General features: G+C 31.1%; 62 protein-coding genes and 1 pseudogene (1 of these 63 only partly in view). 8 read left to right on the forward strand and 55 right to left on the reverse strand.

Annotation, left to right across the window (positions count from 1 at the left end):
- The 14 genes from NNH57_RS17525 to NNH57_RS26565 all read right to left on the reverse strand — a co-directional run.
- On the reverse strand, window positions 1–475 hold the 5' portion of the coding sequence (locus tag NNH57_RS17525) for a helix-turn-helix domain-containing protein (RefSeq protein ID WP_108808191.1). The gene continues 344 nt to the left of window position 1, outside the view; 475 of the gene's 819 nt are visible here — the first part of the coding sequence; it begins with the start codon at window positions 473–475; the stop codon falls past the left edge of the window.
- A 184-nt stretch (window positions 476–659) separates the two neighbouring features.
- The gene (locus NNH57_RS17530) at window positions 660–1,016 is read right to left on the reverse strand and encodes a SnoaL-like domain-containing protein (protein WP_074405824.1); all 357 of its coding nucleotides are present in this window, start codon (window positions 1,014–1,016) and stop codon (window positions 660–662) included.
- Between the two features lie 3 nt (window positions 1,017–1,019).
- On the reverse strand, window positions 1,020–1,895 hold the full coding sequence (locus NNH57_RS17535; RefSeq protein ID WP_108808239.1) for a sterol desaturase family protein: 876 nt from the start codon (window positions 1,893–1,895) through the stop codon (window positions 1,020–1,022).
- Window positions 1,892–2,071 carry a hypothetical protein gene (locus NNH57_RS17540; RefSeq protein ID WP_074405822.1) on the reverse strand — a complete coding sequence of 60 codons (180 nt, stop codon included), beginning with the start codon at window positions 2,069–2,071 and terminating at the stop codon, window positions 1,892–1,894. Before NNH57_RS17540 ends, NNH57_RS17535 begins: the two co-directional genes overlap by 4 nt.
- A gap of 68 nt (window positions 2,072–2,139) precedes the next feature.
- The gene (locus NNH57_RS17545) at window positions 2,140–3,009 is read right to left on the reverse strand and encodes an AraC family transcriptional regulator (RefSeq protein WP_108808190.1); all 870 of its coding nucleotides are present in this window, start codon (window positions 3,007–3,009) and stop codon (window positions 2,140–2,142) included.
- 50 nt (window positions 3,010–3,059) lie between these two features.
- Window positions 3,060–6,215 (reverse strand): S41 family peptidase, encoded by a 3,156-nt coding sequence (locus tag NNH57_RS17550; RefSeq protein ID WP_108808189.1) that lies wholly within the window; start codon window positions 6,213–6,215, stop codon window positions 3,060–3,062.
- 116 nt (window positions 6,216–6,331) lie between these two features.
- The gene (locus tag NNH57_RS17555) at window positions 6,332–7,192 is read right to left on the reverse strand and encodes an alpha/beta hydrolase (RefSeq protein WP_108808188.1); all 861 of its coding nucleotides are present in this window, start codon (window positions 7,190–7,192) and stop codon (window positions 6,332–6,334) included.
- 39 nt (window positions 7,193–7,231) lie between these two features.
- Entirely contained in the window at window positions 7,232–7,882 is a 651-nt protein-coding gene (locus NNH57_RS17560) for a hypothetical protein (RefSeq protein ID WP_074405818.1), read from the reverse strand.
- A gap of 196 nt (window positions 7,883–8,078) precedes the next feature.
- The gene (locus NNH57_RS17565; protein WP_074405817.1) at window positions 8,079–8,432 is read right to left on the reverse strand and encodes a hypothetical protein; all 354 of its coding nucleotides are present in this window, start codon (window positions 8,430–8,432) and stop codon (window positions 8,079–8,081) included.
- Window positions 8,433–8,444: 12 nt separating this feature from the next.
- The gene (locus NNH57_RS17570) at window positions 8,445–8,954 is read right to left on the reverse strand and encodes a hypothetical protein (protein ID WP_108808187.1); all 510 of its coding nucleotides are present in this window, start codon (window positions 8,952–8,954) and stop codon (window positions 8,445–8,447) included.
- Between the two features lie 83 nt (window positions 8,955–9,037).
- Window positions 9,038–9,823 carry a hypothetical protein gene (locus NNH57_RS17575; RefSeq protein WP_132065896.1) on the reverse strand — a complete coding sequence of 262 codons (786 nt, stop codon included), beginning with the start codon at window positions 9,821–9,823 and terminating at the stop codon, window positions 9,038–9,040.
- Between the two features lie 180 nt (window positions 9,824–10,003).
- Window positions 10,004–10,600, reverse strand: a complete 597-nt coding sequence (locus NNH57_RS17580) for a hypothetical protein (protein WP_074405814.1) — start codon at window positions 10,598–10,600, stop codon at window positions 10,004–10,006.
- A 169-nt stretch (window positions 10,601–10,769) separates the two neighbouring features.
- Window positions 10,770–11,489: a DUF2071 domain-containing protein gene (locus NNH57_RS17585; RefSeq protein WP_074405813.1), complete on the reverse strand. Its 720-nt coding sequence runs from the start codon at window positions 11,487–11,489 to the stop codon at window positions 10,770–10,772.
- 68 nt (window positions 11,490–11,557) lie between these two features.
- Window positions 11,558–12,361 (reverse strand): CPBP family intramembrane glutamic endopeptidase, encoded by an 804-nt coding sequence (locus NNH57_RS26565; RefSeq protein WP_108808185.1) that lies wholly within the window; start codon window positions 12,359–12,361, stop codon window positions 11,558–11,560.
- A 388-nt stretch (window positions 12,362–12,749) separates the two neighbouring features.
- Here NNH57_RS26565 and NNH57_RS17590 point away from each other — a divergent pair, with 388 nt between their 5' ends.
- Window positions 12,750–13,793 (forward strand): serine hydrolase domain-containing protein, encoded by a 1,044-nt coding sequence (locus tag NNH57_RS17590; RefSeq protein WP_074405812.1) that lies wholly within the window; start codon window positions 12,750–12,752, stop codon window positions 13,791–13,793.
- A gap of 372 nt (window positions 13,794–14,165) precedes the next feature.
- Here NNH57_RS17590 and NNH57_RS17595 read toward each other — a convergent pair whose 3' ends face one another.
- The 6 genes from NNH57_RS17595 to NNH57_RS17620 form a co-directional block, all read right to left on the reverse strand.
- Entirely contained in the window at window positions 14,166–14,819 is a 654-nt protein-coding gene (locus tag NNH57_RS17595; RefSeq protein ID WP_108808184.1) for a hypothetical protein, read from the reverse strand.
- An 82-nt stretch (window positions 14,820–14,901) separates the two neighbouring features.
- Window positions 14,902–15,507: a histidine phosphatase family protein gene (locus NNH57_RS17600; protein WP_074405810.1), complete on the reverse strand. Its 606-nt coding sequence runs from the start codon at window positions 15,505–15,507 to the stop codon at window positions 14,902–14,904.
- A gap of 328 nt (window positions 15,508–15,835) precedes the next feature.
- A complete protein-coding gene (locus tag NNH57_RS17605; protein WP_159099248.1) occupies window positions 15,836–16,498 on the reverse strand; it encodes a pentapeptide repeat-containing protein in 663 nt (220 codons plus the stop codon).
- A 340-nt stretch (window positions 16,499–16,838) separates the two neighbouring features.
- Window positions 16,839–17,546: a DUF4386 domain-containing protein gene (locus NNH57_RS17610; protein WP_108808183.1), complete on the reverse strand. Its 708-nt coding sequence runs from the start codon at window positions 17,544–17,546 to the stop codon at window positions 16,839–16,841.
- Between the two features lie 7 nt (window positions 17,547–17,553).
- The gene (locus NNH57_RS17615; protein ID WP_074405807.1) at window positions 17,554–17,769 is read right to left on the reverse strand and encodes a helix-turn-helix transcriptional regulator; all 216 of its coding nucleotides are present in this window, start codon (window positions 17,767–17,769) and stop codon (window positions 17,554–17,556) included.
- A 1-nt stretch (window position 17,770) separates the two neighbouring features.
- Window positions 17,771–18,217 carry a hypothetical protein gene (locus tag NNH57_RS17620; RefSeq protein WP_074405806.1) on the reverse strand — a complete coding sequence of 149 codons (447 nt, stop codon included), beginning with the start codon at window positions 18,215–18,217 and terminating at the stop codon, window positions 17,771–17,773.
- Between the two features lie 321 nt (window positions 18,218–18,538).
- Between NNH57_RS17620 and NNH57_RS17625 the strand changes: the two genes are divergently transcribed.
- Complete coding sequence (locus NNH57_RS17625; RefSeq protein WP_132065898.1) at window positions 18,539–19,207, forward strand: hypothetical protein; 669 nt, start codon at window positions 18,539–18,541, stop codon at window positions 19,205–19,207.
- Window positions 19,208–19,712: 505 nt separating this feature from the next.
- On the opposite strand, the gene NNH57_RS17630 is transcribed toward NNH57_RS17625, so the two are convergent.
- The 5 genes and pseudogenes from NNH57_RS17630 to NNH57_RS17650 form a co-directional block, all read right to left on the reverse strand.
- Window positions 19,713–20,507: a hypothetical protein gene (locus NNH57_RS17630; protein WP_108808180.1), complete on the reverse strand. Its 795-nt coding sequence runs from the start codon at window positions 20,505–20,507 to the stop codon at window positions 19,713–19,715.
- 108 nt (window positions 20,508–20,615) lie between these two features.
- Complete coding sequence (locus tag NNH57_RS17635; RefSeq protein ID WP_108808179.1) at window positions 20,616–21,191, reverse strand: DUF2971 domain-containing protein; 576 nt, start codon at window positions 21,189–21,191, stop codon at window positions 20,616–20,618.
- Window positions 21,188–21,685 carry a hypothetical protein gene (locus NNH57_RS17640; RefSeq protein WP_108808178.1) on the reverse strand — a complete coding sequence of 166 codons (498 nt, stop codon included), beginning with the start codon at window positions 21,683–21,685 and terminating at the stop codon, window positions 21,188–21,190. The genes NNH57_RS17635 and NNH57_RS17640 overlap by 4 nt, the downstream gene beginning before the upstream one ends.
- 42 nt (window positions 21,686–21,727) lie before the next feature.
- Window positions 21,728–24,476: pseudogene (locus NNH57_RS17645) on the reverse strand (TrlF family AAA-like ATPase).
- A gap of 95 nt (window positions 24,477–24,571) precedes the next feature.
- On the reverse strand, window positions 24,572–26,068 hold the full coding sequence (locus NNH57_RS17650) for a P-loop ATPase, Sll1717 family (protein WP_108808176.1): 1,497 nt from the start codon (window positions 26,066–26,068) through the stop codon (window positions 24,572–24,574).
- 615 nt (window positions 26,069–26,683) lie between these two features.
- Here NNH57_RS17650 and NNH57_RS17655 point away from each other — a divergent pair.
- Window positions 26,684–27,025 carry a hypothetical protein gene (locus tag NNH57_RS17655; RefSeq protein ID WP_108808175.1) on the forward strand — a complete coding sequence of 114 codons (342 nt, stop codon included), beginning with the start codon at window positions 26,684–26,686 and terminating at the stop codon, window positions 27,023–27,025.
- Window positions 27,026–27,151: 126 nt separating this feature from the next.
- Here the strand turns inward: NNH57_RS17655 and NNH57_RS17660 are convergent, their stop codons facing one another.
- From NNH57_RS17660 to NNH57_RS17720, 13 genes are all read right to left on the reverse strand, one after another.
- Window positions 27,152–28,105 (reverse strand): hypothetical protein, encoded by a 954-nt coding sequence (locus NNH57_RS17660; protein ID WP_132065900.1) that lies wholly within the window; start codon window positions 28,103–28,105, stop codon window positions 27,152–27,154.
- Window positions 28,106–28,199: 94 nt separating this feature from the next.
- Window positions 28,200–28,679 (reverse strand): hypothetical protein, encoded by a 480-nt coding sequence (locus NNH57_RS17665; protein WP_108808173.1) that lies wholly within the window; start codon window positions 28,677–28,679, stop codon window positions 28,200–28,202.
- Between the two features lie 30 nt (window positions 28,680–28,709).
- Window positions 28,710–29,417, reverse strand: a complete 708-nt coding sequence (locus NNH57_RS17670; protein ID WP_108808172.1) for a suppressor of fused domain protein — start codon at window positions 29,415–29,417, stop codon at window positions 28,710–28,712.
- A 182-nt stretch (window positions 29,418–29,599) separates the two neighbouring features.
- A complete protein-coding gene (locus NNH57_RS17675) occupies window positions 29,600–30,136 on the reverse strand; it encodes a DUF2199 domain-containing protein (protein WP_108808171.1) in 537 nt (178 codons plus the stop codon).
- A 10-nt stretch (window positions 30,137–30,146) separates the two neighbouring features.
- Window positions 30,147–30,440 (reverse strand): hypothetical protein, encoded by a 294-nt coding sequence (locus tag NNH57_RS17680; protein ID WP_108808170.1) that lies wholly within the window; start codon window positions 30,438–30,440, stop codon window positions 30,147–30,149.
- Between the two features lie 235 nt (window positions 30,441–30,675).
- Window positions 30,676–31,482: a class I SAM-dependent methyltransferase gene (locus NNH57_RS17685; protein WP_108808169.1), complete on the reverse strand. Its 807-nt coding sequence runs from the start codon at window positions 31,480–31,482 to the stop codon at window positions 30,676–30,678.
- Between the two features lie 117 nt (window positions 31,483–31,599).
- On the reverse strand, window positions 31,600–32,286 hold the full coding sequence (locus tag NNH57_RS17690) for a hypothetical protein (RefSeq protein ID WP_074405796.1): 687 nt from the start codon (window positions 32,284–32,286) through the stop codon (window positions 31,600–31,602).
- A gap of 81 nt (window positions 32,287–32,367) precedes the next feature.
- The gene (locus tag NNH57_RS17695; RefSeq protein WP_074405795.1) at window positions 32,368–33,099 is read right to left on the reverse strand and encodes a hypothetical protein; all 732 of its coding nucleotides are present in this window, start codon (window positions 33,097–33,099) and stop codon (window positions 32,368–32,370) included.
- A 76-nt stretch (window positions 33,100–33,175) separates the two neighbouring features.
- The gene (locus NNH57_RS17700) at window positions 33,176–33,634 is read right to left on the reverse strand and encodes a hypothetical protein (protein ID WP_074405794.1); all 459 of its coding nucleotides are present in this window, start codon (window positions 33,632–33,634) and stop codon (window positions 33,176–33,178) included.
- Between the two features lie 139 nt (window positions 33,635–33,773).
- Entirely contained in the window at window positions 33,774–34,826 is a 1,053-nt protein-coding gene (locus tag NNH57_RS17705; RefSeq protein ID WP_108808168.1) for an alpha/beta fold hydrolase, read from the reverse strand.
- Between the two features lie 262 nt (window positions 34,827–35,088).
- Window positions 35,089–35,580 carry a hypothetical protein gene (locus NNH57_RS17710; RefSeq protein WP_074405792.1) on the reverse strand — a complete coding sequence of 164 codons (492 nt, stop codon included), beginning with the start codon at window positions 35,578–35,580 and terminating at the stop codon, window positions 35,089–35,091.
- A 201-nt stretch (window positions 35,581–35,781) separates the two neighbouring features.
- Window positions 35,782–36,297: a GNAT family N-acetyltransferase gene (locus tag NNH57_RS17715; protein ID WP_074405791.1), complete on the reverse strand. Its 516-nt coding sequence runs from the start codon at window positions 36,295–36,297 to the stop codon at window positions 35,782–35,784.
- Entirely contained in the window at window positions 36,290–36,526 is a 237-nt protein-coding gene (locus tag NNH57_RS17720; protein WP_074405790.1) for a hypothetical protein, read from the reverse strand. The genes NNH57_RS17715 and NNH57_RS17720 overlap by 8 nt, the downstream gene beginning before the upstream one ends.
- Before the next feature lie 166 nt (window positions 36,527–36,692).
- On the opposite strand from NNH57_RS17720, the gene NNH57_RS17725 reads away from it, so the two are divergent.
- Together NNH57_RS17725 and NNH57_RS17730 are read left to right on the forward strand one after the other, a co-directional pair.
- Complete coding sequence (locus NNH57_RS17725; RefSeq protein ID WP_074405789.1) at window positions 36,693–37,103, forward strand: Lrp/AsnC family transcriptional regulator; 411 nt, start codon at window positions 36,693–36,695, stop codon at window positions 37,101–37,103.
- A 409-nt stretch (window positions 37,104–37,512) separates the two neighbouring features.
- A complete protein-coding gene (locus NNH57_RS17730; protein WP_132065902.1) occupies window positions 37,513–38,127 on the forward strand; it encodes a hypothetical protein in 615 nt (204 codons plus the stop codon).
- A 281-nt stretch (window positions 38,128–38,408) separates the two neighbouring features.
- Here the strand turns inward: NNH57_RS17730 and NNH57_RS17735 are convergent, their stop codons facing one another.
- The 16 genes from NNH57_RS17735 to NNH57_RS17810 all read right to left on the reverse strand — a co-directional run bounded on the left by NNH57_RS17735 (window position 38,409) and on the right by NNH57_RS17810 (window position 52,858).
- Entirely contained in the window at window positions 38,409–39,227 is an 819-nt protein-coding gene (locus NNH57_RS17735; protein WP_108808167.1) for a CPBP family intramembrane glutamic endopeptidase, read from the reverse strand.
- A gap of 52 nt (window positions 39,228–39,279) precedes the next feature.
- Entirely contained in the window at window positions 39,280–39,660 is a 381-nt protein-coding gene (locus NNH57_RS17740) for a hypothetical protein (RefSeq protein WP_234423382.1), read from the reverse strand.
- A gap of 440 nt (window positions 39,661–40,100) precedes the next feature.
- Window positions 40,101–41,300 carry a dioxygenase family protein gene (locus NNH57_RS17745; RefSeq protein ID WP_108808166.1) on the reverse strand — a complete coding sequence of 400 codons (1,200 nt, stop codon included), beginning with the start codon at window positions 41,298–41,300 and terminating at the stop codon, window positions 40,101–40,103.
- A 97-nt stretch (window positions 41,301–41,397) separates the two neighbouring features.
- The gene (locus tag NNH57_RS17750; protein ID WP_132065904.1) at window positions 41,398–42,219 is read right to left on the reverse strand and encodes a LytR/AlgR family response regulator transcription factor; all 822 of its coding nucleotides are present in this window, start codon (window positions 42,217–42,219) and stop codon (window positions 41,398–41,400) included.
- A gap of 137 nt (window positions 42,220–42,356) precedes the next feature.
- Complete coding sequence (locus NNH57_RS17755) at window positions 42,357–42,965, reverse strand: hypothetical protein (protein ID WP_074405784.1); 609 nt, start codon at window positions 42,963–42,965, stop codon at window positions 42,357–42,359.
- A complete protein-coding gene (locus NNH57_RS17760) occupies window positions 42,962–43,300 on the reverse strand; it encodes a PadR family transcriptional regulator (protein ID WP_074405783.1) in 339 nt (112 codons plus the stop codon). Before NNH57_RS17760 ends, NNH57_RS17755 begins: the two co-directional genes overlap by 4 nt.
- A 387-nt stretch (window positions 43,301–43,687) precedes the next feature.
- The gene (locus NNH57_RS17765) at window positions 43,688–45,232 is read right to left on the reverse strand and encodes a ComEC/Rec2 family competence protein (protein WP_108808164.1); all 1,545 of its coding nucleotides are present in this window, start codon (window positions 45,230–45,232) and stop codon (window positions 43,688–43,690) included.
- Between the two features lie 254 nt (window positions 45,233–45,486).
- Window positions 45,487–46,041 (reverse strand): TolB family protein, encoded by a 555-nt coding sequence (locus NNH57_RS17770; RefSeq protein WP_108808163.1) that lies wholly within the window; start codon window positions 46,039–46,041, stop codon window positions 45,487–45,489.
- Between the two features lie 438 nt (window positions 46,042–46,479).
- The gene (locus NNH57_RS17775; protein WP_074405782.1) at window positions 46,480–47,418 is read right to left on the reverse strand and encodes a hypothetical protein; all 939 of its coding nucleotides are present in this window, start codon (window positions 47,416–47,418) and stop codon (window positions 46,480–46,482) included.
- Between the two features lie 127 nt (window positions 47,419–47,545).
- Window positions 47,546–48,028 (reverse strand): hypothetical protein, encoded by a 483-nt coding sequence (locus NNH57_RS17780; RefSeq protein WP_074405781.1) that lies wholly within the window; start codon window positions 48,026–48,028, stop codon window positions 47,546–47,548.
- A gap of 365 nt (window positions 48,029–48,393) precedes the next feature.
- The gene (locus NNH57_RS17785) at window positions 48,394–48,774 is read right to left on the reverse strand and encodes a hypothetical protein (protein WP_132065906.1); all 381 of its coding nucleotides are present in this window, start codon (window positions 48,772–48,774) and stop codon (window positions 48,394–48,396) included.
- Window positions 48,775–48,984: 210 nt separating this feature from the next.
- Window positions 48,985–49,512: a hypothetical protein gene (locus tag NNH57_RS17790; RefSeq protein WP_074405779.1), complete on the reverse strand. Its 528-nt coding sequence runs from the start codon at window positions 49,510–49,512 to the stop codon at window positions 48,985–48,987.
- A 437-nt stretch (window positions 49,513–49,949) separates the two neighbouring features.
- On the reverse strand, window positions 49,950–50,711 hold the full coding sequence (locus NNH57_RS17795) for a DUF4272 domain-containing protein (RefSeq protein WP_074405778.1): 762 nt from the start codon (window positions 50,709–50,711) through the stop codon (window positions 49,950–49,952).
- A 101-nt stretch (window positions 50,712–50,812) separates the two neighbouring features.
- Window positions 50,813–51,430 carry a hypothetical protein gene (locus tag NNH57_RS17800; RefSeq protein ID WP_175392654.1) on the reverse strand — a complete coding sequence of 206 codons (618 nt, stop codon included), beginning with the start codon at window positions 51,428–51,430 and terminating at the stop codon, window positions 50,813–50,815.
- A 276-nt stretch (window positions 51,431–51,706) separates the two neighbouring features.
- Window positions 51,707–52,600 carry a hypothetical protein gene (locus NNH57_RS17805; RefSeq protein ID WP_082994714.1) on the reverse strand — a complete coding sequence of 298 codons (894 nt, stop codon included), beginning with the start codon at window positions 52,598–52,600 and terminating at the stop codon, window positions 51,707–51,709.
- 33 nt (window positions 52,601–52,633) lie between these two features.
- Entirely contained in the window at window positions 52,634–52,858 is a 225-nt protein-coding gene (locus tag NNH57_RS17810; RefSeq protein WP_074405775.1) for a helix-turn-helix domain-containing protein, read from the reverse strand.
- A 134-nt stretch (window positions 52,859–52,992) separates the two neighbouring features.
- Here NNH57_RS17810 and NNH57_RS17815 point away from each other — a divergent pair, with 134 nt between their 5' ends.
- From NNH57_RS17815 to NNH57_RS17825, 3 genes are all read left to right on the forward strand, one after another.
- Window positions 52,993–53,202, forward strand: a complete 210-nt coding sequence (locus NNH57_RS17815) for a hypothetical protein (protein ID WP_132065910.1) — start codon at window positions 52,993–52,995, stop codon at window positions 53,200–53,202.
- A gap of 81 nt (window positions 53,203–53,283) precedes the next feature.
- Window positions 53,284–53,589, forward strand: a complete 306-nt coding sequence (locus tag NNH57_RS17820; protein ID WP_074405773.1) for a helix-turn-helix domain-containing protein — start codon at window positions 53,284–53,286, stop codon at window positions 53,587–53,589.
- A 480-nt stretch (window positions 53,590–54,069) separates the two neighbouring features.
- On the forward strand, window positions 54,070–54,411 hold the full coding sequence (locus tag NNH57_RS17825; RefSeq protein WP_132065912.1) for a hypothetical protein: 342 nt from the start codon (window positions 54,070–54,072) through the stop codon (window positions 54,409–54,411).
- Window positions 54,412–54,490: 79 nt separating this feature from the next.
- On the opposite strand, the gene NNH57_RS17830 is transcribed toward NNH57_RS17825, so the two are convergent.
- Window positions 54,491–57,376 (reverse strand): T9SS type A sorting domain-containing protein, encoded by a 2,886-nt coding sequence (locus NNH57_RS17830; RefSeq protein WP_108808162.1) that lies wholly within the window; start codon window positions 57,374–57,376, stop codon window positions 54,491–54,493.
- Window positions 57,377–57,671 lie beyond the last annotated feature (295 nt).

Genomic DNA, 57,671 nt, shown 5'->3' on the forward strand with positions numbered 1-57,671 from the left:
TCTCAATAAATTCCAGAAATAGCATTTCTATAGAATCATAGGATTGTAAATCGTTAATTTCTGCTTCATTCATTAACTTTATAAAAGTAAAATGAGAATCATAACTTTTTTTCAAAGCTAGTTCAATTTCTGCTTCTGTATAGTTGTATTTCGTTAAAAAAGAAGTGTCTATTTCTAGGCTTATATGCTTCGATGGGAAATTGTGATAGACATTTTTGTGTAATTCATGAGCATGATAATAATTTATACATCTCGCAGTCCTTTCAGTTTTTTTTCCTTTTCTATATTCGGTATTATGACCATAAAGTACAAAACTGATTAATGGTTTTTCATGAGAGTGCCAAATACCAGTTTCAATAGGGTTTTTATAATTTGTTACACCTATCAAAAAGTCGTTAAAATCATAAATGTTGTATTTGGGAGCCAGATAACACCCTCTTTTTAAATTGATACTGGTATGATTTAACTTTTGCATGCTCTATTTGTAACTTTTTTAAATACTATAAAAGAATAGCATTTGTATAAAAATACAGATGTTTAGCATATACATAACAAGTATTAATCAATTTCCTTGATATATTTCAATATAAACACTTAAAACTATTGAAAAGAGAGATCAAATAGACTAGTGACATGCCTATGAATGCTTAAAAATTCTTCTACTTATAAAAGAATTGCTCTTTTACGATTTTTCTGTCACTTACTTCATAGACAATGATTTCGTCGATTACTATATTATCATTATTTACCATGATTACATCTGTGATCATTCGTATACTAAAATGATCTTTACTCACTAATGGATCCGAAACCTCAAAATGATTCCATTTTTTTATATACAAAAGAAAACGCTTTTCTTTTTGAATCATAGCTTCTAAACCTACTACTGATTTTTCCTTAAACTTATCAGGTTCTTGATTGATTGCATCTGTAGCAAATAACTGTTGCTGAGCTTCCAAAAATTTTTTCTGCCGCAGTAGTTCTACTAGTTTGTTAGCTATTGTTATAGTCGTCATGTATTATTTTTTATGGTTTTTAAAATAAGAAGGACGCCAGATAAGACTACCAAAGATGATCTTAAATCGATCACTCCAGGTTCTGCATTGCTTTACATCTCTCCATATATTTTTGTATTCGATAAAATTGATAGTGATAGGATTATTAGAGTTTATATTTTTGGTTAATCCATAGATCACTTTTTCTTCTTCTCTCTGAAAAGTGCCAAATAATTTATCCCATAGTATAAGGACTCCACCATAATTTTTGTCGAGATATTTTTGATTAGAACCATGATGTACTCTATGCACAGATGGGGTATTAAATAGTTCATCCAGCCAACCCAGTTTGATAATTCTTTCGGTATGTATCCATGTTTGATATTGTGCAACAAAAATTAGTGAAACTATAGCTTGAAAAGGATTAAAACCAATTAATATCATTGGGATAAGAAAAATCCACTCGATAGCACTTTCTACAATGCTTAATCGCATAGATACTGTTAGATTATAATCTTCAGAAGAATGATGTACACTATGGTTGGCCCATAAAATACGATGTTCGTGTTCTATCCTGTGCATCCAATAATATGTAAAATCAGCGGCCAGGAGGCTTAACACCCAGGTCCAGCCATTCATAGGAATCTCAAATGGCGAAAGATGATAAAAGGGGAGGAGGCAAATGATCCCGATAGAACCAAAGGCTGTTTTTTCTAATAATTGTCCGAGAAAAAATATGATGATGTTAGCTCCAGTATCTTTCCATCTTCGTTCTTTGCTGGTGAAAAAATCTAAGCAAATTTCAAAAAAGATAAGTGTAAAATTGATGATAAAGAAATACGCTACGTAGTCTAGTATTTCTGAGGTCTGGAAAAGTAAAGTAATTTCTTCTATATTCATTTTTGCTGTTGGTTTTCTGGTAAGAAGTATAAAAACCAAAGAAACCATAATAGGTTTGTCACCCCCCAAATAGAACCATGACCATGGTAATAATTGATCACATCTGAGAAGGTGTAGAAACCAATACATCCTAAAACTCCTAAGTACCAGTATTTTTGAAACGTAAAGTTCTTCATGCTTTTTACTTATAAAGCAAAAATAACAGCAATGTTAAGGAGCTTGTTTGTTAATTATGGACAATATGTTACTTGATAGGAATGTAAATCTCAGTAAGTAGTTCGTCTTGGGGAGTATCTGCTTCATCATTAAGAAAAAACTCTAGGGTAGGTTTATCTACTAATTCTAATTGTATGTCTGTCATCCAATGCGAATAAATATAGTCATAGGTCACTATAGAGTGTTCATAACTGCCTTTATGAAGAAATTTAGCATATTTTTGAGGTGTTATTGTTTTGGTTCTAAATAACCCTTCTACTTCAAATTTTAATGGGGATTCTATAATAATACCTGCATTATATCTGCAATATACACTATCAGTAATATCATTGTCATCTAATATCTCTGCCATACATATGGTATCATTATCAAATACATTATTTTTTGATGCATATGCTATGAGTTGTTTCCAGATTTCTTTAATACTATCAATATCATCAAATGTACCTTGATAGGTTATGTATAGAAAATCGAAACTGGGCAATTCTTCAATTTCAAAAGTAATAGGGGATTGTTGACTTACTTTTTGTGGCTCTATTGTTTTTTGAAATAACTGACGTTTAAGCTCCTGGGTTTCTCTAAATTGAGAGGGAGAACAGTTAAATTGATTTTTAAATGCTTTACTAAAAGCTGCGATATCACTATATCCAAGAAAAAAAGCGATATCAGAAATAGTCGTGTCAGAATATTTAATGTATTGTGCTGCTTTTTCTAGTTTAATTCTTTTAATGTACTTTCCGATGGTTTCATGGTGTAGTGCAAGAAATATTCGATTAATGTTTCGATAGGAGTAATACGATACCTCTTCTATATCGTTGATAGTGATATCTTCTTTAAATTTCTTATCCAAAAAATCTAACAAAGACTTGTATCTTTCTAGTTGTGTAGGATTACTCATATACAAACATATACATACCTTAACAATGCGATGTTGTTAATTTTGGACAATTATTTAGCTCCTAACTGCTTCATTATTTCTGATACTGCTTTATCTAATTGTGGTTGATTGTTTTCTAAACGATTTTTAAATGTTTCTTTAACATAAATATCTGGCGCAACTCCTGTTTTTTCTAAATTTTTACCATCTAGTGTATAACATCCCCAGGAAGGTAAACGATAGGAGGAACCATCTACCAGACCTTTGCTAGAGGTAAAAATAATCCATCGATAGGTTTCTGTTCCTATAACTTTACCCAGGCCAAGTTCTTTAAAACCAGCAGAGGTCATCTCTGCATCACTTAAGGTTTGCTCATTTATCAGAATTATAATTGGTTTTGCAGCTGGCGCAAAATTGGGTTGTGAGGTAAGTTTACCATCCCTGTATTTCCATTTTAGATAAGGCCTTTGGGATAAGAACTGTAATACCTCGTCGTGTACATTTCCTCCTGTATTATTTCGTAAATCAAGGATTAGGGCATCTCTTTTATACCCTTCAGAAACCATTTCCCTTTTAAAGTTATTGAGTTGCCCACGCACCATATTCTTCATATGAACATAGGCAATTTTTTTATTGCTTTTTTGATCGATATAAGACTGGTTACTATCGACCCATTCATCATATCTTAAGTTTCTTAAACTTCTTGATGAGATTGGGTGTAGATTTACCGTTATCTTTTGCGAATTACGTTCTAGTGTTAATTGTATTTCTTTATCCAGTGATGGTTGCATAAAATATAGTTCTCTATTGTTTTTTGAATCAATTTTTTGATTATTTACAGCAATTAATCGATCACCAGGGAGTATATTTTTGTTAGCTACATCTGCAGGGCTGTCGGTGATAATTCTTTCTACTTGATACGGGTCATTTTTAGAGAAAACAATCCCTGTTGCCAGTGTCTTAGTACCATAAAATTGCTTTTCTTCTTTACCGGTAGACCGAAACCCAAAGTGAGATGTATTTAGCTCACCCAACATATCATTAAATAATAGTCTTAGATGAGAACGATTATTAATATAGGGTAAATAAGCCGCATATTGATCTCTAAGTTTTTTCCAATCTTCTCCATGAAAATCACCATCATAAAAATTTTCTCCAAAACCAGCCCAGGCTTCCTGGAACATCTGTTGAAACTCATCAGACAATGCTTTTCTGAATTTAAAATCAATTTTGATTTCTTCAGTGGTATTGCTTTCAATATCCAGAGTATGAATATTTCCTTCTAGCAATACATAATAACTATCTTTTGCTGATGCTATTTGATACCCAAAAACTTTGGCATCCCCGACTTTCTCTGTTTTGTTTTTCTCAAACGGTTTAATCGTGGTTTTCCATAGTTTAGCATCTCCTTCATCATGATTAGAGATATAAAACACATAGGTAGTTTCTTTTTTATCAAAAACATGGACCCCGCCTTGATACCCAAAAGCAGGACTAATGCGTTCTATACGCTCCATCAATCCTTTTGGGTTAATATTGATCTTTATTGTTTCAGTTTTATCTTTTTTATCGGCATCTTTCTTTTCATCCTTGTCCTCGTCATCTTCTTTTTCTTCTACAAATAATTCTTCAAACTTCTTGGAGGTATAAGGAGCTTCATACTTATCTAATGCCATTTGATAAATACCCGCTTCATCTAGCCCATAGGGATAACTAGGCTGTGTAAGGTTAGAACTAAAGTAAATGTATTTACCATCGGAAGACCAGAAAGGACTACTTTCATTTACCCCGGTTTGGGTAAGATTGATTGTTTTTTTTGTAGGGATATGATAGGTAAAAATATCTTGTTCAAAATTGCGTATCGCATTATAAACGAGATACTGACCATTTGGAGAAAATCGGGGCTGTGGTGGATATAGTGCCCAGAATTCATCTTTTACAACAGTAGTACTTTTTAGGTTTTCGAGATTAAGAAGGCGCAATTCATCTCTACCGCTTATATAGGCTGCTTGTGTGCGTTTTGGGTCTATTTCTATATTTACATTACTTCGGGAGTCCGAAGTGATTTGTTTTTCTTTGCCTTTTCCTTCGGCAGAAATAGTAAACAGATTAAGATACCCATCTACAGTCTGGTTGTATAATAAGGTGCGATTATCCTTAAGCCATTTTACCTCGACTACCCGTTCTGCTGGATTGACCCGTATTTGCTGAATAAATTTACCTTTTGGGTCAGAAACAAATAGCGCACCGCGAGAAACGAAGGCCATCTTTTTATTATCGGGAGAAATATCAAAATTGGTAATGTTTCCCTTAGTCTTAAAATCCTGGGTTTTATCTAATGTGTTATTAAGATAGATCTTAATCGGTACTTTTTTTGTGGTATTCGTAGCTACATCATACAGGTATATTTGATAATCCTTACCAAAAACCACGTGATTTCCATTAGCGCTTACTTGTGGTCTAGCGATAGAGGTGTCAAATTTGGTAAGGGCTGTTTTTTTACCATTTTTAAAGGTGTACAGATTATATTCTCCGTTAGCTTGATCAGAAACAAAATAGAGGTTCCCATTTTTATCTATTGTTGCCCAAAAGTCTTTTCCTTTATATGAGGTATGTTCTTTATATTCTTTGGTTTGGGGATTATAAGACTTTATATTGGGATTATAATCTCCTTTATATCGTTTTCTATGCGTAAAATTTTTGCTTTCCCAGCTTTCGTTAAAGAAAATTTCTCCTGTGGTAGGATGGGGTACTATATTATGAACGGTATTAAAATAATGATCAAATAAACGTCTTGGAGTCCCACCCGAAACCGCTACCTCATATCCACTAAAACGATTTTCTCTGGATGAGGTAAAATATATACTTTTTGAATCCCATGACCAGCTATCTACATCATCTGCTGCATCATGAAAAGTAAGTTGACGAATTTCTCCTCCTTTCATAGGCATGATATACACATCCCTATTACCATATTGAGTAGCACTAAAAGCTACCCATTTCCCATCGGGGGAAATAGTTGGTAATGTCTCTTCACCTTGCATTCCTGTGAGTCGGGATGCTTCACCGCCGCCAGAGGAGACTTTCCATAAATCCCCATCATAACTAAATATAATAGTTTGCCCATCTGGGGTTAAGGTAGGGTCGATTGTAAAATATGCTTCTTGTGCCTGAGCCCCAATACTAAATACAAAACAAAGAATTGAAGTGAAGAGTGATTTGAACATGTTGATGTTTTTGATTGAAGCAGGAAAGATACTAAACTTGAGTAATACAAAATTTAGAAGAAAAAGTTAAAAAATTGTTACTTCCTAATATTTAGAGCAATTGTTTATACGCTGTGTTAGGCGCAGTCTTTATTTTTATCAATATGCTTTGTGATAACTTTTTCAAGTTCCTGATAGTCTGTTTGTATTAACCAATGACCTGAATCTAATTCTATAAATTCGTAATCATTTTTCATGTATTGATGGCTTTCACTAACAGAATAAGAACCTATCGCAATATCTTTATTTCCCCATATAAATAAAGTTGGAACATTTATGTCACCAAGTATTTGATTTTTATCAGCGCTCTTTAATAGTTTATAATTACTACGGTAATAGTTTATTGATGCAGTTAATTGTTTTGGGTTTCTGAAAACTTTCAAATAATCATTAACTTGATCCGGTTCACAATTCTTCCATAATCTTTTTAATATTTTAAAATTGTTTTTTTTTAATCGTAATTCTGGAAGATAAGGCAATTGAAAGTTCTTTACATATTGACTCATTTTTCTTTGTTCACTATTAACGATCATTGCTTTTCCAAAAGCTTGTGGATGTGGAACAGAGATTCCGGTCCAACTTAAAATTCTGTCTTGATTATCATGAACTAACTTCCAGCCAATAAGTGCCCCCCAGTCATGACCAATAAGGTGAAATTTTGGCTTATTTAGATGTTTAGAAATGTCTAAAATATCCTTGGATAATTTATCCAAACTATAATGTTTTTTCCCTTTGGGACATGCTTCTTTACTATACCCTCTTAAATTGGGAGCAACACAATAAAAACCATTTTTCGAAAAACTAGACATTAATTTTTTCCACATAAAAGAAGTTTCGGGCCAACCATGTAAAAAAATTACTAATTCATTTTCTTTATTACCATTTATTCGACAATCGAATATTAAATTATCAATCCTTATTTTAATAGTTTCTTGCATTGTTCAGAATTGTGTCTAACGTTTAATATATGTATAGAGTTATTTTTTTCGCATTTTTTTGATTAACAATATAGCTCCAAAGATTAAAAAACCATAAATACATATCTTGCCTAAGATATAACCTGTTTTGAACCATTGAGAATTACCTCTCATTTGACGTGGTCCATTAGCGTAGTTAATTTTTAGAGAATTTAGATATTCATTTTTCTTTTTTTTATTAAAATTAGTTCCGTTAATATATGTTGCAACATAAAAGAACTCTTCTAAAATTAATGTATTTGTTTCAGCATTTTGGATTCCAGTTTCGGAATCGTTATAACTAACCTTATATCCAATGAAGTCATCAATTTTAAATTCAGTTGAATCCTTTAAGTGAAATCCAGCTTTTTCCATTCTTTTGATTTGCCCACGAGTAATAGCTTTATAAGATTCTTTTAAACTTTTCTTATCAGAAGGTAAATTATTTAATTCACTTTGTTTTGAATCTATTTTCATTCTTTGAATTAAATATGCTTCGGTTTCATTTTCGGAATGAAAATTTAAAATATATAATCCTTGAGCAATTGTGTCAAGTTTAGAAACATTTCCAGGGATATTGATAGAGATGTATTCATCAACTTTTGTTTGCCCATAAGTTGAAAATGTAAAAAGTAAAACAACACTTAGTAATGCTAATCTAGGCGTTTTCATAAGTTGATTTAATTGTAGACAACGTTATAAGTATGTGTCATAGCAGGGCAAAATGTTACTTAACCTTGGACACATCTGCGCAGATTTTATACTTTTTTAGCTATAAAATCACTGCGCCATCATAAATATATAAGAACCTTTCGATTAATCACAATCTAAGCCATGATCACATATATAGTGTTGTGCGTTCGTTTTTTTAAGAATCACTTTTAGTAATTACTAGTGGATATTTTATTTTAAGAATTTCTTCCACTTTTGGGGCGATTTCATCTACATCAGGATTATATTTATTCCAAAAAGTGTTTAAGTCTTGTTTTTCAAACCTGTCAATTCCGATAGCTATTTTTTCGCTTTGTATAGATTTGTTAATAATCTCTCTATTTGGAAGAGTAATCATTAATTTGACTTTAGCATATATAATTCCTTCTTTAGAATCTAGTTTAATTTTGTCATTTGTCTGTATTTCTCCAGATTTTACATACCCGTGAAATACTGTACAGGTATTCCAAATAAAAAATCCTTCATCAGTAATAAATTCAAATTTATTCATATGATATTTCGTTTAGATACTTTCAAATTCGCTTTTGAATTCATCTTTTAATATTCCACTTACATGATGTTTTAATCCAAAAAACCTTTTAAATTGATGGATAATCGTTTCTATTGAATTATACCATGGTTTATATAATTCTTTCCCTCTTAAGTTTATTGGGTAGCCAAAAACAATTTTATCTTGTTCCCATATTTGCTCTATACCAAATTCTACTTTTAGTTTTTCCATAAATGAATCAAATCTTTGCATTTCTTCTGAATCATATGTCATATTAAAGTAAATGGGAGATTTGTTTTTTAGAAAGAATATAATAAATAAAGAATCATCATCTCCTCTCATAATATTCGCAAAGGCTACTCCAATTATATCATCATATTTTAATATCCAATTATAATTTATTTGGTGCCTTTTGGTTTTAATAAATTTTATTTGAGTATTATCTATGTAAAAACCTACATCGTATTTATTAATGTATTCTTCTTTTTCTAGTTTTAGTTTTTCAAATAAGTTTTCACTCATTTTATATCTTTCTTCTATGACGCACAACGTCTCTTGTATGGTGTGTTTGCTCCCCGAAGGGAGCAAATGAACTATACAAATTGTTACCCAACGTTTTTTAATATTTGTTCAATCCGTTTAATATCTTCGATACTAACTAATTTTAATGTTTTTATAAAAAGATTATCATCATTAATTTCAATTTCTAAACCTTTTTGATTCTCAAAATTTTCTAGAAGTTTATTAATTCGTATTACATCATAACTATTTTTGAAAGTAAATGATTCGTAATCTTTTAATTTTAAATCATCATCATTTCTGAATTTGTCAAATATTTTCTCAACAGAAGATTTTTCTCTTAAATAATAGTGCCCATTTATATTCTCAATTTTTTTCCAGATCATTAAATGCGATTCCTTATAATCTTCTTGATAATAAGTCATTCCGTGAAGTTCGGGTGCAGGTAGAATTAAAACTCCATTTTCAAAAGAGAATGGATTTGAGTATGACCAAGCATCGTAATTATTTAAAGTTTTTGTACTGTCAAAAATGTTAAATTGTTCATCTGTTAGTTCAGTTCTTTTATAATCTTTATTTTCTCTTAAATAATTTAGGGCAATCTCGGCTTGCTTTTCATCTTCAGTAAGTAGTTTTTCCAAATCGGATTCAGGTACTGTTCTGAATTCATTATCGTGAGAAACCCAATGTCCAGATTCCGCCTCTTCCAAAGTTATTTTCATTCCAGTTTCAGGGTCAATAATATGTTCATCTTCCAAACTCTTTTTTAACTTTCTTTCGTATTCCTTTTCTTCCGCAGTTTTTGGTTTGAACATCACATAAAGACAAAAAAGGATTCCAATTCCTACGATAATAAAAATAAATGTTATCAATTCTTGAATGTTTTTTAATGTTGGGTAACAACAAAATAAAGAATATATATCCTTTATTTCCTATGTATAGTTATTTTTTAATATGCTGTTGTATAATCATACTATTTAAAAATAGATAGTTAAGAGTATCTATTTGGATTATCCAAAACACCGCTAGCGGGAGTTGTGTTATCACTTTTTTTATTTTTCAATTATTACACCTTCTAATTTAGAGTTTAAAAAAGATTTTAATTTTTCAATAGTATTAGAATTCAAGTCCAAATGATTAATTGAGTATTTTTTCTCGTCTAAGTCCTTAACAATTATTGATCCGTCTATTATCTTAATAGAGTTTAGCCTATTCAAAACTATGTATTGGTATTTGTTATTATTCCCAAAACTTAATTCTTCACTGTCTACTTTGATAACTCCGCTTGGGTTATTTTGAATTCCACTTATGATCAATGATATCCCAATTATTAATAAAGAAAGTAATGTTAATATGGTCCACTCAAAATAGAAATACCAAATAACAATACTTATAAGAATTCCAAAACCCCAGAAATAATTTAAAAACGTATAGTAATGGTCATTTTTTGTTTTAAATGGTATTGAGTTAGAGCCCCTCTTTTTTTTGTTATTAAACTTTTTAAGATTCGAATAAACAGAGGCTAATGCAATTAAAGGGAGAAAGTACTCAAAATTAATTTTTAATCCTTCCCAAATTTCGAATGCCACTATATATGTCATTACAATTATTGCTATAAGCGATGAACTAAAAGAATAACGTTTTTTCATTTTTTCAATATTGGAGATGACGTTTAATATATGTGTCGTAGTAGGGTAAAACGTTACCTTGTTTTTCGATTTTTGTGTGCATTGGTTGTTAGCAGTAAGTATTGCGCCATTCCAAAAATAAGAAGATCATCCGTTTAACGATCTAGTAGCTATGATATCATGTATGTTGTTAGGTGCAGTTTTTTATTTTTTTCAACCCAATCCATTCATGTTCAATATCTTTCATCAATAAAGCATTATCAAACTTTACAGATCCTTTCGGAAAAATACTTTCATTTTCAAAAAAACTTGATTTTACATTTTCAACTTCCAAAAGAGATACTTTCCAGTTATAAGCTTTCAACTCAAGTCCGTCGAAATCATTTTTGTCTGGAGAATATCCCACAGAGCCTTCTTCAAAGAAATCCGAGACGCATTCGAGATTTTCGAATACACTTTCTTTATTCCAAGTATTAGTTTCTCGGGCCTTAATAGATAAGGATGTGTTGTCATCGCTTATGAAACTGACTTCATAATTTCCTTCTTTTTCATTTATTTTGAAATCTGCTAAATGATGAATTCCCGGAAATATAGTTCCTCCTGCTAAAGATTTTAATTTAGAAGAAGTGTCTCTTCTTGGAATATAAACTCCCTCTTTATGTTTTCCATTTTCAGTCCATTCAACAGCAATTCTATGTGCTCCGTTTTCCGAAGATATTCCGATTTGTTTAGGTAAACCTTTTGGTCTGATTTCTCTTAGTCTAATTAAGCAAATTCCAGCAATTCCTTTTCCGTTTACCAATTTAGGCTTAAAAGGTTTTGGTAAATAATCATCCAAGACTTCTTTGTCAATTTGATAATTGATTAAAATGCGCCTGTCAATTATTCCTTTTATTTTTGGGATTTTCATTTATATGTTCTAATTGCACCTAACGTTGCGTATAACAAGCGTGGCTTCCCGAAGGGAGCTATGATTTGTTATACCTTGTTAGCTACTGTTATTTTTTTAATTCCAATATACGATAATCCTATTCCAAAAATAAATAATAACCAATAGACAAAATTGTAATTCAGTCCGTAGCTCCATTCGTAATAAGATTTTCCATAAGACACTAATAGTAACCAACTTAAATTGGTCAGAAAGTGTAAGATTATCGTATAGAATATGTTATTAGTTTTATTATATATTAAGCAAGCTATAATTCCAAAAATAAATGTGGGTAGTAAGTTTCTATAACTTGGTAAATGAATTAAAGAGAAACAAATACTCGAAACAAGTATTGATAGCGTTAATGAGTGCTTTTTTAGTACCTCTCTGAACAAAAACTTACGGAAGAAAAATTCCTCAAATATTGGTGCAATTATCAAAACTGATATTCCACGGTAGAGAACTGATAAGTTCGAGCTTTCGGAAAATTCAAATGGTTTTAATTCCGTACCACTGAAATAGTCATAAATTTTATTAAAGTCAAATAATGGTCGGTCAAAGAATTCAAGTCCAATGGCTATTAAAATCAAATAGAGAAGGAATTCCGGTTTTATACCTTTCATCTTTTCAATTCCTTTATTAAAGTTGAAGACAGTTTTATATGACAAGTAAAAAACTATAAAGTAAGCAATTATAGTAGGTATTCGACTTGTTATTCCGAAATAATGAATCAGACTGTTGTCACTTAAAGAATCAGTTACTTTTGGTTCTATGAATTCATAAACTCCCAAAGAAATTAGAACTTCTAATCCCATTAATAAGGCTGTAAGTAAAATTGCTTTGAGGATGTTCATTTATAATTGTAGCTAACGGTTTTATGTATGATTTCGTTGTGTGTTTCAGCAACTAATTTAGCAAATACAAACCGAATAGAAAATGCAGGAGGATTTTCGTAAGTAGGCTAGAACTAGCAATTAATTATACATGGTGTTGTAGCACATTTTTTATGCTACACTCTTGGTTAGAAAATCTAAATTTTCTTTCACAAACAGGTTTAATTCTAAATTTACCTTTTTTACAACGTTTAGAAGTATAACAATTACTAAATCCGGTAAATAAAAAAAATATTAGTATGGCAATATTATAAATAAGTAGTTCGGTTTTATAATTAAAAACCTTAACTAATAAGAATTATTACATATTGGGCATATTAAAACTTAATATTACAAATTACTAAATTTTATGAAACGTATTTTTTCTACTTTATTATTATTGTTTATTTCAATAATTCTTATAAACTGTAAAAGTCACACTTCAATAGATTCTTATATAAAAGAGTTAGCGGCAGAAGGTAATTTTAACGGAAATGTTTTAGTTGTTAAAAATGGAGGAACACTTTACGAAAATTCTTTTGGTTTTTCAGATCCATCTAAGAAAGTGCCTCTTACAAAAGATTTTCGTTTTGGTATAGGATCGGTTTACAAAGAGTTTCCCGCAGTGTCAATTATGCAACTTCAAGAAAAAGGATTGCTAAATGTCGAAGATAAAATTGATAAATATTTAAAAGATCTTCCAAGTTGGGCATCAAAAATTTCAATTAAAAACTTATTACAGTACACAAGTGGACTTCCAAAAGTTGAATGGGAAAAGTATTTAGGCAAAAATGAAAAAATAACTGAGGAGAAAATTAAAAAAGATTTACAAAGTATTGAAGAATTAAATTTCGAGCCAGGTGAAGATTATTTATATACCAATCATAGCCCACAGTTATTATCTAAAATTGTTGAAAAAATTACCAAACAAACATTTACAGATTATGTAACCGAGAATCTGTTTATTCCTTTTTCTTTAAACACAGCCGTGATTCCTCCAGGATTTCCATTTGTAGATAAAAATTTAATGGCTATTCCTTTTAATGAAGCTAATGAAGAAGATTCCTGGAATGTTGCGCTCCCGGGAGTTATGTTTACGTTTACTACAAATGATTTATACCAGTGGATAGATAACCTTCATGCTTATAAAATTATAAATCAAAAATCGATAAAATTTTTATCTAAAGAAGCTGATTTTCTTGGAAATATTCAGGCTCCATTAGGCTTTGTAGAATGGAAAAATAATAAAATTGATGAACATTCTCATCATGGTGAATCTGGAAATTATGAGTGTATGGTAATAAGATTTAATAATGATAAAGATGTGCTAACTATAATAGTTCAAGCAAATCAGAAACATGGAAACGTGATTGATATTTCAGATGACATTAAAAGTATTTTAAAATATAATTAAATATTAAAAACTATAGATTTTCTCCATTTGACATTTAAGTATTGGTGTTTCTTTTGCTTGCAGCTAACAATGATATAAAGGATATATGTCCTTTATATCCCATGTATGGTTATGTTTACTTGATAAATGTAATTATTAGTATTGAGTATAAAAAACCCGATCGATTTGCATGGTAAAATTAATCACCACTATTTTTCCCAGTTCCGAAAAATGAAACTGGCGTGCTGTATCATTGTGTATCAATTATTTATTAACTACGATCTATTGTAATTTTTGTAAAACAAGCAATAGATTTTAAAACATGTTATACAATGTCTAAAGAAAATTATGACACCAGTTGCTTTGATTTTACATATAATGTTTGCTATTTTTTTATTCAGGAATGGACTTTGAGTCTCCGCAAAGTTTCCACCATTCATCAAATTGGCCCAAGTTAGTTAAGGGTTCTTTAGATTCTTTGAATTCAATCATATCAATAATCATAGTGTAATCTTTCATTACGATTTCTGTTCTAATAGAAACTCTACCATTAGTAGCCTTCATTTTAGAGACAAAATCAAATGCTTGATGATTTAAATATAGTTTAGGGTCTATAAAGAATCCGTCAGTAACATATTCATGATAGGTAATGTTTGGATATTCTAGTACAATCAGTTCACATTCTACTCCATTTATATTGAAAGAACCCTTCTTTTTGTATGATTTGATTAAAGTGTCCCCAGTGTTAATAGAATAGTCCTGGCAAGAAATATTACTTTGTTTAAGATTATAACCTAAACAACTATTCCTTTCACTATCATAAGTATATATTAGTTTATTTTCTTCGGTGAAGGTTATTCCTTGATACATGTTATCATGAAAATAATAAACATCTCCTTTTGATTTGTTTTTGGCTATTGAATCAGCTTTGTATTTATCACTCTTATATGAATGCTTATGTTTTATCATTCCATTAAAATATTTGGAAGGTTGTCCAAACCCTAAAAAAGAAATCAAAAGAATAAAGAGTAAAGGTGTTCTTTTCATATTTTGTAATTATGGTTAACGATTAGTATATGAAGTGTAACAATAGAATGGGAGCTTTGATCTCATATATTGTTATGTGTATTTATCCATTTAAAAGCTTGATAATTCTACTTCTAAATATATTATCTTCTTCGAGTATTGAAATACTACCAGGATTAAGTCTGTAATTTATATAGCCCATCGATGAAATCTCAATTTTTTGAAAAGCTGCGATAAAAAAAGTCGCTGCAAATCCATGTGTTACAACTATTATATCTTTTTCTAATTTCATTACCTCATCAACAAATTGACATATTCGTTCTGCTACATTTCTTCTGGTTTCTGCTCCTTTACATATCCTATGGTCTAATCTGTTTCCATTGGGGCTTATAGGTATCATAATTTTATTATGTTCACTTTGTATCATTCCTCCATGGGTTCCAAAAGACATTTCTCTAAGTCTTTGATCGAGAATTAGTGATTTATTTGCCTCGTTTGCCAAAATCTGAGCCGTTTGGGCAGCTCTTTTTAGATCAGAACTGTAAATAGTTGAATTTTGAATATCAAAACCCAACTCTCTAATCTTACTTGACAACTGAGATGCTTGCTGTTTTCCTTTTACTGTTAGATCTGAGTCGAACCATCCGCCAACTCTTCCGTCTACAGAATGTGTGGCTTCACAGTGAGTAATCAGGCAAATTCGCTTCATTTTTGATTTATTTACAATTACACATAACGGTTTGTGTATAAAAAGTAGTAGGTTTTAAGTACTAATTTTTTATATAATAATTGATCTTAAAATTAATTGTACTTGTTCAAAGAATTTATTTTTATCATCATACGTTATAATAAATCAATAAAAATATAGCAAAATCAACTAAAAAATGTGTAAATATTACTAGACCAATTGATTTATTTACGCATTTTTATTTCTTATTCAATTTATAAAAATTTAGCGTCACCGTAAAAAGGAAATGACCTTTCGATCTAGCACTAAACTTTGTTCTGGTTTTATATATGATGTCACCCAGCGTTTTTTATTCAAAATATGTTCTATTATAAACTCTAGTACTTTCCTGTTTTGGTAAATTAGAGTTTTGAATTATTGCTCCGTCCATAATTTCAACTCCATTGAAGTTTGAGTTTGTCAGGTCACAGTTCTTGAATGTTGCAGGAAACTCTTTTTTTCCACTAAGCGTCGCTTCTTTTCTTCCGGAAAATCTAACATTAGTGAATTTACTTTCGAAAATACTGTTGTCGAACAAAGCTGATAAAATCCAAGCTGATCTGATGTCACATTTTAAAAATTTGCAGTTGATAAACTTTGAATGGCTTCCAAAACCAAAATACTTCCCTTTCAGTTTACAGGACTCAAAATTACAATCTTGATATAAGCAATCAACTCCCATAGTAGCATTTTGAAAATCAGCTTTGAAAAATGTACAATTAATAAATTGGCAATTCCAAAGCCTAATTTCTTTAAAGTTAGTACTGCTAAAATTGCATTCAGTAAATTTTACTTTGGTAAAGTTGCAATTTTCGAAGTTCGAATATTTGAAATCGGCATTTTTTATTTGAATTCGTTCGATATTTTTTCTGGAAGAGATATTACCGATAGGTAACCCTCTGAAATCCCAATCAGTATCATTATTAAATCCTTTTGATTTTTTTAATACACTAATTAGGTTCTCGTATTCCATCCATCTGTTTATTAAGTCTTTTTTGGAGGTCATTTACAAAATGTTGTACAACAATAGAATAAAAGGATATATGTCCTTTATATTCTATGTATAGTTATGTTTACTTGATAAATGTAATTATTAGTATTGAGTATAAAAAACCACCCTCGATTTCCTTGGTAAAATTAATCACTACTATTTTTTCGAGTTAAAAAAAATGAAACTGGCGTGCTGTATCATTGTGTATCAATTATTTATTAACTAATATCTATAGTGCATGATAAAGTAAAAAAACGCTTAAGGTGTTACTGATTTTTTACTATGCTATTGTATAATAATACTATTTTAAATAGTTTATACGCTATACTTTTTTGATTTGTTTTTCAGCTAATCCTTCGATTGTTTTATTTTTCACTAATAGCCATATCATCAATAGAATTTCACCGAATGACGTATAGTCAGATAGTGTTGCAATATTTAGGTGTGGATAGACAAATAAAAACAGAGAGTCTAGGATGTATCCTGCTCCAGCTATAAATAGCAGGATTCCTAGAAACTTCGAGATTCGAGTATTTAGTTTATAAATTAAGACCCCAAGTGGAAAAAGCCATAGCCCCCAAAAAATTACGGCAATATGAGCACCGTGATTATATATCTCAGAAAATAGTATGGTCAGGTTTTGGCTTTCTTCTATAGAGAAACCGTCTATGTTGTTGATGCATAACATAGCAAAATGATTCACCTCATTTAGTGTAGAAATTCCTGCACCAAATAGCATTAAAACTAACATAGATAAAGCCGTTGTTTTGTTGATATTTGATAATAATTTATATAGATAGATTACGAGTAGGATAGTAATGATGTTCATGCAAAGCATACTAATTATGCCGGCCCGAAACATAAATGGATTGCTATTCATGTTCGCAATTGTTTGTACTATATCTCCTTCAACCTTTATTTGTGGTAAGGCAAACATAAGCGCATAAAATCCTGTTATAGCCGTGAGTAAATAAGCTATCCCTGCAAACAAGGCATTCTTTTTTGGGGTATTGTTTTTGATATCGTTCATGTTCTGTTTATTTTGGGTTATATGTAAATACTTCTTCTAAAGGTTTGTTAAATACCAAAGCGATTTTGAATGCCAATTCAAGAGATGGTGAATACTTGCCTTTTTCTATAGCGGCAATGGTTTGCCTTGTCACATTTACTTGGTCTGCTAATTCTTGTTGTGTCATTTCATTGTTAAGAAAACGCAAGGTTCTAATGCTTGTATCTATATTACATTCTTTCATTTTAAATACCTTTTTTAGAGTAATAGTACATTGATACGTTTTGTACTGCGAATGCAGAGAAAAGAGAAAAGAAAAACAATTTAAACATTATGGATATAGAGATTCCCACAACAAGCATTATCATTGTTATAACAAATCCAAGCATAAAGGTCGTGCTAAAGTTACGAGATGCTTTTAATTTGATGATTTCTCCTAATTCATCGATGAGAAATTTTTCTTCCTTTTTTTTAGTAATTACTGTATTGAAAATACTGTAAAGCACATAAAGAGTTATTCTTGATGCTATCATTAAGGGTATGAGCATCAATATTGATACGCCCCAAAATGGTAATTCATCTATAGAGGCTGTATATTCTTTATGAAAATTTAAAAGGAGTATATAATACGTAAAAAAGGTTAAGGTGTCTATGGTTAAAAATACTAACGGTCTTTTTTCTTGAGTTGTCATAATTTTTATTTTATGTATACTATAGTTTACGCAAAGTAAGTTTATTTTTACATGATGTAAAATATTTTTAACATTAAATTGTGTAAAAAAATATAAAATGTTGATTTTTAAGAATGTATTGCGTACCAAAACCCCGATCGATTTGCATGGCAAAATTAATCACTGCTATTTTTCTCAGTTCCGAAAAATGAAACTGGCGTGCTGTATCATTGTATATCAATTATTTATTAACTACGATCTATTGCAATTTTTGTAAAACACGCAATAGATTTTAAAACATGTTATACGATGTCTAAAGAAAATTATGACACCAAGCTGGTCGTGCTAGAAGCATTACCACAAGAAGCGGTAAAATCACCAACCATTCCTGTTGATGTATTTATGCAAGAAGCCGAAAACTTATTTGTATGGGCAGAGGAGGATAAAAAAACGTTAATCGCCAAAGGACTGGATTGGCAGGCGTATGCCGAAGATTTACCTACCAGAACCGGGGCATGTAGATATGCCCAGGCCGTTTGGATGAAAGAGCGGTATAGCCAGGAAGAAGCGGCCAAAGCCTGGCGGGAAGAATCCCCCAGGGCGTACGAATTTAGAAACGACCTGTTGGCCGATTTGCGGTTTGCGTTTCGCAAACGGTTGGATTTGCTAGCTCGTGTACGTGCTATTGCAGATGGGGAGGGCGATGCCGATATGATCCAGGATTTGATGGATATTAGTGTATTGGGTAAAGCCAATATAGCAGAGCTCGAAAAAGCAAAGTATGATCTTGGCAACTTTGATATGGCAGCCCAACAATCGGATACCCTGGCAGAATTGCTGGCCAAAGCCAATGGGGCGACCTTAGATAATTCTAAAGCCAAAGAAATACGGGATCGTGCCTATACCCATCTTAAGGAAGCTATAGATGAGCTTCGCGAAACGGGTAAATATGCATTTAGAAAAGATCCCGAGCGTTATAAGGGATATATTAGCCGATATAAACGTAGATAATCTGTTGCTATTACTATCCCCCGCATAGGGTAGAGGTCTCCGCGCAGCGATGGAGGCTCACTTTGTTGCGGGGGTTTGTTGTATCTCTGCAGGGGAAGCAGCCGGTATGCCGATGGTCGATAAAAGTAATGCGGGGAAGAGGTACACTTATGCGGGGAAAGTATTTGGTATACCGATGGTCGATATAAATGATGCGCGGATGAGATACACCTATGCGGGGGAGCGTTGATTTGTTGTTTTGTTGAATACGTTTATGAATATCTGTCCATTATAGTACACTTTTGTGTAAACTTATTTTAAGACGAGACACACTATGGAACAGCAGGGGCTTGTTTTGTGTTTCGTTATGTTTCACGGATTACAAATCCGCGCTATCGGGGTTTATATCAAGAGTATTTTAATGCAACTTATATCTTGTTAGCTTACGTTTTTTATTATTAAATTATTTTATCGTTTAATTAGAATTAATAAAGTGTAATCTGTTTTCGTAAAGTCAGAAATTTGTTTAATCGAAAAAATCTCTGAATTGGTTGACTACCAATTCTGTATACCAAACTAAATATGGCATCAATTTTAGCACTTCATATTTTTTTCCATTTACAACAGTCATAGGCTTAGTCTTGAATTTAAAATCCCCTGATACCTCTTCCAAAGGGTGATTTGATAAATACTCCATTATTACACCCCCTTTTGTAATGTTGTCAATATAGATTTTAACATTTGGAGGACAATTTAAGCTTGCTTCTTCTTCTGTTCTAAATTTAATTTGACCTGATTGTTCAATTGAATCTGGAGGTAATTCAAATTCTAGCGGAATTCGATGCTTGTCTATATTACTGATAGAATTAAGCAAATATAAAGGATCGTCTTGTGGAGTTCCCTCAACATTATCATTTTCTCTTTGAAATGGTTGAATTAGTTTAAGCTTTTCAGAAACGGGTTGAGGTAATTGGCTTAAAAGTTGTTTGGTTTGGTTTATAAAATCTTGTTCTTTATGATAAATTGGAAATTTTAATTTTCCTGGTTTATCTGGAGGATTTTTTACTTTAAGAGCGAGTAGATATACGAGATTATCTAACAGGCTTCTTAAATTATGAATACAATCTCCAAAATCTAATTCCCATTTTTCAATTTCTACAAGTTTATGAGTGCTATCTACGATTATTTTAAATCCTTTTTTATCAGGTAAAAACTCACATTTACAATCAATGGTGTTGACAGAAGTCCATTTTTCAAAATCAACTAAAATACTTTTAATATGTTCAACTGCTCTTTTTAGTTTTGAGTCAATTTTTTTCATTCTTTTCTTAATGTTGATGGCCTTGTTTACGCAGTGTAGTGTGTAAAAAGATACTAATTTTTTGGATTAACACAAAACCTATATTAGCTATGTTTTTATGCGTATTTTCTACATAATCTCATCTGCTCTTATTATTTTAATATTCGGGTTTATCTTTTCAATTAATTCAGTTACCAAATTTATATCTCGCGTATTCATTTTCCGTCCAGTAATAATTTCGTGAACTGATATTTTCACATACCGTTCGTTCATTGTGAAAATTCGCTTTTCTTCTTCGTATGCCCAAACATCTAATTTATGGCAAAGTATTTGACGAGCAGTTTGGTGGTTGTAATCTTGGTCTCTAACATAAATGATTCCATTATATTGGACATTTTCGGCAATATAATTTTGGTCAGTAATTTTTACTCCAATCGCAACTCCTTTTTGCCCATTTGCATAGTGCGACCACATCAGTTCATTATTTCTGACTTTTGATAATGAGCAAATTCTTAATTCGCCTTTTTCATCCCTTATTTTTTCCTTAATTCTTTGATTTAATTCTCCGTGTCGATAATAATATTGACCTTCCATTGGGTCATTCAAATCTTTATATCGAGCAGCATAGAGTCTGTTCTTTAAAATTATATCAACAAAGTTTTTGAAATTATCTAAACCTCTGTATTTGTATAGTAGTTCGTTCATTTTTTTCCTTTACGGTTCAGCTTCAATTCCGCCTTTCGATGTTTATATTTCATTTTCACTAATTCTAATTGTGTCTCTAATATTTTTTCTAAATCAGATTCGCTTATTTCATTTGTGATTTCAAGTTTTGTTGTTTCATCTTTTGAAATTTGAAACGTTAAGACGGCTTTTGGAAGTTTATATTCTGGTTCTTGTCCAGAAACTAATTTTGCAGGTTTGCTATCTCTATACTTTTTCCAAATCTTTTTTATCGTTTTAGTGAAGTTAGTAGTTAGCTTTTCGGCAGCTCCTTTTGCTAATTCCTCTGTAACTTTTAAAGAAAAGTAGATGCCAAATAGAATAATAAAATCTTCAGGTTTTGTTCCAAGAGCATAGATTGGCATTTGCTCTTTTTTTTTCGGAATTTCTGTTTCAAAACCGAAAATCTTTAAATCCAAAAAATCATTTCGGTCTATTCCGTACAAATAATTTACTCTGATTTCTTTACTGTCCATTATTTTATTATTTATCTCTTGTTTAATAACCCAAGCACTTTTTTATATTCCGTATTTATTTTCTCTATTCAGAAACGCCTCTCTTCCACCTTCCAACTTTAACAGTTTTTCTCTGTTATCTACATTTTCAATTGTTGCAGATGTTTTGTTTGTGTAAACATCATTGTTTGGAATTTCTAAAATGTGAATTAAAGCAGAATCTCCGTTGATTACAAAATTTGGGTTGTGGCTAGCAAAAATAATTTGTCTGTCAAATTGTTTTTGTTTTACCAAACCAACTAAATAATCAGCAACAAGTTTATTGTCAAGATGAGCTTCTGGTTCATCAATTATTAAAGGCTTTACACCTGTCATTAATAGAGTAACAATAACTGCCGTACACCTTTGTCCAAAAGAACAAGATTCAAGTTCTCTATTACCATAAAAACCATTTATTTTTATGTATTTTGATAAATTATAGCGATGCTTTCTGATTAGGTTATTGTAAATCAAATAGTTTCCTTTACGATCAAAAATATCTATAATGATTTTTACATAATTGTTTTGTTTGCGAATGTTGTTTTCTTCAAGAGCATTATTTAGACGCTCTTTAAACCTCTTGTAATCAACCTTAAGTAGTTCAAGATCTGGTTCTATTAAAAAAAGAACTTCTTTAACTCTCACTTCAGAAGTTCCAGAAATATGATAATGGCTAAAAGTATTGTAAAACTCTCTGAAAAGTTTGTCTTTATATCCTGAATCATCAAATTCATATGTGAAATTAATATCAAGCACATTTTCATCGTTCACTTGAAGTTTACTATTTATTTGAGACAAGTTAGAAGCTATTAGAGTGCTATTCCTATCATACAAACTTTGAAGATTTTCAATAGTTTGTTCGTTTTCTCTATAGGTCGCTTTTAATCTGCTATCAAGTAATTCTATGTTTTCTAAATCAGATATTATTTTTGATAGATTTTCAGATGCTTTTTGGGAATCTTTGATAGTTTCTTCATTTGTGCCTTTTTCTTGAAAAAATGTACGAAGATTCCTTGTCTCAGTTTCTAATGCGACGTTGATTTCATCAATACGTTTTTTAATTATTTCAAACTCTTTTTGGACAATTTCAATACCTTCTTTATCTTTCTTTAATTCATCAATGCCAATAATGGTAGAAACAATTTCCTTAATTCTATTATCTACATCATTTAAGCTTTCAATTGGCTCATAGTTTTGAGATATTTTTCTTAAATCATCTAATAATAGTTTATAGTTCTTTTTGCTATTCTCAATTGAGTTTAACTCTTGCTTTAATTTTTTGATACTAGCAGTAATAGTTTTATATCTCTCGTCATTAATAGAATCGATTATTTTTTTTATCGTTTCTCTTTCTTTTGTTTTTTCTTTTTTGTCTCTTGAATTCTTGATTAATTTATTTAGGATATTTATATTCTCGCCTATTTTAGAAATGATATCCTCATAGTCGGATTCTATTCTAATAAATTCACTTTCAATTTCTTTTATCCGTTCTTCGAAAATTAATTTAGTTAATTCATTAGCTTCTGCAAGCCGTTCAATTTTTCCTTGACTTACAAACTCAATTTCATTGGTTCCAGTGATTTCAATGTAGTTATCTTCATCATTTTCAATGTCATAGTTAGAATTGTTGATTTTTAGATTAGACCGCTTGAAAAATTCAGTCTTTTCGTTAAGTTTCTCTGCTATTATATTAATTATTGTACTTTTTCCGGTTCCACGACCACCAATTATGCAAGTAAAATAGTCACTGAAATATATTGGTTGTTTTAGGTTTTTTAGGCAAAAGTCTTGTTGAGAATTTGAGTCTTTTCTTTGAATGTGAGTAACTGTTGGAAAATTGAATTTTACACTTTCAACTCTTCTAACAGGTTTTCGCGGTTCATTTTCTGAAATTCGAACTCTATATATTGGTTCAAATACTATTTGCTTGAGACCTTCAAAAGTCAAATCTGCTTTTATCCAAGTAATATCTTTTAAAATTTCAGTTTCACCATTCTTGGGATTTGTCCTAGTAACATATTTGCCAAGAAAACTATCTAAGTCATCAAATGAATGAGCATCGCAACCACAGATAACTGGTCTCGCTTTTGCAATCTCGTCTGTTTCGTATCTGTTAGTATTCAAACAATACTCTACATTTTGTCTACCACCAAAAAATGAATCGCAGATTTTATCAATCTCATCTGTTATCGCAAGCTTTCTTGGTGAGCTATTCACTGGGCGAAGTCCAGCATTATTTACTGCCGCTAAAACTAAATAAGGTCTGTCATTTCCAAAAACTTCTTTAAGACAACTTTGTAGTTCATTATGGTTCACTGTAGCACTTACAAACTGTTCTTGCTTTAAATTCTTACAGGAAACTCTTGAATTACCCGTTGAAGTGTGGTTTGTTTTTAGAATAGTAAGAAAATCATCTATTTGAGTTCTTTCTAATTCGTTTGAAAAAATTATATGAATGTTGACTTCTTCGGCTTCTTTGTTTACAGCAACTTCAAGTCTGAATTCAATGTTTGGAAAAAAAAACTTTTTTCGAATCAGGATAATGTTTTTTGAATTCATCTAAAAAAGTAAAATAGTTTTCACAAGAAAAGTAGTCAGTTATTCCACATGCTGTTACATCTGAATTTTCTATTTTGTCGCAATAAGTTTTCCAAATATCTTCTTTTCCAATTTTTCGAAAATGATCACTTAATTTGGTATAAGGTGTATGTAAGTGTAAATCCCATTTTCTCCAAATTGAACCTTTTTCAGATGTTAAATTTTTGTTACTCATAATCTATTTGTAGTATTTCGGTTCACAGTGGGCACAATGTTTTTGATATGGTACGCGTCATGAAAGGCATGTACTATACCTGTTGTTAGGTGTATTTATAATGTTGCAGAACCTTGTAAAATATTTAAATATGGTCTATACATAAAAGGCACTCTGAACTTAGGTGAAGAAATTGTTCCTCTCTGTTCAAAGAATCCAATCTTTTCTAATTCTTTAGCGATTTGTTCTGCGTCTGTAATTGCTACAGACCATTTTTTAGATAGAGTCTCCAATACGTGATCCGCCTTATCATCTCTTAATTTCTCGATATAATTTTTAAGCTTCGGAAATTCAGCATATATAGTTTGTTCCATTCTTTGTTTACTTACGTCCTCAATAGCTTCTTTCAATGACTGTCTGGAGATAAGCTGATCATTTTCAAGATTATTAATTCCAGTTTCTAGTTTTTTAAGTTCTATCACCCTAGCATGGGTGAAAAGTTGAATTAGCTCTCGAGGGGTGTTAATTCCTTTTCCATCTCTAGTTCGTGATAATGACCAATCTAAGGTTGTTGGTTTTTTTGACCCTAGATCAACTTGGGCAGGAAATAATTGATAAAACAAATTCTTTTGTGCTTCAATACTATCAAGTATTGCTTCTTTATCTAATTTGTACTCGTTTATTATCACCTCATTATCCAGTAGCCTCCTTATCAAAAGATTAAGTAGGGTGTCTTTAGACCAGCTAAGGTTTTGATATTTAGTTATATGACTAGCTTCTCTAAATCCTTCTGAGGTTATTTTTTGCCAAATGTCATCTCTTAAAAAAATCTTTATTTTAATTGATTTATATTGAGCTAGATCTAAATATGCCTTAAATAAAGCTCTAAGAGCATTAGCTTCTAATTCTTCACTTTCTAGAAAAGCAACATCAAGTCGGTCAATTATTATCCATAAATCAATGTTGTTTTTAGTTAAAGATTCTTCCAGTAAATCAAAAGCGTGTTCAATTGGTATAAGTCCTTTATCAAAATTACTTTTTGATGGTTCACCAAATGATAGAGAAAACTTTTGACCGGAATACATACCGGTCATTGAATCAAATTCTGCTGTTGTACTTACCTCTTTACCGTTTCTAAAAGATTTCATAAAATCATAGCACGCCTTTAAGAAACTAGCAAGCTTATTTTGAGCGGGAACAAGATTACAGTCTGTCAATATTTGACGAATTTTAGATGCAGACTTATCTGTAATATCGTAGTCTTCTAATACTCGAGAAGTAATTACTAAAAAGTACAGTTTCCAAAGTCTGACAAATTCTATTTCAGAAGTGGGAGGGTCGTTAATTAGATTTGAAAATGCAGTATTACCTTGTGGGTTTTCTGCCAGAGATACTAAAATAGACTCATCAAATAAGTTATCTATATCGTTAACCAAACTCATGTAAATAGCACTTTTCCCAGCACCTTTAGCTCCATATACTATATCATTTTTACCACTACGGACAGAGCGCCAAAAGTCTGTTTGAAAAAAATAGTCTTTTAGCTTATCTGCTTCTTGTTCTGCAATGCTTTCTCCAAATGATGTATTTTCTAACAATTCCTTTTTTGTCATTTTGTAATTATTATATCTAATAATGAAAATAAAAGATATACATCCTCTATATCCCGCGTATGGTTATTTTTAAATTTAATCTGATATCAAATTCTTATTGTGCTACAATATCAGTGATTCATTTATAAAATAATTGTGATAATCCACAATCACCATTTGTTTTTACCAAACAACCCCATACTTCAACTCTTAAGAATTGAAGTATGGGGTTGTGTTTACTTGATAAATGTACCTATTATTATTGAGTATTAAAAACTCCCTAGGGTGTTACTTATTTTTTAACATACTGTTGTTTAATCATACTATTTTTAAAATAGATAGTGATCTATTTGTATTATCTAAATAGTAATGTTACTAACGAGACGCTAGTGTGAGACTCTAAGTGATAGCTTCAATATTTTTTATACGAAGAATCGCATATATAGTTAGTGATCAATATAATAACTAATCAGTTGCATACAACCGATTGTTTGCAATCACTTATAAACAATCTATTACATATATCTTCACGCTATGAGAAAAAAGTAAAACATGAACGTCTTGAAATAATGATTTTTCACCAAAAAGAATTAAACAAATTATTATCTAAATCTAGAATGCAACAAAATAAAACAGATGAAAATAGATCCAGACACTCAGATTTTCCCGCAATTTAAGCTATCGACACATCAGGATTTGATCTTATATCTTATTAAGAACGAATTATTAGGTACCCGATTTATAAATCAATTAGGCACCATAGGTTTTGACACTTCTTTTTTTAGTGTAGAACTGGGTACAGCAATTTTATCATTAATGGGGTTTAAAAATCGAACCGATACTTTGTGGGAATGGTATCATGATACTGTAGATAGGTACGCAGCTAAGATTTGTCTAGAAGATCATGCCGCTACCAGAGCAGTTTCTTTTGATTTTTATATTGCATTACGAATCAAACTACATACCGAACAAGGGTAATACAAAAGCTACTATGAGTTCAATTTAGAAAGCTATACAATTGATTTAATTCTATCGGTTTATTGAGCTTTTATTAATGTTCTTCATGTTTTGGATTATCTAAAGAGTAATGCCAGTAGCGAGATGCTAGTGGGAGCGGGGCAATTTAATCGGCTGTATTCCTACAACTTTGTTATTATCGTTAAAAATCAATTTTATTATTTCATTTGGCGGATTAGAACTATCATCAGAATATTTATACTCAAGTAGCGTAAACATACTTCCGTTAAATCCAATCTGAACTCCACTATAAATCAATTCTGTTTGTTTTTCAAAATTGATATTGTCGATCAGTATATTAATTTGTTCGTCTGTTACTTTTTCAAGTATTAAATCCGATAAAAACTCTTTTAGTTTTGGTAAATCTTTTGATTTTAAAGCATTAAAAAAGTCGATTTTTACCTTTTCTAATTCAGCCAACTTTTTCCCATCCAGTTTCGGAATTTCTTTTTCCTTCGATTGATTTCTAATGTAAAGTCTTATTCTATGAACTGGATTAATAGTTGTTGTGCCTTTCTTTTCGTAATAATTAGAAACAGTAGCATACATTTCTATTTCAGTGTTGTTATTTAGTTTCCAAGTTGAACTTTCTACAAAAGTGTTTATAGAATCTAATCGACTGATATTCGAATAATTCTTTTTTACTTTGGGTTGTCCAAAATCTTTAGAAATATCTTTTTTAAGTCCTTTATATTTTGCGATTAAGGCTTTTTGAAATTTCTCTGATTTTTGGTTGTTGTCTTGTTTCTCAAAATTTGACACGTCCCATTCGTAAAGAACATATGACATTGTTGAATCCGCTTTTTTGAAAAAGTAGAAAGCAGTCAAGTCAGGAATTTTTTTTTCTTTTCTTAAATATTTTATTGGTTGTGCATTTCCACCGAAAGAAACGTGATTTGAAGTTGTTGGGATTTTTTTACTTCCTAAATTTTCCTCCATTTTAAAATATTCGGTGAGCGAAGTATTGTGAATATCAAAATTAAACTCCTGTCCGAAAATAGAAGTTGAGATAAATAAAAATCCGAGAATTATGTTTTTCATTTGATTTTGGTTCATATTGTGTACAGCGCTGCGCGTATCAATCGTTGTGGTTTTTACTACTATGAATTATACACCTTGTAAGGAATAGGTTTTTTTATATTGCGTCATATTTATTTCCAACAAACTTTAATTTCTTAATGCAATCATTCAAACAGTCAGCAAATCGTGTCCTCCAAATTATTAATTCGGTGAAAGAACCATTCCGTTGAACAATTCTATAATTTCCTATTCGAAAAGTCATTTTAAATCGAAGTAACATTATTTTAATTTTAGATCCTCCTTCAATGATTTTTTCTCCATTAATAAACTCCATATAATCAAATCTATCAATGTCTTGTGCCAAAATTTTAGTGATTAAGTTTTTGTCAATAGAGTAGATATATTTTGTTGTCACAATAATTTTTCTTGACCTTTTGAGTTTGATTAAAAGGACTTCTAATTCGTTAGTATCTAAGACTATATTTTCTTTAAATTGATTATTTGGATTGTCAAAAAACATTACTCCTCTACTATTCCGATAGTACTTTACCTTTTTTAGAATTTGATTCCTTATGTCTTCTTTTTTCTTTTTCAATGACTAGTTTTCTAAAAATCGTCCAACTTCCTATTTTAAAAATTTACTGATAAAGGATTCTTTTTTTATCAAGTTTTTTCTTTTAGGATTTAATATCTCTTTCGAATCAGCTTCTATTATTTTGTCTAATAAGGCATTGTAGCCATTATTAATTTTATACTCAACTTCATTTTTATAAAGAGGAAAAAAACTGTAAATATTTATAATCCTTCCGTCCTTTTTAATTTTTGTAAAATTTTCGTCAAAAGTTACTGAAGGTAAAATTACACCACCCACAAATTCCGTATCACTTCTATAGGGTTCAAAGTCGGCGTCGGAAACTATGGAATGTCCAATTCCTATCCAGCTGTCTTCCTGATGAGGGAATTTAGCAGTTCGCTTTAACATTGAAATTATATAATCATTTTTTTTGTCACCGGTATAAACATCTTCAAATTCAATTCCTTTTGGAATTAACATCATCATTTCAGCAAATCTTAGATCTTTTAGGTTTTCGGCTTCTTGAGGGATTTTCATTTCTAAAGAACTCATTCCTGATGTAATCAAAATATCGAACTTAGAAGACTTTACTTTTATTAAATATACGTGTACTTTAAAGTCAAACGCCATTATTTCGTGAAAAACTCTTACCTCAGAATCTGGAAAATGCTTTTCAATATGCTCATTCACCCATTCATAATGTTCGTCAAAATAATCTCTATTTTGGAAATGATCAATTATGCTTTTTATTCCGTCCATTTTATTTTCGGCTTATTGCTAACGTTTAATTATGTGTCGTAGCAGAGCAAAATGTTACCCTGCTTTTCAATTTTTTCTATACATTGTCTGCTCTAATTTTTGTTTCCTACTAACATTACACCATACCAAAATAAACTAACCAATTGATTGATCATTTAGCAGTTATGATCACATATATGGTGTTAGGCAATGTTTTTTATCATTGTGGTTATCCTATTTTCAGCTTCACTTTTTGAAATCCCGTTATAATAATCTCTAACAAAAGGATGGTCAAAATCTTCGTGTGGAAAAATTTCAGGTCTGTCATTTCCGATTTTTGTCATTACATCGCAAGGAATAGAAGACATATCTTCATATTCAGAGATATTACTACATAACCAACCAAAAAATCCAGTTTCGTATTTCGGATTGTTGAAATTTTCTTTATAGTCCGAATAACTTTTTTCACTTAAGGAAACCCAAAGTCCATATTCCAGAGTTTCGCAAGCGTCATTTATTTTTTGAGTAAGTGTTACTCTTATAAATCGGTCAATTTGGTCTTCGTAACGAATTTCGCAAAAGTCAGTATCCAATTTTCCGATTTCAGACTTTTCAATGTCAGTAAGATTGTGATAATTAGCGGGTGAATTAAAAGCCAGCGCTGGCCATTCCGAATGAACTTGTCCGCATTCAGAGCATTTAAATTTTGGTGATTTATTTTTCTTTCTTTTCCAGAACATTTAGTCTTACTTAAGCATCAAATTCAACATAATGAATTAATCGGTTACATTTTTTTTCAAGAGTAGGGTATTGTGATGATACATCTTGCATAAATTCTTTTACCAAGAAAACTTCCATAAAATATTCAAATCCAGGACATTTCTTTTCGGTTACTTCAAAAGTTTTCCATTCTAACTCTTCTTCTGTTAATTTGAGTATTGTAACTTCTGATTCACAAGAAAACTGGTTATCAATTCTTTTTACATAAAGAACTGATTCTTCATCAATTTCCTGAATTTTTGTTAAGACTTCTACTAGTTTCATCAAATGTTGAGTAACAATAGAATAAAGGATATATGTCCTTTATATTCTATGTATGGTTATGTTTACTTGATAAATGTAACTATTAGTATTGAGGATAAAAAACTCCCTAAGACGTTCTTGTTTTTAATATGCTGTTATATAATCATACTATTTTAAAAATATATAGTGATGGTTAGCTATTTGGATTATCTAATATAGTAATGCCACTAGCGAGAGTGGAGAAAGCAGAGGTTTATCATTTTCTCAATACATAATGATAATAAACCACCTTACCATTACTCAATTCCTTATGGATGTTCGAACCCTTAACTCCTGCAAAATCATTCAGCGGTTTTTTTAACCAGCCTTTTACCATATTTTGAAAGAATGCTAACTTGAATTCGTGAAAAGCATCCATTGCATTAACCACTTCTTTAGAGATCAATTCCTTTTTGAGGACTTCAAATCCCGCATCATTGAAAATCGTATCAAGTTCTTCGATCTTTTCTGAGGGACGTAGGTCGGCAAACAAAAAATACCCGCCAGGACGAAGCACTCTGTTGACTTGCTTCACAAACTTTTTCATAGACCCATAGCAATGTGATGATTCTACATTCACAATTGCATCTGCACTTTCATTCCCCAATGGTAGGTTTTCTGCATCACCATGAATAAAGGTTAACCCTTCTACCGAATGATGTGTATTGCTAAATTTGATTGCGTTTTTAGAGTAATCAATTCCAACCATCGTCTTTGGTTTAAGATATCGTTTAATGTACGACGAACCTCCTCCGCGGCCACTACCAACTTCTACTACGTCTTTATCTGCAAGGTCTACAGCTGTTGCCACATAGTGGTATAACTGAATCATATACCGGTCGTTCTCTTCCTCCTCATTTAGTGGGATTGCAATAGGTTCATTGCAAGATTCATATCCGTAGTTCATATAAGTCCATTCTGCTGTTGGATACTTCTTTGACAAATACTCATATAGCTTTTTCCAGACCGCTCGCTTCAGTCGTGGAGAAATTTTAAGAAAGAAAGCAAAAATATTGGTAAGCATAGATTAGCAATAAGTGTTAACAATATATTGAAATAGAACGTACTAAACTAGAAATATTTTTATATCAAGGTAGCTGCAAAAAGGGTTATCCATTATGTTAGATTAAGTACAATGTTTCTATTTTTCCATTTCAGCTTGTAATTCCAACATTTTTTTGTCCGTCATTGTAGCTGTTTTTGACATTCCGTTTATTATTTCAAATGTCAAAGTCAAAGCAATGGATGGATCTAATGCCATTTTGGTTTCTATTAGAACACGGCAAATAGCATTTATTACTATTCGTAATGTTTTTTCTTCGTTTTCAAGATTAATATTTTCATCAACGTATTTTCTCGTTTCATACCCAGCTCGTAAAGGCAATATAAATGGCTTATTTTCATCAGGTACACTTATGGTAATATTTCCCCATTCAGATTCTCCAACATTTTTTGCGTAAGTTTCAAAGATTCCACTTAATGCAGGGAAAGGGTTCTTGCTAAAATGAGAATCTATTTTTCTTTTGATTCTTGCAAAAACACATTCTTCTGGTAAGTCATTCCAATTTTCTACAGATGTAGGACCAACAAGAATTTCATTAATTTTTTCAGAAAATATAACTGAACCTGGTTCAAAATCATGCTCATCGATAGAAAATTCGTTACCTATTTTAATACACCTTTCGGCTACAATTGTTGCCATAACACAAAGAGCATCTTCAACTCGAACACCTTTTTCGGTTTGAACACTGTTATAAACATAATTCACTAGACTTTTAGTCAGTTTTTCAACTGATGGCTTAGAGTTTAAAAAGTCAAAAATTCCCATAGTCTTGTTTTAATATTGCCTAACGTTTCTTGTATGATGCGTTTGCCTGCTGAAGGCGCGGCATATGGAATATACAAATTGTTATACTTTGTTATTTTTTACCAACCATTGTTTGAAATAAAGATTTTCTATTTCTTTTCTTTTCTTCTGATTTAGTATTTCAATTGCTTTTGATTCCGTTGATAGGTCAATTAAATACCAGATTTTTTCATCTTTTTCATCGAATTCCTTATCTCCATTTGAATCTCGTAAAGTTCTGAAAATTATTTTGTCTGTGTTGGGTACGATTTCATATTCCATCAAATTTTCGTTGATAGGACTAAGTCTTGAAAACTTATTTCCATCAATATCAGAGATAAAAAGTTGTTCAGGGTCAACATAAGTCAATTTTTTGTCCTTATTATAATCAGTATCTCCAGCTTTATATAAGACGCTTTTTTTGAGTATTGGTCCAACATTTTTAAAGTTGGTAGTAAAGTCCGAAATTCTTGTTTTTTTCTGGGTGAGTAATTTGGTTTTTCCTCCCTTTATATCGTAAAACATTAAATTCCAATAGTTAGGATAACTGTCTGCATGATATGATTTCTTGCTATATCTACTTCCTCCACGAGTGTTTTGAGTCGAAATTGGAAGGATAACTTTTTCCAGACTATCAATGAAAACAACTCTTGAATACTCAAAATTGTATTCATCTATAATAGAATCAATTTGCTTCTGATTTAGATTTTCATCTTCTATTATTTGAATTCTATCTTGTCTTTTATTGCAAGATAGAATCGTTAGTATGACTATAATAATTGATATTGATTTCATATATAATGTTAGCAAGTGTTTATTTTATTTCCAAAGTTTCCACTTCGACTTTTTCTTTTTAGAGCTTTCTTTGTCACTATTCTTCTTCTTTTGATTTTTTAGCGAAATAAGAATCATCAAATATTTCTCCTCCGTCACCCATTACTATCGCATCTAACTCCTTTGCTATTGCTAGCATTTTAAATATGATTTCATCATTAGGATCACTAACAGTTATATTTCCCCTTCCATACAAGAATGTTACTTCTTCAGACTGATAAAGATAATATGTTAAGTTATCAGCTTTATAGATGAATTTCTTTCCTGTTTGTGGATTAGTAACTTCAATATCCCCATTTATTATTTTTATTTCAGGGTCATTTTTGGCGTAATTTAACCATTCATCTTTACTAATGGGTTTTTTTTCTTCTGGTCTTGTTATATAGACAGAATATCCCATAATCTCAAAATTTGATTGATTTTTTTGAATTTCATTTTTCTGATTTGCCTCAGGATTTATAAAACTCAAAAATATTATAAGTAGTAAATTTTTCATTTTTTAATATTTGTTAACGTCTCGTATAAGAAATTTAGGGCAGGTGACAAACGATACATTTCGAATTAGGACTAAGCAAAATATTTATATTTTGCGACTTTGCAAATAATTACAGATCATCTGATTTAGTACAAAGCCCCTATGTTTTCTTATATATTGTTGTATGTCGTTTATTCTCTATTTCCTTTACTAACTTCAATATTTCTTTGTTAATAATATTAGCATTCTCTTTTTTTGTGAAAATGGTTTGATGATTACCATCAATTAGGAATTGTTTGCCGTTAGTTGATAATTCAGTAAACTCTTTTTGTGCTGCTATTACCTCATTCAAAAATTTATCTGGGTCAAGTCCATTTTCGCGATATACTTCTTTGTCAATCTCAACCGCTGTAAAAACTCTAATGGGTAGTGAGTCAAAGTGTTTGGTTTCTCCAGCTCTCCTTAATGTGGAATGATAGTGTTCTATTTCATCTTTATATGCTCTTGTACGTTTCCCATTAAGTGCAAAATCTCTTGTCCTTTCGTTGATTCTATTTGGTAAGCCATCACTAGCTAATAATGGATTAGCTGAAAAACTTTCGAAGAGTCCGATAATTCCTAAATCCGAAAAAAATGCCACTGTATTTAAAAGGAAAAGTGTAGATTTAAATCTAAATGAAGATTTAGGGGCGGCGTTTAATCTTTCAACTTGTTCGGGATGAGTAGCGTCTATAAAAATTAAAGCTTCAACTTCATTTGGATATAATTCTGTAAAAACACGAATATAAGGACCTCCCATTGAATGTCCAGCTAGAATGTAAGGTGGTTTTTCTCCTGCTTCTTCAAGTAGTTGGTGCAGTTCTTTTGAAATTCTTTCTGCGCTTCGTGGCTCGTTACTTAACTCGCTATATCCATTTCCTGCACGGTCATACCTAATAACTCTCAAGCTATCTTTGAGTCCTTCGCTTAACCAATAATAATATTCTGTTGAAGCACTTGCACCGCCTTCAATAATAACAGTAGGCTTGTCATTCTTCATTCCAGAAGTATTTATATGTAGTTTAATTCCATTAACATCAACAAGTTTTCCATCTGGTTTATTTGGTTTAGGACCAAACGAACGAAACCCTAAGCCAGCTACAATAATTACGGCTAATAGTATTCCAATAATTTGAAAAAACCTTTTAAAAATTTTCTTTATCTTTTTAATCATTTATGGTCGATAATAATGATATACAACAATAGTATAAAGGATATATGTCCTTTATATTCTATGTATGGTTATGTTTACTTGATAAATGTAATTATTAGTATTGAGGATAAAAAACCTCTTAAGGTGTTACTTATTATTTAATATGCTATTGTTTAATCATACTATTTAAAAACAGATAGTAATGGGTGTCTATTTAGATTATCTAAACAGTAATGCCTCTAGCGAGAGCGGGGTTTTGATAAACATTATGGACAATTGACTTTTAGTCCAAAATGTCCTTTTTTTCAATATGATACATTTTTAATAAATCAACAAATCCGTTTTTTATTTTATTCACTTCAGACTGCGGTGTATCTTTTTCTAGAAAAATTGTTATACTAGATGCGGTTTCCCCATTGAAATGTTCTTCAGTTTTTATGTTAATCTTTTTAGTCTCAATAGAATTATTGGGAAAAAATATTTGAATGTATTTACTTTCAGCTTTTTGCTTGACTGTTATTTCTGAATACTCTTTTGCGGTCAAATAATATGCTGTTGAACAAAGTTTAAAAGCAGTACAGAATTGTATGAATTTAATCGTTTTGTTATGATTAATGTCAACCTCCTCAAGTAAATAGTTGTAATTTTTTTCGCTATCATAAAGCTTATGTATATCTATTTTTTCACCCAAAGATAGAAGCGCTTCTGTTTTAGTTTGACTTGAACATTTTGTGTAGATAGATAATAAAAATAATACAACAAATAAATTTTTCATGATGTAGATAATGTTTTTTGAGTTATGGTTTACAACGTGTTTGTGTATGTTTAGTTGCGCTTAGCAACTAAGATAGCAAAAGGGGACAAGTATGAGTGAAATTCGGAGAATTTTTCGATTGGCACAGAGATACTCTAGCAATTAACACGGTGTTGGCATTGGTTTTTCTTTTATTCCTAGATTTTTAATAGTCTTGCATACTTATATTTTTTTTGAGAAAACAATATTTTCATATGCTTTTCCATTGACTATAAAATTTAACTCTCCAACGTTTTTAAATTCATTTCTTTCATAGAATCTAATGGCTCTATTATTTTTTATGTAAACGGTGAGCCACATGGTATCTAATTGCAGTTTTTTGACTTGCTCTTCAACAAAAGTTAGTAACGGTTGTCCAATTTTTAAGGGTATAAAATCATTTAGGATGAAAATTCGTTCTAATTGACAACTGTTTTGTGATGTAATATTTTCGTTTGACGCATTTACTACTAATTTCGCATAACCGACAGGTAAATCATCTGCATAAATAATATAGAAAAGTTGCTTGGGATTGTTTATATTCTGTTTCGTTTTAAAAACTGAAAAATTCTCGTTAAGGTATTTTAATACATCGCTTTTATCTTCGATATAATGACCATGAGATTCAGCCCATGTTAGTCGACCTAGAAGTGCTAAAACATCTGTATCTGCTTTTGTAGCTATTTTTATTTTAATCATTACTATTCTTATTTATTCGTAATCTTCTTATATGATAACCATGAAGCAATACAGCAATTGTGCAGCCTACAATTATTGGTGTAGCGCTAATTAGTGCACCATATAAAATGTAACCTGTATTCGCGATTAGTGATATTAAACGTAGTTTATATTCGCCTTTGGTGGACATAGAATATAAATTGATCACTAGAGCTGTATAGCCAATACTATCAATTAAAAATGGACTCATGTTTTATCTTTTTCTGTTTGATTAATTTATATTGGAAACTATCCTGTTTAAACAGTGTAACACAAATATAGAATGCATTATCTTATTTTTGGTTTATAATCGAATTAATAATTGTATATTTAAGTTCGATACTGTCGAATAAATAGTAATAAAATTATGATTATAAATGGATACATTAGATAAAAAGATACTTGAAATGCTAAAAATTAATGCTAGAGAAAGCTTCGCTAATATTGGAAAAGAAATAGGGTTGTCTGCTCCTGCCATAGGCAAGCGTGTTCGGCAAATGGAAGAAGAAGGCATAATCGAAGGCTATGGTCTAAAATTGAATCATGAAAAATTGGGGATTGAGACTAAAGCATATATAACATTAGTAATACACCGAGAATCAAGAGGATCAAATGATGTTCAAAAACAAATACAAGCAATGGAAGAAGTGCAAAGTTGTGATAGAATTACTGGTGATGATTGCTTATGCGTTTTAGGTTATTTTAGAAACAATAAGCATCTTATTTCCTTTCTTGAAAAAATCGCAGAGTATGGTGCTTCAAAAACGAGCATTATTTTAGAAGCGTAATTTATTTCCTTGAAAGGTTCTATAAACAGACAAATTCTGTCATTTATTTATCTGTAAGAGATAATATTACTGCCAACGTCTTTGTATAAGATTAGTTGCGTGGTTTAGCAACTAATTTACCAAAAATGGAACGAACCAGAGGAAATTCCGCAGGAATTTCCAAGTAGGCAAGCACCAAGCAATTAATTTTATATATTGTTATGTGCTGGATTCTATTTTAATTTGATGACCTTTTGTTAATTTTTCAAGAATATTTTTAGGTGTTTTTAATAACTCTGGATTTTTTTCTAAAAGTATAGTTTCAGTGATTGTTAATGTTTTAACCATAATATTTGGAATGCCATTTTTGGTAACTTTTACTATTAATATTGAGTCTAATTTTATAATTTTTAAAAAAAATATATCAGAAATGAAAAAATTACTTTCACTATTTTTATTCTTTGTTTTGTTTTCTTGTTCGGAAAGCGACGTACAGCAATTTGAGTCTGGACAGTTTGGGCAGCAAGATATTGTAACAGATGCAAGTGGAAGAGAATATCCTTTTTTGGATCCAAATGTGATATCATACTGTGGTCCGGGTTGGGGAAGAAAGTTTTGTCGATTTTTATCTAAATATGATGGGACAATCTGGACAGATGCAGAAAATTATTATAGCGACTTTTCAGATATAAAATTTTCAAACTTTTCAGACAATGAATATTTTATATCCTTCTTTAATCTTGATAGTATTGCTTCATATTGTGAAGGATGGAAAATAGGTGAAACAACTTACGATGGAATAAAATGGAATATAAAAATCAAAAAAGATCAGGAGGATGTTTTGTGGTTTGCATATGATTATTATGGGTCTAGTGAAGAAAGGGAATATACTATAACTTATAAATATGAAGTAATTGATGGTTTACTTCATTTTTCAAGTACTGAAGGTCAAACGTTTATTTTCAGTCCTTCTGAAAGAAATTATTCAGAAGATTTTCTTGACACAGGCGACATAATTAGATTAAAAGGATGTATGTTTTACTAATTTTGCCCACTGTAATGGCTCATCATCTTGATGAGACACAGTTTGGACTTTAGGTATTATGTAAGGTAATAGTTTAATAAGTAGTTTATGATATTAGAATTGCCAAATTCGGTATTTCTTTTGTTTCCCATTTTCTCTTGCACATAACGGTTTCGGCTATGATTTTGTTGTGGAATCATCCGCAGGATTATTCCGCTTAGAAATCAGCCATTGATTTATACTTTTATTTTGGTGTGGCACAAAACCACAATGAATTATAGCCGTTGTTAGCCTTTGTTGTTTTATGTATACGGTGTTCCTATTACGTGAAAAACTAAATCAAATACAATATGTGACAATATCGCAACTAATAATCCTCGTTTCCAAAATATCCAGCCAAATGTTGAACCTGTTATTAAATTCCCAATTATTGTTACACTAATCGTGAATGGTGTTAGCTCTACAAAATTCTTTGATAGTGGAAGATGGATAAGTCCAAAAAATAATGCTGAAATTAATATGCCCGACCAGACTAATCTATTTGATGGATTTTCGGTCTTTTTAAAAAATTGGACTGCAGCTATTATTAACGACATTAATCCTAATCTAAACATTATCTCTTCAGTTATTCCAGCAGAAAATGAAACAAGCAGATAAAATGGTTTGGATGGACGTGATATTTTATGTGAAACTGGATATAATTCCTTTTGAATTTCAAACAACCCTAAAAGAAATAAAGCAATTACTGCTGCCAAAAGAACACTTGACAGAACGGCATCTCTCTTAATAATACCATTAACTGGTTTTTTAGAAAAAATCCTTGAAATAACTGGTGCTCCCATATTAGCATTTGAAGAAACCCATAAGCCGATAAAAACTAATACAGCCCCTAAAATTAAACTACTAATTCCGATTGTGGTCAAGTCAGAATAAAACGATTCATTCATGTTGATGCCTGTCTTGCCTGCTTCTATGTTTAATCTTTTGACTTCTCTACTAAATGGTATATTTATGACCGAACCAAAAATGAACAGAATGATTACTGTTAATGAAGTCTGCCAACGGTATTCTTTCTTTTCTTCTTTGTCTTGTACGATTGATGATTTAAATAATTTTTTCAATTGATGATTCTTAGCATTTGTTTTTCTTTCAGTTTTTATAAAATATTTCGATTTATTCTGGTTTTGAATATTCGATTAATTCCTCTACGTATAAAAAGTCACCTTGATTCTGAGTGAGTTTTATGAAGTTTTTTATAGCAGGCGCATACAACCAAATTTCCTTTTCATCAGCGCTATAACCTCTAGAGTTTGTGGTTTTACCTGTATATTCAATCGTATAAGCCATAAATGTTCCAGCTTCTACTGTTTCTTCTTGGTATGATAGTATTTCAGCATCTTGACTTTGGTTTCCCGTTGTTCCATCTTGACTTGTCCAATTGTTTTCATATTTCCACTTTTTGCCCACTTCCAGAGGCCAGTCATACCTAGGTGTTTCGCTTTTTTCTGGTTTAACAATGTCAGTAACGGGAATGTTGTCCTTTCCGATTGTCATACCTAAAACTCCATCAGTATTGACTATTTCTCTAGTATCTTTTCCATCTGAGCGTACTTCTCCTTCCGTTGTTACACCTTTAAATTTCCAGACCCATTTCTCACCAACTTGATAATCAGATTAAGTAGGTTGGTAGGTTGTGATGGATTTAGTTGTGTCCTTACAGGCACTAAGTATTACTAATGCAAGTATTGTTATAATTTGATTTTTCATATTTTTTGATTTAAAACAATAGGACGAGAAAGAATAAAACTTGTTACACTAATTAGAACTTTAAAAATAAGACTCTGTTATTTTCTAATAAATGCTAACAACAGAATAAAGGATATATGTCCTATATATTCTATGCATGGTTATTTTTAAATTTAATCTTAGATCTACTTTTATCTCTTATGTGCTATAACGATGTTGTATATACGATGTTGGCAGTATATTCTTGTTTAATGATGCTTAGGTTCTGGTAATTCGAAGAATTTGCTTACGGTTTTATCCAGCATTTTTGAGACTTCATTTTGGTTTTCTTTGGTTGGTTTAAGATCAACAAATTTTCCAATTATATTTCGATGTCTATAAATGATTATGGTGTGCTCTACTTTAGGATTTATCTTATTTAAATGGACTTCTGATTGCGTATCGGTAAATGATGGAACAAAGGTCAATGCAATATTTTCTAAGTTCAATTCTTTTCCAAGTTGCTCTAACTCTGTTTGTCGATTCGATTTGCTGTAGCCTTTCTTATTACCATAAACAAAGTAGGCTTTTAAGTATTTTTCTCGGGTAACACTTTCTTGCTCCAAAAATGTTAGCCATTCTTTTATTTCGGACCAGTTTGGCTGGCTACCCACAAAGTAAACAATTCCGTGAAATCGTCCATATTTACATACAGGACAAGTCCTTGTACCTTTGTCTGGTCCCCAGGCGTGAAATGGTGTAAAAGAAGGGTTGTCCTCGCCAATTTGCAGACCAGATTTAATGGTATGATCTATAGTTGTAGGATAATTTGGGATATTAAGTCCTAAAACAATATTATGCTCTGCAACTTGCATTTTTGTATCAATCAGTACCCTTAAAATACCACTGCCACCACGATTTTTGAGCAACTTTCTTTTTTTGCCTGTCAATAATATATCATCAGCAAATTCTAAATTATCGATATAATACTCATTATCAATTTGGGGTTCTTTAATAGATAAATGAATGTGTGCAGGGATATCACGATTTGGATAAGGTGCTGGTCGAATTGTATAAATCGAGTAATTTCCTTGCTCATCAGATTTTACCCAGCCACGAGTACGACCGTGTTTTTGAGATTTGCCTTCTCCGTTAGCATAATATCCATTGTGGTCTGTTTGCCAATAATAAACGATTATGTTGGGTGCAGGCGTGACTCCGTCTAATTTCAGTATTTTTCCTGTAACCAATAATTTTTGTCCTTTCCCGTTCCAGGCCGAACTTGTGTCAATAGGCTTAATGTTTTTTGGCATTCCGACATACATTAATTCACAACCATCGCAGCCACCACCAACAATTTTGTTTTTGTTATTTCTTTTAGGGATTTGTTCATTTTTTGCCTGGCCATTACAACTTGCCAATGATATCAGGAATAGAAAAAGGAATCCGAAGTTCAGTATTTTTTTCATTAGTATAAAATTTAAAGGAAGTGTCAAAAGTCCAATAAATCCTAGGTGTTGAAAAGGAAACTATACAAGAATTAGCTTACTGGAGTGGTTTTAGAACTTAGTGGTTTAATAGGGTACTCCAATTTTGACGATAATGCCTGCTGAACCTTATGGATTGACCATTGGATAAAATACAATCGTAATCGCCATTCTTTCTTGATTTTAATTCTGTTATGTGGTTTTTATTGACAATTACCGAGCGATGAACCCTTAAAAAGGTTTGAGGGTCTAATAAGTCTCCAAGTTTTTTTAAACTCTCATCATGCAAAATTTTCTGACTGGTTGTATGTACCATTGTGTAGGGTCTGTCGGTCTCGATAAATAGAATTGTAAACGTGTCAATCTTTATTCTACGAATACCATTTTTAACAGTAATGGTTTTATTGGTCTTTTGATTTTGGAAGTTTTTGTTTAACTGTTTTTTTCTTTTAAGATAATCAAAAACAAAAGGACTAAATAAATAGACCATAATTGTTATATGCAATTGATTTGAAACTGCATTTTTAAGTATTGTTAAAAAACGATGAGGTACAGAATAGATAAGATTACTTCCTAAAATAAAAATTGAAGTAAAAATAAATATATGTAGTACACTAAATATAAACCCTGTACTTAAAGCGTAAAGTACTTTGGTAGTTAATGATTTGAATTGAACTTTATTATAAAAGGAATTTGCAATTTTTATAAATGGAATAAATAAAAGCCAATATATATTATAGAGCATAGTATCGGTCCAATAAAAGGCAGTAGGTTTAATTTTTGAGAAAACGTAATCTTGAAAAATTGCCAACCCATAAAGTACAACACAAAATACAACCAATGTCCTAAAATTTGGATGTAGGAGTTTGTTTATTGTTTTATTAATTTTTTGTTTTCTCACTTCTTTTTAAGAGTTACTGTCAACGTCTCGGTTATGGTTAGTACGGGAATTAAAAGCAATAAACTTTGGGTTAAGCACCAAAACCCGTATTAATTATAGCCATTGTTACCAGCTTTCTATTTTACTAGTTGATAATTTTAAGATACTGATTTCTTATACATTGTGAAAAAATAGAAAGGTAGAAATCCAAATCCAAATATAAATGCCCCAAGAATCAATAATAAGTCTGCTCCTTGTAAATGCATTAACTTGAATAGGCCTGAAAGACCTGTGATAATTGCAGCTATAATTCCTAAAATTATTTTCAATTTCACAGAAATTGATTTGGATAAAGAGACCTTATATCTGTCAATGGCTATAAGGGGTACAAAAACTAAGAGGAGAGTCAAGAAGCCAACAGTAAATAATTCTGTACCAAAAGGCATTCGAAGTAACTTAAAAGTTACTCCAGCTGTCAGAGTAATTGAACCAATAAATCCAATTAAATACATTAGTTTTTTCATAAATATTATTCGTTTAGAGTTAAGTAAAAAAAAAGTTTTATGTTGAATTTCAATCAATCCGTTGGGTGCTAAATCTATTATGGCTTTATCTAACAAATCTTCGAATGATTTACCCTTTCCCAACTGACTTTCAACAACACAGCATAAATGATCTGTAATATCATCACTAAGCGTTTTGATTTTTAGTCCTTGGTCGTCAACGAAGGACTTAATAATATTTTCTTGATCAGAAGTTAATTTCATGTAATGTTGAGTTCAGGAAAAACAAGTTTATTAAGAGTTGCCAAAAAGTCTTTCAATTCTTCAAGATATCGTACTTTTTCCACCTTTCCTTTGGTGGTGAGAAAGTAGTATTTTCTTACTCTCTTTCCTATATACTCTTCTTTGTATGAAAGAAGGCCATTCTTAGTCATTTTTTGCAAAGCAGGGTATAATGAACCATCTTTAAGTAAAATTTTTCCATCCGATAGCTCTTTTACTTGCTGAAACATTTGATAACCATACATCTTTTCATTTTCCGCTAGTAAATTCAGAATAATTGCGGAGAGAGTCCCTTTAAGTAGTTCTTTTGAATACATAGAACAAATATATATAATTTTTCAATACATCATAATTCTATGTATGTTTTTATATAAATGTTTTACCAACCACTGGAATTCAGTCTGACTTTTGGTTTAGTTAAGGTGGAATTGGATTATTAATATAGGGTGATGCAATAAGTGATTGCTGGTAACAATGATATAATGATATAAAGAATATATTTCCTTTATATCACATCTATGCTTATTTTTAAATTTAATCTTGTATCAAACTCATATATCGAGTATAAAAACTTTCTAAGGCGTTCTTATTTTTTAAGATACTATTAAAAATAGATAGTGATGGGTATCTATTTGGGTTATCTAAACAGTAATGCCACTAGCGAGACGTTAGCGGGAGTTTTCAATTTATTCATCTATTATACATTAAACTTTAAATGATTCTATTTGAAAACCAGCATCTTCTCCTTCCTTAAGCATACCGATTACAACTCGCTCACCATCTGTTCTTACATTTATAAGTCCATAGATTAGGTTATCTGCTAACAACCAATCATTCATAGACATCTTCGGGCCTTTTCTACCTCCCGCTCCTTTACTTGACAGTATTGCTCCCCTTATGGTTCGATCATCCTTTGTCAGTTTATCTGGCTCAAACAATGTAACAGAGCGTGAAAGTTCAGTTGAGTATATTAATGGAGCTTTATATTTTGGTTCGGACAGTCCTAAAAATTCTGAAACACCAGAAGTTAAAGGTTGAGTGAAAGCACCAGCCATACCAAGAACTTTAGCTCGCGGATGTGCATGAGTTTCGTTATCACCACTTGAAAAAAGTGTAGCTAAAGGTGACATTGCCCGGAGAAAAGTAGTCGATATGTCTTCAGATCCATGATGACATGCTTTACCTATATGGCATTTAAATTCTGTTGCTGGAATATTATTCAACAATAATGCTTGAGATCGAAAATTAAGATCCCCAGTCATTAAGATACGAACTTTACCTATGTCAATTCGTTGTACGATTGAGATTCCATTACGTGTTAAGGAAGGTTTAGCCATTTTTGATTTTGTCATGCCATCGATATACCTCAAAGCTGGTTGACCTCTATAATTTTCCTCTATTGGCCCGAGTACTTTAACGGCACAATCAGCACCCGCATCGAAGTCAGGTAATTTTCCCATTCCTGCATGAATACGTTGCATATGATCCACTCCACTTCCATCCATTTTCTCTAACTCTTTAAGTAACTTTCCATAAGTTCCTTTTAGTTTCCACTTTCGGTTAGTTGTCCTTCGAGAGTATTTACGAACATCTGAGAATCCATCAAGTAAGGTTGTTAAATATAGTTCAGGAGACACTGTACCCTTTACAGGCCCGAGTTCGGACATACCTTTGTTATTTGAGAATTCAGATATATCACCATCAAAACGACCTAATCCTCCATGATAGACTTGACCGATTTTAAAAGTTCCTTGCTTAATGTCATTAATCATATCTAAGAATCCACCGAAATGGTCATAATCAGGATGACTGCAAACAAGACCATCAATAACAAATGGGCTTTCTTGATTTAGAAATTCGTCTCTCCAAGATTGATCGACAAACCTCATCCATCTCAGAAAAGCAGGAGCCATAGCAGGGCTATTACTCATAAGTGGTCCGGGCCCGCCATCAATCATCATTACACGCCCATTTGGAAAACGCATCAATGAAGCATCTCCTTGACCACAATCAATCTGCCATAGACAAAAGATAGGTTTGTCTGTAAGGTCTTTCGTTGGAACATCTAGAATGTGTCCTTTTGCACTTATGCGTGATTTACTACTATTTGTATTAATTACCCAAACGGAATCACCCCATAAAAAGGGGACCTTTTTTTTTACTGTTTTGAAGTGGTGGGCAGCCTTTATTGGCGAATATTTTTTTGTAGTTACCCCAATGTAGGCGATTGAATTATTAGTTATAGCCATAGTATGTGTTGTTTAAATTATGGATATTTGCTGATCTTTTTAAATTGATGCTAACGATTAGTATATGGCAAGTAGGGCTGTAGAAAGCGATAAACTTTCAAGTTTGCACCGAGCCAAAACGTTGTATTTTGTTTTTATCTTATTCATTTTAAAAGCCAAATCAACGATTTGGCGTTGTAGGTATATAGCACTGAACTTTCTTAAAACACTGAACTCCCTATTTGCTATATACAGTGTTGTATGCTGGTTTATTTTTACCAATGCCAAGCTCTAACTTCTTGATCTACAAATATCATTTCTTGATAAGGTCCAAAATTTTGTCCATTAAATGGTCTGATAAATAATTTAAGTGCACCATCTACCTTTGCTATATAACTAGCAGTAGTTCCATCCCAACTCCAAGCTTTCCAGTTATCACCTTCTGCAACTTTAATAGTCATGGGGTCACCAAAAGTTTGACCATCAAAAGATCTTATGTATAAGTTAGTGCTACCATTCATTTCTGCTATGTAGCTTGCTGTCTTTCCATCCCATGACCAACCTCTCCAGTTGTCATTAGTTGCAACTTTAATTTTCGTTGCTGTACCAAAAGTTATACCGTCAAAAGATCTTATGTATAGATTTGTATTGCCTCCTAAACGTGCAATATAACTTACAGTATCATCATGCCAACTCCAACCTTTAAAGTTGTCTCCTTCACCCATTCTTAATTTTGAAATCGATCCCCAGTTTGAACCATCAAAAGTTCTTATGAATAAGTAGGTTCCATTTTCAGTGTTTGCTAGGTAACTACATTTTTTATCACTCATTTTATTATTGGTTTTTATTTACGTTCTCAGTACTTGCATACAACAATAATATAAAGGACATATATCCTTTATATCTCATGTATGATTGTTTTTAATTCAATCTTATATCGAGCAATATCGATAATCTACTTTTACATACATTGTGGTTTTCCACAATCACCATTTATTTTTAACAAACAATCCCATACTTCAACTCATTAGAGTTGAAGTATGGGATTGTGTTTACTTGCTAAATGTAACTCTTATTATTGAGTATAAAAACCTCCTAAAACGTTCTTATTTTTTAAGATACTATTAAAAATAGATAGTGATGGGTATCTATTTGGGTTATCTAAACAGTAATGCCACTAGCGATACGCTAACGGGAGCGGGGCCACTAGCGAGAGTGGAGATTAAGCTTAAGCCCTATGTTTTCTTATACATTGTTAGCGTGCGTTATTATTCAAAATATTCATACTCATAACTAATTGTGAAAACTAAATTATTTTTTTCAGAAACATCTGCTCTCTCCAATAATCCATTCTCAAGATAAAAATGTTTGTATAAAAAATGATTGTCCAAACCCATACAGGGGTCGCTGAAATAAGTGTATTTTTCTTTTATAGACCCGTTTTTATGATATGATATTTTTGTTATTAATTCAGAAATGTCTTCGCGATTACCATATTTCCTACTATTGATACTCTCGATTCGGGAAATATTTCTTTCTATTTTTTCTACTAATCTGTTTAATGGATCATAATTGTAAATGATTGTGTTTGTTACAACATCATCTTTGTAATGAGTTTCTTTAGAAAGATTATTCTTCTTATCATATTCATATTCTTTACAATAGACTTTTAATTTTCTATATTTCGTTTCTTTATTGGTTTGGATTATCTCGGTTTTAACAATTTCAGTTTTTACTTTGTCAAAACTTGTCCAGTCTATCGTTTTTGTCTTACGAACTATATTTTTCTCATTGTTTTGATTTTCACTTAGTTGTTTTACTAGTTGATATTTATTGTTGTAAAGATTTTTGTACTTATTTTCTCCGTCTTGAATTAGTTGATTGTTTTTGTCATAGACATAGGGTATTGAATCTATTTGAGTAGAATCTATTTTATCTACCCAAAGAGTGAAAATTTTATTATTTTTCTTGTCATAAATGTTTCTATAAATAGTCCCTAGCCTTCCCATATTCCATTCTATAGAGTTTCCGTGTCTATCGTATTTTTCCCAAATAGCAGTGCAACTAGAATTTGAACCTGAAAAGCAGTGTTTTTCAAAAGAAGATTTCACTTCATTTTCGACAATCACATCTTTATCATTTCCGATTTGTGCAGAAATGGATTGGATTAATCCAACTAATATTATTAATGAAATTTGTATTCTCATTTGTCTTAATGCACTACAACAATAGAATAAAGAATATATATCCTTTATATCACATCTATGTTTATTTTTAAATTTAATCTTGTATCAAACTCTTATTATTAAGTGTAAAAACTTTCTAAGGTATTACTTATTTTTTTTCATCAATTATCATCTCTATTAAAGATGATTTATGGCCAAATCTATCTGATAGAATTAAGACATTATAACTCGCTAAGTCAATAGAAAAACTACCCTTCGATTCCAGCTCAGAACTAGAAACCCAGAAATTTTTCACAACATTTTCTGCTTTCATAACATTTTCTACTTTCACTTTTAAAGCATATTGTACATCACTAAAATAATTCCTGTTGGGATCTTCGGGAGGTGCATCGTATCCCCATTCATGTATATAATCTGTAATTTCTATTTCTATTAAATCATCTTTATTGCTAATTGTTAAAATTTCATCACTCGACAGTGTTAATGCTTTTCCAAATTTCGCTTGTTCTATGATTAGATATTTGTTATTGTTTTGTAACCCCTCTTTTGATTGGGCTTTTTTCATAAATTCTTGTGAACTAATACTATATGATATAAAAAAGACTATTGGAAATATTACTGTTTTTTTCATTATTATATTTTATAGTGGCTGACTTTTAAAACAAAGGTAAGTACGGAATAATATTAACATCATACTGTTTTCTGTGAAAATATTTTTATGGCGTACAATTTAGAAGTGATATGTAATTACCAAAAACAATGATATAAAGGATATATATCCTTTATATTCTATGTATGGTTATGTTTACTTGATAAATGTAATTATTATTGAGTATAAAAACCACCTTCCTAAGCCGTTACTTATTTTTTAATTTTTCTGCGCATTGGTTGGTAACTTTTGCTTTTTGCAAGCGTTGCATCATTATAAAAATAAACAGACCAATCGATTAATCATTAATCAGCTATGATCACAGATATCGTGTTGTGTAATCGTTTTTACAAATAAATTTTCACTTCTAGACCTTGTTTGATTGACTTTTTGAAGAAGGATTTTAAAATATTTATATCATCATTTATATCTTTCAAATCATACTCTTCTGTAGTCCAGTATTTTAATATCTTTTCCGTATTCAAATTAGGTGTAAACTCTTCTTTGTTCAGTATTCTGCGAACTCGTTCAATTTCGTTTTTCAGTTCAGATATTTTGTCCGTTTTAAACGTTTGTAATTCGTCTATCCATTTGTTTGAATTGAGATCTAAATTTAAGAGTATTGGGAATTCATTTCTGATATCTTTTGGTAAATGTCTCGAGCAATAAATAAGAAAGTTAGGAGCCACCTCAAACACAACTTCTTCTTTTTTATTTAATGCTTCCATCCACCTTCCCATAATTTTGATTTTAATGACACACAACGCTTAATGTATAAATCGGAGCAAGGCAAGTATGCCTAAACCAATTGATTTATCTGCGCATTTTTATTTCTTATTCAATTTATAAAAATCTAGCACCATTGCAAAAAGGAAAAAACCTTTCGATCGAACACTAAACTTTGCTCTGATTTCATATATGATGTTACCAATAGTTTTTTAGTCTGAATAGCCCTCAAAATGAATATATACCAGTTTATCGTTTACAAATTTAAAATCCACATTTTGTACTATTTCAGAGTTTTGAATTCTAAAGTTATTATGTGAATTTGATACAGAATCGATATTGGATAACAGTTTTAAAAAGTCAGTTTTACTCATTCCATATCTCAAACCATGATTAAGGTTTAAAGTATCCGAATTTGAAAAACCATTTTTGATAAATTCCTCACTAGAGTTTTTATAAATTTCTATAAAGGATGAACCATAGTTGAAAGTGAAAACTGTGTCAATTTGATTGTCAACATGCCTATTGTTAAATAATGTTGTGTCAACAGAAGAATATTGGCTTTCGAGAAGGTTTTTTAATATAGGTTTTTGTAATTCAAATGGGTTTAGACTGTATTTTTCGTTAATAATAGTAACGTCAGGAACAAATTTATTTTTTTCAATCAGAATTTGAATTTCAGAAAGAAGACTATCATCATGTTTTAATTTTTCTTCCAATTTTTCTCTTTGTTTTTCCATTTCCGTGAATTCCTTTTTAAGAGATTCAACTGCATTTGAGTTTCTAGTGTCAGATTTACAGGAGTAGAGAAAAATAAGTAAGAGGAAGAGTGAAATTTGTTTCATAATTATTGGTAACAGCGGAATAAAGGATATATGTCCTTTATATTCTATGTATGGTTATGTTTACTTGATAAATGTAATTATTATTGAGTATAAAAACCACCTTCCTAAGCCGTTTCTTATTTTTTAAGATACTGTTTTATAATCATACTATTTTAAAAATAGTGATGGGTATCTATTTGAATTATCTAAACAGTAATGCCACTAGCGAGACGCTAGCGGGAGCAGAGGATTTTGTTTTATGCTACACAACGGGATTGTGTATGATTAGTCAACTAATTTCGTAAGTAGGCTTTTACCAGCAATTTTTTTACACGGTGTTGGCTATAGTTATTTTATGTGCTTAAATCAGTTTCTTCCCAACTTATACCTTTAGATAACATCCAAGTTAAGGAATGTCTTCGTTCATGAATTACACCTCCATTTCCCATTGGATCAAAACCATTGGGGACTGTTTCACTACCTAATTGAGCACTTCTTACTGCATTATGTAGGCAATAAAATAAATCTTCTTTTTGCATCAACTTTTCTTCAGACAGAGTTTCTTTATCTTTAATCCAATTTTCTACACTTTCGTCTATAGGACAACTAAAGTCTTTCAAAATATCTTGCATTTGATCTCCCGACATCATTTGCCCAGTAATATCAGGCTCTTTATATCCAAAAAACCAAGCTAAAGACCAAGCATTTTCGAATTTCCATCCAATAGAATTTCTTGCTTGTTCATCATCTCTTGATGTATTGAGAATTTCTTTTTCTTCTTCGTCCATAAAATCCTTAAGATTATTTTTGTCTATGAAAGTCAGAATTTTATCACTTTCTAAATTGTCTTGGGGAACCATTAACCAAAGAACTAATGCTTTTATAGCGTTTAATCTTTGCGCGATTTCAATTGAAGGTCTTAGTTCTCGATCAAATTCTGTTGGTAAAGAGCTAGCTGGTTTAAATCCAGAATCAAGACAAATAGATATATTTTCAAGTCTCAAATCTGTCATCCAGGGAACTTGTTTAAAAGACTCTAAGTTATTCTCATTTTTAGTTTCTCGTTCAGATTCTGTATTTTCTTTTGAACCAAATATTTTTTTGAAAAAGCTCATATTTCTATTATTGTGTTTTTAATTGTAGCTAACGTTTCTTGTATGTTGCGTTTGCCTGCCGATAGGCGGCTATGATTTCATATACAGTGTTACCAGCTTTTTTATTCTTTAAATTCTATTATGTCTTGCTTCATTTCTCTATTCCAAAAGTCCAATTTGTCTTTATAAATTCTTGTTATTGGATATCCTTCAATTTCTTTTTTAGCCTTCCAAGTCAAATGAACAACTGCAATATTTCCATTTTCTAATTCGAGTACTATGTCATCATTGTTAGTTTTTCTTGCAATCAATTCATTATTCGCATTTCGTAATAGATGATTATTAGGTAATTCAAGTTTAAGTTCGTTCGTTAAAGCTTGAATAAGCTTATCTTCCATTTCCATTGCATCCCAATAAGGTTCAAGAAAGTTAAGTCCGAAAATTGACATATTAAGTTGATCTTCCAAATTCCCTTTATCCAACAAATCAGCGATTGTGCTTTCGATACAATCTCTTGTTAATTCTTTTACAAAAAGATCTGGAGGTGTTTGATAAAGTCCATTTAAATTTTCTCCATTTTCTTTATCTGTTTTAATAGAAGTTTCAAGGAATTTGTAAGTCCATACATTAATCCCGTAACTTCTTCCATCCAATGTATCAACTCCGATATTTGCGAAATAGTTTTCTCGGTCATCCCAAGGGCTCGAAATTTCAAATTCAAGCCATAGTTTGAATGGCATTTTTCCAATCTTAACTATTTTATCACTTAACGGACTTGATTCCGTATTCAGGTTTTTAATATCCATTTGTCATAATTGCACATAACGTTAAATATATGGCAAGTTGGGCAGAAAACAAGTAATTATTTTCGGTTTAGCCACAAGCCAAATCTTTTTATTTTGTTTTAATTTTTCTATTTAATACCAAATCAAAAGATTTGGCAATTTTGCAAATAAACAATGACTTTTCGGTTAAACACTAATCGCCCTATTTGCTATATATAGTGTTACCTCCAGTTACTTTTCTATTTTTTCAGTCAAATACTTATAAAAGAAAGAATCCTTTATATATAGTTTACATTTTTCAAGATCGGTCAATTCTGAGTGCAAGTTTATTTGATAATCAATTCCATTAATTTTCAATCCAATTATCTTATTTTCTTTGTCAAACGTCAAATTTTCAATTCCGTTGTCTATATCAGATTTGAGTTTTTTTAAATCATTAAATTCAGAACAAATTGTTTCGGATAATTCACTTTCATCGTTGCTAGTTGAAACCGTTGCCCAATTTGAGTACATTTCTTTGTAATCGTATTCAAAAGCACGTTTAATTAATTTAGATACTGCTTTATCTTTTTGACCTAAATCATTAAGAAAACGATACTTCCAAAAAGCTAAGTCAACTTTTTGATATATAAATGAAGTTAATGAAGTCGTCTCAAACGTGATATTATTATCAGCTTTTTCTACATAGGTTAAACCTTTTATAAACTTTTTATTTTTTCCGTAGTAGCTAGCTAACCTCATTGTTGCGTGATAACGATAGTTTTTATAAGGTTTACCTATTTCGCTATTTTTGTCTCTATCATTTAAATCCGAGTCAATTATTTTTTGGTAGTATTTCAAGATGTTTTTTTCGTCATTTTTTTCTATGTAATAATATAAAATATTTCCTAATGTTGTTCCGTAAGTTGAAGATGGATTATCAGCTTTCTTTTCGATTTTTTTCCAAACCTTAAGTGCTTTATCTTCTTCTCCGTTTTGATATAATTCAATTCCTTTATCAATATCAACATCAAGTTTTTTTTGGCTAAAAGATTGATTACAAATTAAAACAATTAATATTATAAGGATTCTTTTCATAATTGGTGGTAACAATGATATAAAGGATATATGTCCTTTATATTCCATGTATTGTTATTTTTTAATCTATGGAGGGCACATTTATTTACGCTCTTTTTTCAATTTTAAATCCCCACAAACATGTTCGAGCAGTTCGCAGGCATCTACTTCTATAGCTAAAGCAATAAGATACAATTCGTCTGCTTTAATTTTTGTAGAGAAATTGTTAGAAAGCTCGCTTAATCGATTTTTGTTAATACCAGTTTTCCTAGAGACACTAGCCTTGTTTATCGATCTGTTGTCTAGATATTTTCCAAGTTTTGTCATGTTCAATTGTCATTATTTTCAGTATATAAATATAAAAAAAGAGTACATAAATAATAATTTTAAGTACAATATTTTGATTTAATACCGATTTTAGGTAATATTGTGTATATAATCTACATAAACATATGTAAACAATGATGAATAACAACCAAAAAAAGTGCCAGACCTATATTAAGATCCCGCTTACAGGAGAAAAAGAACTAGAAGTATATAAAGATGGGATCCTGGGGATATTAAGCAAAGTAGAAATACATAGCACAGACAAAAGAATGATAGGACATCTTAAAACCGTATACAAATTATTAGATTGTATACAAGTGCAGGATATTCGATCTGTTTCTTAGCACTGGTATCCCAAAAAAATAAAATCTATTGTTATGATGGGATTAAAAAAAAGAGTAAATTTGTCAAAGATTGACAAATGAATGAAAGAAACGTTTGGAGAATATATCAAAATACTTAGAACAACAAAAGGGCTTACCCTAACCCAGCTGGCAGATCTGTTAGATATAGATTTTGCAAATCTAAGCAGAATAGAGAATGGGATACGCGATTTTGATAAAAAGAAACTTTCTAGATTAGCAGAGGTTTTTGATCTTAGTATAGAAGAATTACAAGACGAATATGCAAGTGATCAACTCGCAAAGCATATGTATGAGATAGGTTGTTCTAAAGAACTACTTAAAGTTGCAGAAGAAAAAGCAGAATATCGCAGAACAATAAAAAAATAAAAAATAATACCCATTGTGCTTTTGGGAAAAACATGGTGAAAAAAGCTATTCTCGATACATTTTGTCTTCATTTCATTACGACAAAACACTCGAATAGACGCTTTTTTGATTCAAAAATTTTAAATGCACAACAAATTAAATACAATACCTTTTTTACAGATTTAAGGTATTCTTTTTTCAGGACTACATTGCACATCCTACCTGGCAATCCTGTAAATCTGTTAGTTTAATAGTTAAGACAGGAGAAATGCTCCTGTTATGTATAAAGAGAAAGTCATAGTATGGTTGATCATACGTTCTAAACTCTTTACAAGTCGAGTACACTTATATCCGCTTCTTTTGAGAAGATAGCACTTGGCATGCATTTGGTTTTCCCGATGTGTGTTTTAGCAAAGGCCGGAAACTATGCTAAAATTATCTAATACCAGTTCGTATATAAGATACTGGTGTACAATCAAAGGAAACCATAACTATAAGCAGATGAAAATAGATCTAGACACTCAGATTTTTCCGAAATTTAAGCTATCTACACAGCAGGATTTGATCCTATATCTTATTAAAAACGAATTATTAGGTACCCGATTTATAAATCAATTGGCCGCGATAGGTTTCGACACTTCTTTTTTTAGTGTAGAACTGGGCATGGCGATATTATCACTAATGGGTTTTAAAACCCGAACCGATGCTTTGTGGGAGTGGTATCATGATACCGTAGATCTATATGCAGCAAAAATTAACCTGGATGATCACGCCGTTACCCGGGCCATTACTTTTGATTTTTATATCGCATTGCGCATCAAACTACATACAGAGCAAGGGTAATGCGATACAAAAATCGGTATACGTTCAATTTATAAAGTTATACAATTGAAGGGAAATAGGTTAGGTTAATCTTTTAGAATTATTTCAGAATTATTTTTTTCGCATATACTTTATCAGAAGTTTTTATTTTCACAAAATACACACCTTTAGGATATTTAGATAAGTCGATTTGTACTTGTTTAGATATAGTGTTGATAGCATAGATTTTCTGTCCTCTGCTATTAAACACTTTTATATTTGAATTGCTGGTATGATCTAATTGTATCATAAATTCACCACTATTAGGATTAGGGTATATAACGACACTATTATCAATATTTGATACATCTTCTGTGTTTGATGTTGTATTAGATTTTAAAGACCCATTTACAGAATTTTGAGCGAGAATTGCCCACATATTTAAGTTATTAATTTTATATAAATAATGGCTTCCAATATCTGAATATTCAGAATTTACAAGTAATTGATTTTCTGGTGATATTGTTTTATCGAATAAGGGAGAAAATCTATTTTTTGCTACTTTTACTATTACTTTTTTAGAAGATCTTGTTAGATTAATGATATGCAAAATAGGGTTGTTATACGTTTGTGCTGCAAAAATGGTTGTTCCGTCTGGATTTGTAATATGCCATATATGATCGCCAATATTTATTGATGCATTAGGTTTAAGATAAATGTTACCAACATTACTTAGACCAGTTGTTGTGTGGATTTCATTATTAATCAAAACTTTACTTCCAGAAGGGATCACCAAACCACTGGCATCAGACCAATGTATGATCGTTCGGTTATTATTTGGATCATTTAGTACATTTGTTACAATACCCGATGAAGGCTCGGGATAAATAATATTGCCTAGAGGGTCTTTTATATACCAGACAGGATCACTAAGATTAATAGGGGTGTTTTCTGGTAGGTATATACTACCCACTCCCGTGTTAACAATTGTTTTATAGATTTTATCATTGATCAATACCTCGCTTCCTTTTGGGATTGTCAAACCGTTTGAACCGGTCCAGTGAACTGTTGTTCGGTTTGGGTTTGGTTCTGATATAACATTGGTAATGGTTCCTGAAGCTTTATAATCACCTTTTTGCCTTGCTGTAATAACATAGGGTTTTTCTTGTGGATATATGATATTACCATCGGGATCTTCGATATACCATACAGGTTCATCAACATCGATTGGGGTATTAGGAGGTAGATATATGTTTCCTACTCCTGTGTGAACTGTTGTTGTATATATCTTGTTATTGATAATAACTTTACTGTTTTTAGGAATCGTCATTCCATTTGTTGCATCAGTCCAGTAGAGTGTTGTGCGATTTGGACTTGTTTCTGAAAGCACATGGGTTACCAATCCCGAAGTGATATCTATGTCGGGATTATATGATGAATTTAGTTTATTAGTGTCATCAAAATAACGTGTGCCATCAGGAAATTCGATATACCAAACTTTATCACCAACATTAATACTATTTAATGTATTTAATGGAAGATAAATTTGTCCTACTCCTGTCGAGACAGAGGTACTAAAAACAGTTTCACCAATTTTTATCTTTGTATGCTTAGGAATATTTTGAGGCCCGCTATTCTTTAATAATTTTATGAAAACACGATCTGGGTTTTCTTTAGGATATAGACTTTTACTTTTGATCTGTTCATATCCGTCAAAAACATGCACATGCTCTTCAATCGTATTATAATCATTAAATAGTGTTTCGTTATTTCGTATCAAAGAAAAAAGATTTGTAAAATCCGTCGGGTCTCCATAATAACGAGATGAGGAGGAGGAATAATAAACATCCCAGGGAGCAATCATAACTAATCCGGTAGCGTAACCAAGTGCTACACTTACCTGGTTTGTCCATAGATCTGTACTAGCTATAGTAATAGCACTTGTATTCTCATTGCCTGTAGCAGTATAGTGGGTAGACCTCGAAAATCGTGCGTGATTAATAATATCATAAGCAATGCTGTTGCCATTAGGAGAAGGGTATACTTCTGTGTCCCAAAAATCGAAAGAACCTTTTAACCAATGATTTTCTGCAAGATTATTGGCAGAATAAGTTCCTTTTTTACCTGGATATTTATTGCCAATGTACGTATTCATATCATTATGCAATCTGGTATAAAAATCAATCGTAGCCCACTTTTGAAACTCTCGATAGTAGTATTTTAAGGTGCCAGGGGATTCATCTAGTGCTATAAACTGTTCATTACACAAAGGTTCATCAAGACCTGAATTTAAAGTGTTTAATAAATGATCTTTGTAATTAAAAGTGTTTAAATCTGCAATCCCTAAAGCAGTTATTTGAGATGGAGACAAATTGTTCTGAAGCCAGAGATTAAATTTATTCATTGAAGCAGTAGAGAAAGAACCCCCTAAACCTACTAATTCCTCATTCATAGATGGGCTATCTTGCTGGAAAGAAATATTACCTTCATCAATAAGTTTTTTAACTCTATCTAATTGGAAATTATAATATAAATCAGAGTTCACATCTGGTCTTGCTACAGACCAACCTACCTCCCAACTTCCACGAGTAGGGAAATCACATAAATTGGTTGCTACCATAGAACTTGGATTATTTTCATCCCAAGGAATGTATAAAGGCATAGCATATTGAAAAGGATAATTTAAACCCGAAGCTTCCTGAAAAAAACTGGCTGGATCAGGTCTAGAATTAGTTGAGTCTTTTTTATAAGTCCAAAGCAATCGATTTGCATAAAATGCTGAAGCCATTGGTATCCACTCACTATGATCTACAGCCGGTTGAATGGAATTAGGATGAATAATTTTAAGATAATCATAAAACCTCATGGATAAAGCAATATCTGCCTTTGATAATGCAGAGGGTTCTACTGCTATTGTTTGCGCAATAGTGGTGGTGCAAAAACTTTGAAAAACTACTAAAAATGTAAATAACGCTTTTATGTTTTTGAAGATATTATATTTCTCCATTTTGAAAAGATTTTAGATTAGTTCAATTGTTATATGTATATGTATAACGTAAGAAAGATGTTACTATTAATATGTATTTTATTCTTTTTTCTAATTTAGAAAACTATAGAATTGAAGGAAAACAATCTGTTTCTTAAATGTCTGTGAAATATGCCGATATCTTTTAATAAATGTAAAATAAGTTAGATACCAGAAGTCGAAGGCTAGATATCGGAAGCATCATACTCCAGACAATCATCAACCAATATCGTTATGAATATCATTACTCCTTTTATAGGGTAGTTAAGAGAACGGT

The sequence above is a fragment of the Aquimarina spinulae genome (assembly GCF_943373825.1).
In the GTDB taxonomy this organism is placed as follows: domain Bacteria; phylum Bacteroidota; class Bacteroidia; order Flavobacteriales; family Flavobacteriaceae; genus Aquimarina; species Aquimarina spinulae.

Bases quoted from the DNA above. Each gene is read 5' to 3' on its own strand.
- NNH57_RS17530 (WP_074405824.1), bottom strand. From the start codon at position 1,016: ATGACGACTATAACAATAGCTAACAAACTAGTAGAACTACTGCGGCAG.
- NNH57_RS17535 (WP_108808239.1), bottom strand. From the start codon at position 1,895: ATGAATATAGAAGAAATTACTTTACTTTTCCAGACCTCAGAAATACTA.
- NNH57_RS17540 (WP_074405822.1), bottom strand. From the start codon at position 2,071: ATGAAGAACTTTACGTTTCAAAAATACTGGTACTTAGGAGTTTTAGGA.
- NNH57_RS17545 (WP_108808190.1), bottom strand. From the start codon at position 3,009: ATGAGTAATCCTACACAACTAGAAAGATACAAGTCTTTGTTAGATTTT.
- NNH57_RS17550 (WP_108808189.1), bottom strand. From the start codon at position 6,215: ATGTTCAAATCACTCTTCACTTCAATTCTTTGTTTTGTATTTAGTATT.
- NNH57_RS17555 (WP_108808188.1), bottom strand. From the start codon at position 7,192: ATGCAAGAAACTATTAAAATAAGGATTGATAATTTAATATTCGATTGT.
- NNH57_RS17560 (WP_074405818.1), bottom strand. From the start codon at position 7,882: ATGAAAACGCCTAGATTAGCATTACTAAGTGTTGTTTTACTTTTTACA.
- NNH57_RS17565 (WP_074405817.1), bottom strand. From the start codon at position 8,432: ATGAATAAATTTGAATTTATTACTGATGAAGGATTTTTTATTTGGAAT.
- NNH57_RS17570 (WP_108808187.1), bottom strand. From the start codon at position 8,954: ATGAGTGAAAACTTATTTGAAAAACTAAAACTAGAAAAAGAAGAATAC.
- NNH57_RS17580 (WP_074405814.1), bottom strand. From the start codon at position 10,600: ATGAAAAAACGTTATTCTTTTAGTTCATCGCTTATAGCAATAATTGTA.
- NNH57_RS17585 (WP_074405813.1), bottom strand. From the start codon at position 11,489: ATGAAAATCCCAAAAATAAAAGGAATAATTGACAGGCGCATTTTAATC.
- NNH57_RS26565 (WP_108808185.1), bottom strand. From the start codon at position 12,361: ATGAACATCCTCAAAGCAATTTTACTTACAGCCTTATTAATGGGATTA.
- NNH57_RS17590 (WP_074405812.1), top strand. From the start codon at position 12,750: ATGAAACGTATTTTTTCTACTTTATTATTATTGTTTATTTCAATAATT.
- NNH57_RS17595 (WP_108808184.1), bottom strand. From the start codon at position 14,819: ATGAAAAGAACACCTTTACTCTTTATTCTTTTGATTTCTTTTTTAGGG.
- NNH57_RS17600 (WP_074405810.1), bottom strand. From the start codon at position 15,507: ATGAAGCGAATTTGCCTGATTACTCACTGTGAAGCCACACATTCTGTA.
- NNH57_RS17605 (WP_159099248.1), bottom strand. From the start codon at position 16,498: ATGGAATACGAGAACCTAATTAGTGTATTAAAAAAATCAAAAGGATTT.
- NNH57_RS17610 (WP_108808183.1), bottom strand. From the start codon at position 17,546: ATGAACGATATCAAAAACAATACCCCAAAAAAGAATGCCTTGTTTGCA.
- NNH57_RS17615 (WP_074405807.1), bottom strand. From the start codon at position 17,769: ATGAAAGAATGTAATATAGATACAAGCATTAGAACCTTGCGTTTTCTT.
- NNH57_RS17620 (WP_074405806.1), bottom strand. From the start codon at position 18,217: ATGACAACTCAAGAAAAAAGACCGTTAGTATTTTTAACCATAGACACC.
- NNH57_RS17630 (WP_108808180.1), bottom strand. From the start codon at position 20,507: ATGAAAAAAATTGACTCAAAACTAAAAAGAGCAGTTGAACATATTAAA.
- NNH57_RS17635 (WP_108808179.1), bottom strand. From the start codon at position 21,191: ATGAACGAACTACTATACAAATACAGAGGTTTAGATAATTTCAAAAAC.
- NNH57_RS17640 (WP_108808178.1), bottom strand. From the start codon at position 21,685: ATGGACAGTAAAGAAATCAGAGTAAATTATTTGTACGGAATAGACCGA.
- NNH57_RS17650 (WP_108808176.1), bottom strand. From the start codon at position 26,068: ATGACAAAAAAGGAATTGTTAGAAAATACATCATTTGGAGAAAGCATT.
- NNH57_RS17655 (WP_108808175.1), top strand. From the start codon at position 26,684: ATGAAAATAGATCCAGACACTCAGATTTTCCCGCAATTTAAGCTATCG.
- NNH57_RS17660 (WP_132065900.1), bottom strand. From the start codon at position 28,105: ATGAAAAACATAATTCTCGGATTTTTATTTATCTCAACTTCTATTTTC.
- NNH57_RS17670 (WP_108808172.1), bottom strand. From the start codon at position 29,417: ATGGACGGAATAAAAAGCATAATTGATCATTTCCAAAATAGAGATTAT.
- NNH57_RS17675 (WP_108808171.1), bottom strand. From the start codon at position 30,136: ATGTTCTGGAAAAGAAAGAAAAATAAATCACCAAAATTTAAATGCTCT.
- NNH57_RS17680 (WP_108808170.1), bottom strand. From the start codon at position 30,440: ATGAAACTAGTAGAAGTCTTAACAAAAATTCAGGAAATTGATGAAGAA.
- NNH57_RS17685 (WP_108808169.1), bottom strand. From the start codon at position 31,482: ATGCTTACCAATATTTTTGCTTTCTTTCTTAAAATTTCTCCACGACTG.
- NNH57_RS17690 (WP_074405796.1), bottom strand. From the start codon at position 32,286: ATGGGAATTTTTGACTTTTTAAACTCTAAGCCATCAGTTGAAAAACTG.
- NNH57_RS17695 (WP_074405795.1), bottom strand. From the start codon at position 33,099: ATGAAATCAATATCAATTATTATAGTCATACTAACGATTCTATCTTGC.
- NNH57_RS17700 (WP_074405794.1), bottom strand. From the start codon at position 33,634: ATGAAAAATTTACTACTTATAATATTTTTGAGTTTTATAAATCCTGAG.
- NNH57_RS17705 (WP_108808168.1), bottom strand. From the start codon at position 34,826: ATGATTAAAAAGATAAAGAAAATTTTTAAAAGGTTTTTTCAAATTATT.
- NNH57_RS17710 (WP_074405792.1), bottom strand. From the start codon at position 35,580: ATGAAAAATTTATTTGTTGTATTATTTTTATTATCTATCTACACAAAA.
- NNH57_RS17715 (WP_074405791.1), bottom strand. From the start codon at position 36,297: ATGATTAAAATAAAAATAGCTACAAAAGCAGATACAGATGTTTTAGCA.
- NNH57_RS17720 (WP_074405790.1), bottom strand. From the start codon at position 36,526: ATGAGTCCATTTTTAATTGATAGTATTGGCTATACAGCTCTAGTGATC.
- NNH57_RS17725 (WP_074405789.1), top strand. From the start codon at position 36,693: ATGGATACATTAGATAAAAAGATACTTGAAATGCTAAAAATTAATGCT.
- NNH57_RS17730 (WP_132065902.1), top strand. From the start codon at position 37,513: ATGAAAAAATTACTTTCACTATTTTTATTCTTTGTTTTGTTTTCTTGT.
- NNH57_RS17740 (WP_234423382.1), bottom strand. From the start codon at position 39,660: ATGACAATCGGAAAGGACAACATTCCCGTTACTGACATTGTTAAACCA.
- NNH57_RS17745 (WP_108808166.1), bottom strand. From the start codon at position 41,300: ATGAAAAAAATACTGAACTTCGGATTCCTTTTTCTATTCCTGATATCA.
- NNH57_RS17755 (WP_074405784.1), bottom strand. From the start codon at position 42,965: ATGAAATTAACTTCTGATCAAGAAAATATTATTAAGTCCTTCGTTGAC.
- NNH57_RS17760 (WP_074405783.1), bottom strand. From the start codon at position 43,300: ATGTATTCAAAAGAACTACTTAAAGGGACTCTCTCCGCAATTATTCTG.
- NNH57_RS17765 (WP_108808164.1), bottom strand. From the start codon at position 45,232: ATGGCTATAACTAATAATTCAATCGCCTACATTGGGGTAACTACAAAA.
- NNH57_RS17770 (WP_108808163.1), bottom strand. From the start codon at position 46,041: ATGAGTGATAAAAAATGTAGTTACCTAGCAAACACTGAAAATGGAACC.
- NNH57_RS17775 (WP_074405782.1), bottom strand. From the start codon at position 47,418: ATGAGAATACAAATTTCATTAATAATATTAGTTGGATTAATCCAATCC.
- NNH57_RS17780 (WP_074405781.1), bottom strand. From the start codon at position 48,028: ATGAAAAAAACAGTAATATTTCCAATAGTCTTTTTTATATCATATAGT.
- NNH57_RS17785 (WP_132065906.1), bottom strand. From the start codon at position 48,774: ATGGAAGCATTAAATAAAAAAGAAGAAGTTGTGTTTGAGGTGGCTCCT.
- NNH57_RS17790 (WP_074405779.1), bottom strand. From the start codon at position 49,512: ATGGAAAAACAAAGAGAAAAATTGGAAGAAAAATTAAAACATGATGAT.
- NNH57_RS17795 (WP_074405778.1), bottom strand. From the start codon at position 50,711: ATGAGCTTTTTCAAAAAAATATTTGGTTCAAAAGAAAATACAGAATCT.
- NNH57_RS17800 (WP_175392654.1), bottom strand. From the start codon at position 51,430: ATGCCATTCAAACTATGGCTTGAATTTGAAATTTCGAGCCCTTGGGAT.
- NNH57_RS17805 (WP_082994714.1), bottom strand. From the start codon at position 52,600: ATGGAATATAAAGGACATATATCCTTTATATCATTGTTACCACCAATT.
- NNH57_RS17810 (WP_074405775.1), bottom strand. From the start codon at position 52,858: ATGACAAAACTTGGAAAATATCTAGACAACAGATCGATAAACAAGGCT.
- NNH57_RS17815 (WP_132065910.1), top strand. From the start codon at position 52,993: ATGATGAATAACAACCAAAAAAAGTGCCAGACCTATATTAAGATCCCG.
- NNH57_RS17820 (WP_074405773.1), top strand. From the start codon at position 53,284: ATGAAAGAAACGTTTGGAGAATATATCAAAATACTTAGAACAACAAAA.
- NNH57_RS17825 (WP_132065912.1), top strand. From the start codon at position 54,070: ATGAAAATAGATCTAGACACTCAGATTTTTCCGAAATTTAAGCTATCT.
- NNH57_RS17830 (WP_108808162.1), bottom strand. From the start codon at position 57,376: ATGGAGAAATATAATATCTTCAAAAACATAAAAGCGTTATTTACATTT.